Here is a 57,671-nt window from a genome sequence, read left to right on the forward strand (position 1 = left end):
GGACATTGCCAAATACGAAAAGACCTATCAAGTTGGCTGGTATGCTATCCGGAAACAACGCTACGAGCGCATGGTAGCTTTGGGTCTAATCGACCCCAAGCAAACACCCCTTTCTCAAGCGCTGAAGGCCGATGAAAATTGGGAAAGCAATCCAAGCAAAGCTTGGGATGCGCATGCAATGGCCGTACATGCCGCGATGGTAGACCGAATGGATCAGGGAATTGGTCGTGTCATCAAAGCACTTGAAGAAAGCGGCGCATTAGCCAACACCCTGATTCTCTTTCTGAGCGACAATGGGGCAAGTCCTGAAAATTGTGCAGCTTTTGGCCCCGGTTTTGACAGACCCGGTGAAACACGGGATGGCAAGCCCATCAGCTATCCGGTTAATAAGGATGTACTACCAGGGCCACAGACCACTTATGCCTCTATTGGTGCTAAATGGGCAAATGTTGCCAACACCCCCTATAGGGAAGCCAAAGCTCAATCGTATGAGGGAGGTGTCAGAACACCTTTAATTGCATATTGGCCCGAAGGGTTAAAAGCACCAAAAGGAAGCATTTCCAAACAAGTAGGACATGTGATGGACTTCATGGCTACGTTTATTGACCTAGCCGCGGCAAAGTATCCTACAACCTATAAGGGACATGAGATTGTAGCCGCCGAAGGATTAAGTTTAGTCCCTTCATTGCAAGGTCAATCCGCAGTCGGACATCAGGAGCTATTCAATGAACATTATAATGCTAAATATGTACGCCAAGGCGATTGGAAATTAGTAGCTAAGCCTAACGGCCAATGGCATTTATACCATTTAGTAGAAGACGGTTCGGAGAATCATGATCTAGCAGCTACTTATCCTGATAAGGTAAAAGAGCTAGAAACAAAATGGAATATTTGGGCAAAGGCTCATCACGTATATCCAAAACCTGGTAAATAAACCGATAACTGACGTATATACGCTGGCCGATTAAACAAAGAAGGGAGAACGTAACGGTTCTCCCTTCTTTGTTTTTTCAAGCTATTGTGCGGCATTATTCGAAATCACTTACACTAAGCGTAGGATTGATTTCCTGTTCTACAACTGTCATTTTTAACGGTACAGGCATATTCGGACTATTAATGGTACTTCCTATTGGCAGTTTGACTCCATTGTAATCCTTATAGGCTCCAAATTCCACTTCTCCGATACTAGTGCTGGTTGATTTCAACTTTAATCCACTCGACACACTATAGTAATTGACTACTTTTGTTCCATCAGGCTGAGTTACGATGATTTTATAAGCATCTTCTTCGTTCACTTTACCTATCCCATCCAAAGCCACTTTTGCTCCGTTAGCTGCATAATATAATTCAGGAAAAATTGTCAGCGTTTGCTTGAGTGCCTGAAACATTTCGGCGGGAGCTTCCTTTTGCTGTCCTTTCATCTCCATGGTAGCCTTATCCTTATGGATAATAATTTTTGAGAGCACTTGGTCACCCATTTTCATGGTTTGTACCGCAACCGGTTTAGTTTGATCGACCAATAATGCTGCGGTTATTTTCATTCCCTGTACTTCCGCCTCTTGTACGCTTTTCAACGATTTCACCGACTGCAGTTTCTCCCGACCACCTAGCGCTTTCAAATAATTGTTGATAACGCCTTCTGCAGTGACAGATGCATCTTGAACAGCCGTTTTAACTTCTGGTTCTCCGGTATTGGTATAATAAGCAATATCTCCATACGGTTTTAGCTTATCCTTAAAGGCATCAGTATTACCCACGACCACAATATAAGCATTATCCGGTTTACTATATTTGGGCGCCAAGCTATTCAGTTGCGCAACACTTACCTCATTCAAATGCTTTAAATAATTTTTATAGTAGTCTTGAGGTAGTTCTTGAAGTTCGGTATTAATCGCAAACCGGGCAATAGTAGCCGGCTGTTCTAACGAACGGCCAAATCTTCCGCTCATGACCGCTTTAGCTGAGGCCAATTCTTCTTCCGTAATGGTATTTTGATCCAATCGCTTCAGTTCTTGTAAAAATTGATAGATAGCACTATCAGTTACTTCAGTACGGACACTGGCATTTGCATCAAAATTACCTACGATTTTATCTGGAGAGATGGTAGAGTAGGCGCCGTAAGTATATCCTTTGCGTTCACGCAAATTCAGGAACAAGCGACCGGTAGAACCACCACCTAAGATATTGTTAAGTACTTGGGCCGCTAGCGCATCCGGATCATTATACTTCAAGGCTAGCGGGTAGGTTACTTTCACGATAGACTGTACACTTGTCGGCCGGTTAACCAAAACAACATTCGTCTTTTCAGGAGCTGCAGGAACAGGCCATTCTATTTTTTTAACATCCCCCTTCGTCCAACTACCAAAATATTGATTGGTCAGTTTCTCCGCTTCTTTCTTTGTGATATCGCCTACAATAGCGAGGTAACCAATATTGGGTTTAAAGTAGGTATCATAATATGTTTTGACATCTGTGAGTTGAACATTGGCTACTGTTTTTTCTGTGGCGAATTCACCATATGGGTGATCTTTGCCATATAAAACGACATTAGCCACTTTATCGGAAATGGCTTCAGGATCATCTTTTTCACTAGCAAGACCAGAAATAGCTTGTTTCTTCAGCTTATCCAATTCTGTTTGCGGGAAGGACGGATGAAGTAAAATATCCGAAAACAAGGTCAATAATTTATCTTGATACTTTGTTAAGCTAGAAGCACTGGCAGATGCAGAGCCAAAGGTAATGGATCCGCCGATCCGATCAATGGCTTCATCCAATTCGTCTTTGGTGCGACGCTGTGTTCCACCCATCAACATGTCGCCAACAAAGCTTGTTAATCCCGCTTTCTCTCCTTCATATACAGGAGAACGATCAAGCACCAATGAATAGGTAACCCGAGGCAATTTATGGTTTTCCACCACAAATACTTTTAATCCGTTAGCCAAGGTGAACGTTTCGGCGTTGCCGATATTAATTTCTGGGGCTGGTCCCGGTTCAGGATATTTACTTCGATCAACCTGTCCATAGCTAAGCCCCATGGAACTTAAAAATAATGCGATATATATACTCGTTTTTTTCATGATGAATCTCTTGCTGATGTGTTGGAAAAACTATTGATGCTGCGCTGTACTTTTAGGTAAATAATGCAAAACAACCCTTCCATTCTTCACTAAATATTGTTTAGCCACCCGCTGGATATCGGCCTTAGTAACCTGATTGTATTTTTTCATTTCCTGATTGACTTCATCCGCGTGACCATAATAGACCTTAGCTTCTGCTAAGCTTTCCGCTATTCCGGCTACCGATGAAAAACGATTGACCACCATATTTTCGATTTGCGCTTTTAGCTTGGCAAAGTCACTATCGGTGATCCCTTGGTTTTGCAATTTACTAATCTGTTCATCGATGGCATATTCTAACGAATCTGCTTGAATTCCCATATTAGCAATACCCAAAAACAGAAACAGTCCGCCGTCTTCCAGATCCAAGGGCATAGCTACTACCTGTACTGCTTTCTGTTGTTTATCTACCACCTCTTTATTGAGTAAAGAGCTTTTTCCGCCAGCTAAATAGGTAGAAAGCATATTCAAGGCATAACTGTCAGGACTATCTTTACGGGGCAGATTATACGCTTCTACAACAGCGGGCAGCTGAATATTATCGTAAACCGTATCCCTAATTTCCTGGTCACGCTTTGGCTCTGTTATATGAGGACGGTTAATTTCGCCTTGGCCTTTTGGAATTTCATCGAAATATTTTTTTACCCATGCTTCTGTCTGGTCATAATCAATATCACCTGCTATCGAAAGCACGGCATTGTTGGGCACATAATATGTTTTATAAAACGTCATGAATTCATCAAGCGAAGCAGCATTCAAATGTTCCATTGAACCGATAGTTGCCCAGTGATAAGGATGTTTCTGATAAGCACGCTTCAAGACCTCGATTAAAATGGAACCATAAGGTTGGTTATCCATACGTTGTCTTTTCTCTTCCTTTACCACTTCTCGCTGCGTTTCCACACCGACGGAATCAATTTTGGCATGCATCATCCGTTCGCTCTCCATGTATAAAGCCGTTTCCAAATAATTGGATGGCACGACCTCATGATAGTAAGTCTGATCATTAGTGGTATATGCATTAAGTGTTCCGCCTATACCCTCAATCTTTTTCATGAATTCGCCTCTCCCGATATTTTCGCTACCCTCAAATAGGAGGTGTTCAAAAAAATGGGCAAAACCTGTCCGCTCTGGATTTTCGTTTTTAGAGCCTACATGGTACAAAACGGAAACAGCAGCAATAGGGGTGGTTTTATCCTGATGCATAATTACGGTTAATCCGTTTGCCAACGTAAATTCTTTAAACTTGATTTTTTCCTGGGATTGTGCAATAGCGGTTAGGCACAACAAGCCTGTTAGTAAACCGCCGGAAAATAGTTTTCGTTTATTCATCTGTTTATATTATTCGTTTTATGGGTGATTAATGGCATTATCTTGAGCATACACACTTCGATCTGTTGGATTACTGAATAGTTGACGGTAAATTTATTGTTTATCAGCGGTAAATTACGAATATCTAATCATATCAGGACTGAAATTTGCAAAATTTATTATGCTCCTATTGCATTTGCTGACCTTCAGTACTTTCTCCTGCCTTTTGATCGTCATTTTGGATACCACGTTCTTTTCGAGGTTTGGCATTATAGTTCATTTTACCGAATTTCCAGCTAAACGTGATTCCGAAGGAACGGAAAGGTACGGCAAAGTTAGACGTTTGCTTATACGTAGCCGTTTCTATTTCCGATTTAAAATTCTTCACCTTATGGAATGGATCTAACATATTGAATCCAATCGTTGCCTGTTTATTCAGAATTTCTTTCTTCATACCTAAACTCCACATGTTGAAAGCAGGCGTATATCCTTGAAAGGTACGCCTAGGCGCATTTAAAATTAAAAATGTTTCGGCAATCAGGCCTCCTTTTAAGTTAACCGTGCCACTTAAAAAGGCTTGGTACATCCAATACACCCCGTTATTTGTGGTTAAGCTTTCGTCTACATTTTGCAGATTAATATCATAGGTATACCAGTTGAGGTTGCCGCGCAGGGTTAAAATTTTGATTGGATTTACGGAAGCAAAAAGATTGGTTCCAAAGGAATTATTGGATCCGATATTTTCAAAGCTTTGCAGCACCACCGGTTGCTCTTCACTACCGATATTGGTATAGATCGATTCGATAACATCATTGGTACGTCTGTAGTAAAGTGAAGCATTTAAGATGCTACTTTTAATCATGGTAGAATAGCCCAATTCAACATTGTGTGACAACTCCGGATCAAGTGCTGGATTCCCCTGACGTTGATTAACCGGATCTGCTTCATTTCTAAAAGGGTTGAGGTAGAACAAACTCGGCCTTTGGATACGTTGATTATAACTTAGCTTAAGCGTCGACATTTTACCGAGTTTTTTCGATACAATTAAACTAGGCAGTACGTTATGATAGTTATTTTTAAATGCCGGAAAATCCCCAACCGGATCACCATCCAGCAGGGTATATTCGTAGCGTGCTCCTGCCTTTAGCTCATACTTTTCTCCGAAAGGTACACTCAGAGTAAAATATCCTGCGCCAACGTTTTGGGTATAGCCAAAATCATAACTACGCTGTGCCGTGTTAACATACGCTCCATCCTGCATCATGGTATCTACATGGACATCAGAAGATATATCACGCAATATTGCCTTTGCGCCAATTTCTAGCACCGTTTTGTTAAACGGATGTGTATAATCTACCTGAAAAGTCCATTCGTTATTGACACCGTTATTATACCCCAACTCATTTGGACGGTAGCCCGATTGCTGATAAAATGTTGTATAATCGGTATTATTCTTATTCTTGGAGTACTGTCCGGCAAAGGTTATTTCCTGCCCCTTCTTTTCAAACTTATGGGTATAGTCGGCACTCCAATCGAAGCCATGGAAACGCATGTCATTATCCGTATTACTTAACAGCTCCTGCGTACCACCAAAAACGGATGTTACATCACCTGCAGTGGCCATCTTGAACGTATTATAATTAAAAGAGGAACTGAGGAGGTTTTTATCATCAATATCGTAATCTAAGCCAATACTACCTCTACCGCCTCCACGCTTGGTTTCACTCGCGCTGCGTTGTGAAATAAGCGGAGCATCCGTCAACGATCGCTGATCAAAAGAAACATCTGTTGTTACCGGCCAACCCCACATCGCTCCGAGATTTGTCGTTATGCCAAGTTTTCCCTTACGGATATTCAGATTTCCGTTAAAATTATTTTGTCGGGTACCAATTCCTCCTGATACAGAGCCATTAACTCCGACGACATCTCTCTTTTTGGTGATGATGTTAATGATCCCCGAAGTACCTTCCGCGTCATATTTAGCAGAAGGGCTAGTAATAACCTCCACATTTTTTATCTGATCGGCAGGGATCATCCGTAAAGCATCGGCCACGTTATTATTCATGGCACCAGAGGGTTTACCATTGATAAAAATACGTACATTCTGATCACCGCGAAGCGATACGTTCCCATCCATGTCAACAGCCAATAAAGGCACCTTTCTTAGCACATCCGCCGCATTTCCTCCGGCTACAGTAACATCTTGTTCTGCATTATAAACCAATCGGTCTACTTTATTTTCAACTAGCGGAACTTGTCCGGTTACTTCTACTTCCTGTAAAGCGGTTGCATTTGGACTTAGCAAAATTTCGGAAAGATTGACAACCGTATTTTCTTGATTAATGGTTACTGGTTCATAACTTGCCGGGGTATATCCCATAGCACTTATAACAAGCTTATACTGTCCGATATTAATTCTATTTAGCGTAAAGCTCCCTTCTTCATTTGCTAAGGCTCCGGTAACGGCTTGTGCGGAGCCGGGTTTCAATAAGGTGATGGTAGCGAAATCTACTGGCTTTTTGGTAACAGAGTCGATCACATGGCCCTTGATTATGCCTTCTATTGGTTGCTGTCCGTAGACATTTATACACATTAATTGCATCAACACCAACCAAACGAACGGTCTACTTTTTTTCATCTGCATAAATTTGTTTATTGCGATACTATTTGTTTTTAGCGACACCCATGAAAATGCTTCGCTACATTTTTAAAAGCAACGAAGCGTTGCCTAAATTGGATGTATTGTGCTATTTTTTGAACATTAGTCTGCTCCTACCACCAAATGTTACAATAATAAAAGAGAGACAAAAGTAACTAATTAGTTACTTTTTAGCTCTATCTACTTAACAGGCTACCAATTAATTTGGTCAACAGCATATCCGGAATATCGAGAAGGGTCTCATTTTTTTATCATCGTCATCAAAAAAATATATTGTTTGTTTTTTTTGGCACGGTATATGTTGAAAAGTCAGTAGGTTTAGGTTGATTTGAAACTTAGGTTTCGACCCCACTTCCCAAGGTGGGGTTTTTTTATTTTTTACCCATTCATTGAAAAGGTTGTTTTTATTTTATTGGAAGGATGAAGTCTATCCATTCCCTTTCCAAATTAACCGAAAAAGATCAAGATCAGTTTTCGTAAAAAATGGCATGACCTCTATCTTTTTATCCAAAAAAGCTACAAATAATATACTTTTTAGCTTGATTGGGCAAGCATATTCCTTATAATTTTCAAACATTACTTTTGGCTAAAAACGCATTTGTAAAAAGCAAATTTGCGACTATCTTTGTTCTTCACTTGAGGTGTTTTTTACTAAAAAAACGCCTGACAGGCTGTCAGCACAGGCTAAAAACACTTTTAGGAAAGTGTAGCCATACCTATTTACATGCTGCAAAATTGGCCAAATAGTACTATAAACTAAAAATAAATATAAAGTTTATTTTTATACTGATATTCAATAATATATTTTTATAAAAAGCAGTAAATTACGATTTTCACATTGTTCATTGCCCTAAAAAGGCACTTCCGTTTATAACCCTTATTTCAAAAGTAATTTTTATTCAATAAATACTAAATCATGATAGACCTAATAAGCTGATTTACAAAAATAAAAAAATATAGCCCAAGTGATATTAACAATTTCATAACCACAAAAAGGTCATCGATAAACAAAGCGCTGGTCAATCGGCACCATCTAAAGAACCACGATTCAATATACTAATAAAATTAGCATCCATAATGCTGAAAAAATAACGCGGTTAGAATCAACAAAACGGAAATCTATACTTCAAATTTGCTTACACAAAAGAAACAAGGTGTTCTAAAAGCTATACAAGTACAGTTTTTAGAACACTTGCATTACGTTATGCATTACGCTTTATGCTTTATGCTTTATGCTTTTTTATAACCTTAGGATGAAACTAAAAACCTATAATATCCTTACCTTAACCGCACCGTTCAAAGGCTAAAAATCTTTTACAATACGGGTATTTGCTAAAACAAATTTTTTATGGTTAACTGGACTATTGACCCCCAACATTCAGCGATTCACTTCAAAGTAAAACACATGCTTATTTCAACAGTAACGGGTATGTTCACTAAATTTGATGGTACGGTCGACTCGATAGATGGGCATCACTTTGAAGATGCTTCCATTAGGCTAAGCATAAGTACCGCTAGTGTCTACACGAATGAAGCATATCGCGATGACCACCTGAGATCAACAGCATTTTTCGATGTTGATCAATTCCCATTTATTACTTTTCAATCAAGTTCTTTTACAAGCCAAGGCAAAAGAAATTTTATTTTAAAAGGCCAATTAACTATTAAAGCGATAAGCCAGCCTATTGAATTACAGGTTAAGTTTGGCGGTATCGCTAAACATGAAGGACAGGAGAAAGCTGGTTTTAAAGTTTCAGGAAATCTTAATCGCAAAGATTTTGGTTTGCGTTATAACCCATTAATGGAAGCCGGAGGCATGGTGGTATCAGAGATAGTGGAAATTAAAGCAAATGTAGAATTGACTAAACAACAATAATTTTATGAACAATTACAAAACAGTATCCGAATCGCAAACAACGATGACGGAACTGATGATTCCTGCTTATTCCAATTTTGGTGGAAAAATACATGGGGGTATCATTTTATCCTTAATGGATAAGGCTGCATACGCTTGTGCGGCCAAACATGCAGAAACGTATTGCGTAACTGCTTCCATCGATACTGTGGACTTTAGGGCCTCTGTTGAGGTGGGCGAAATCATATCACTATTAGCATCGGTCAATTATGTAGGTAATTCATCTTTGGTGGTAGGGATCAAGGTACTAGCGGAGAATGTGAAAAATCACCAGGTTAAACACACCAATTCCAGCTATTTTACCATGGTAGCATTAGACGAACAAACCCATGCTCCGATACAAGTACCTGGTTTGGTTCTGGAAAATGCGGTACAGATTCAGCGTTTTATTACGGCTATGCACCGAAAAGAACTGAATCGTTATTATCGCGAGGAAGGCGAACGCCTTAAATCTGTATTTAAAAGTCAGGATGTGCTGGACACGCTAAAAAAGGAGCGTTGTATCATCAAAACATCCTGATTCAATGACGTCAGGGACACCGAAGAATATGGTCGACTTCGATAATGGGCTAAGCTGTTTCGATAGTTAAATACCCCACTTCGATAACGAAATGCACGAAACTGCTATCGAAGTCGACCATCATGCGATCGAAATGGAGTATCCCTAGCGCCCCATAACATTATAAAAATTGTAATCGGTATTGGGGGCGTCTTTGAACCCCAAGTGATGGCTAATCGTAACTAACTGCCCCCGATGGTACGTGTTATGTGTAACCATTTGCACAATATACTCCGAAGCCGCATAGGTACAGGTAAACCAGGGGCTTTCAACCGGTAATTCTTCATGCAGATCGGCTTCCGACATGGCTTTTACAAAATCTGCAATGCGGGCAGATTGTTCAATTAATCCCGCTAAGATGTTATTCAATCCCATCGGATAGTGTTCTTCTTGAAAATCTTGCTTTTTATTAATAATCGCAAACCAGTATCCTTGGGTTCTCCACATATGATGCAAGGTTAAACAGATACTTGAAAAGCTTGATGCCACTTCTTTTTCCAAAAGCTCTTTCGGTTTGGAACCCAACCACTTAATTAGAGAAAGATTGGTCCATAAGTCATAATCGACGAAGTTTTTCACAAAACTATTGAGGCTAGGTTGTTCTATTGTAGTCATACTTATTGCTTGTTCCATAATTGCTGTTTTTTGCTTTTAGAACAAAATAAAAACCACGAAATGACAACAGTATGTCAGTTAAATAATTGACCCTTGTTTTTTCTTAATATGCCTTCGATCGGGGTAACTGCATTTCATATATGGTTAATTGTTGAAAACAAAAGAACCTTTTAATTTTACTTTTTTTCCCCGCGAAAAAAAGTAACAAAAAAAGCTCCCGGCTTAAAACCTCCTTTGAAAGCTACAGCTACTACTTAGCTAGTACAAACCGGATGTTTTGAGGCCGATTTTTTCGAACATGAAAGGTATACCTTTCAGATCTTAACCCATTTCCCAACCCTTCTGTTGGCAACCAAAGGCACGGTCGGTTTAAAGCACCTACTGTTGGCTTTCGAATCCATTCGCCTCCAAAATTTACATCTTGTAGTGGGATGCACTACCGTTCCTGTAAATTTTGAAGCGAAGAGTTTCTTTGCTACTTTCTTTGCGGAAAAGAAAGTAGTTAAAATAAACCTTCTATTTCTATAAATGAATTGCTCTAGCCTTCTATTAAATGTATTGTATTATTGCAGGGTTTTATCTAGGTTTGTTATAGCTGTAAATAACAAGCGAAAAGAAAGCATTGATGCAATGAATTATCAGGCAATTATCACAGAAACTGCCGAATGGGTGAACGAATATGTAGCGCAACATAGCACTACATCATTATGTTTTCACAATCTAACCCATACCCTACAAGTAGTGGAGGCGGCAAAAAAAATCGGTTCTTATTATCAGTTAGCAGAGCATGATCTCTTTATCGTTACAGAAGCTGCTTATTTCCACGACTTGGGCTATTATAATGGCGCTGCCCTTGGCCATGAAGTGCGTAGTGCTGAAATAGCTGCTACATTTTTGCGTGAGCGATCCGTAGAAGAAGACACCATATTAGCGATACAAAATTGTATTAAAGCCACACACATCCCTCAACAGCCTAAAAATTTACTAGAGGAAATTGTTTGTGATGCGGATTTGTTCCATTTGGGTGGTGATGACTTTTTAGACAGGAATAAGCTCATGCACAAAGAAGCCGAGACATGCAAAGCGCATTCGATCAGTAAAAGCGATTGGCGAAAAGGAACGATCCAGTTGCTGCAAAACCACCATTACCATACCTCCTACGCAAAATTATTTTTGGAAGAAAAAAAGAAAAGAAACTTGAAAATGCTGTTAAAAAAAGAAGGCAAAGATGGAGAAGAGGCGAAAGAAAAAACAAAAGAGAAAAAAAAGAATCGTCCTGATCGCGGAATAGAAACCATGTTTAGGGTAACCTCAACCAATAATCAACGCTTGAGTGATATGGCGGATAATAAATCTCATATTCTGATCACGGTTAATTCCATTATCCTTTCTGCCATATTTGCCCTGCTGATGCGAAAGTTAGACAGTAATGAGCACCTCATTGTCCCTACGTTAATTTTGCTTGCCGTAAGCTTATCAACCATGACTATTGCGATTTTAGCCACAAGACCGAATATTCCTAAAGGCTATTTTACCGGTGAAGATTTATCAGAAAAAAAAGTTAATCTATTGTTTTTCGGAAATTTTTACAAAATGGATTTAAAGGCTTATAATCAGGGTATGCGGGCGGTTATGGAAGATCGTGATTTTCTGTATGGAACGCTCATTATGGACGTATACTCCCAAGGAGTTGTTTTAGGAAGAAAATACCGCTTATTGCGCTGGGCTTACAATATCTTCATGTTTGGCTTGATTGCAGCAGTTCTTGCTTTTTCTGCAGCAGCCGTAGGGTATTTATAGACTATTTCATATGACAACAGATAATAAACGGTTTGTTAATAGGGATCTTAGCTGGTTATCGTTTAACAGTCGGGTACTTGATGAAGCAGCAAAAGAGGAAGTGCCGCCCTTAGAACGCTTGAAATTTTTGGCTATTTATTCGTCCAATCTCGACGAGTTTTATCGAGTACGCATTCCTGTTTTAATGGCCTTAAAGGAGCTAAAGAAAAAAAAAGTTATCGGAAAATCGCTTGCCAAAAAAGGTATACTGAAACATGCGAAAAAGATAATTGACCAACAACAGATTTATTTTGGCCACATATTGGAATTTAGCATTATCACTGCGCTAAAAACCGAAAATATTTATCTCCAATATGGTGGCTCCATCCCCGTACAGCTTCAAAAGCAAACCCAAGCCTATTTTTTCTGCACCATTGCAGCTTATATTGAAATTATTTACCCAGAGAAACAAGCCTTTTTCCCGAAGAACAACCAACTTTATTTTGCTGTCACACTAACAGGAAATAGTACTTCTACCCTCGCTATTTTAAATATCCCATCTAATCAAATGGGTAGGTTCTTCAGCACTACTGTTGATGATAAACAATATGTCATTTTTATTGACGACATTATTAAAGATAACCTGCAAGCCATTTTTCCCAATCAATCCGCAACAGCGTACAGTTTCAAGGTAACGCGAGATGCTGAACTTGATCTGCAAGATGAGTTTACCGGCGATATTGCCAGTGAAATAGAAAAACAATTGAATCAGCGTGAATTTGGTATTGCCACTCGATTTCTATACCAACCCGAAATACCGGAAGAGACGCTTGCCCAACTAATCGATTTATTGCAGCTCGCTCATGCCAACCAAATGATCGGTGGTCTTTATCATAACCTAAGTGATTTTTTTGGTTTCCCTTCTGCCGATAAACAATTAAAATATCCGAAAGTACCAACGTATCGTTTACCTTTAACACAAACCTTATTTGCTACCATTATCGATCGAGATGTTTTAATTCACACCCCTTATGACTCGTATGATACCGTGTTGCGTTTTTTTAATGAAGCAGCCATCAATCCCGAAGTGTTAGAGATCTATACAACCATGTATCGGGTAGCACCAGATTCCAGAATCATGCATGCCTTAATCACGGCTGCACGGAATGGAAAGAAAGTAGTTGTTTTTATCGAATTAAAGGCTCGATTTGATGAAGCCAATAATATTAAATGGGCAAAAATGCTGGAAGCCGTGGGCATTCGGATTATTTATAGCACTCCCAAGCTTAAGGTACATGCAAAGATTGCCTTGGTTAAACTTTATACTTCACAAGCAAACAACTTATTGGGTTTACTGTCTACCGGTAATTTTAACGAACGGACGGCCTCAACCTATACCGATCATACCTTATTTACGGCAAATACAGGCCTGACAACAGAGCTCGATGCACTTTTCAACTATTTGAATAGTGAACAATTTGGAAAGCAATATCCAAAAATTCCGTTTAAGCAATTGCTTGTGGCACAATTTAATTTACTCCCTGCGTTTCTACAGCTCATTGATCGTGAGATAGATTACGCTAAACAAGGCAAACCTGCGTGTATTACTATAAAATTAAACAACCTGGAAGAGGAAACGCTGATCGACAAACTCTATGAAGCCAATCAGGCAGGCGTAAATATCCGACTGATCGTGCGAAGTATATGTCGATTAAGACCAGGTGTCATTGGTCTTAGCGAACGGATTCGGGTGACAAGGATTGTAGACCGCTTTTTAGAACACGGACGCGTCTTTATCTTTCACAACCTGGGCATAGAAGAAGTTTTTTTAGGATCAGCCGATTGGATGGATCGCAATATCTATCGCAGAATCGAAGTTTGTTTTCCAGTTCATGATGCACAACTGAAGCAACAAATCCGAGACATGATCGACTTGCAGCTTGCCGATGACCTGGCAGCTGTTGTGATAAATAAGCAGGCCCAAAATGTGCGCATTAAGCCCACCCGAAACATCCGCTCTCAGGAAATGATGTATTCATTAATCCATAAACAGTTACTGCAACTATGAAATCTATCTTTACCCTTTATATTGCCTTGATTGCTTGCATCGCCTGTGCGCAGAAGAAAGAAAAAACCTTTACTTCCCCAGAAGGTTATGATTTTAATCAACCGGAAAAGATTACACTTCCACACATGCTACAGGAAATCTCAGGAATTACTTTTAAGGATGGAGAGCCACATACGCTTTTTGCGCAGCAAGATGAAAAAGGCAGTCTATTTTATTTCAATCCAGATGCTACAAAAGACATGAAAGCGGTTACTTTTGGCCCAGAAGGAGACTATGAAGATCTAGCACTAACCGGAAAATGGGTTATCTTACTGAGAAGCGATGGTTCATTTTTTACCTTTCCTTTTTCATCTACATATCCTGAACAAATCACTGCTGTAAAAACAGAAAAGCTATTACCAAAAGGAGAATATGAAAGTTTGGCCACCGGAGACGATCAAAAGCTTTATGCCTTATGCAAACAATGCGCTGTAGATAAAGACGGTAAGCAAACAACGGGATATACACTACAGGTAAGCCCCAACGGAACGATAAGTCAATTAACATCGTTTTCGATTCCTACTAAAAATATTAAAAATGTTGTTTCCTTTAAAGGGAAAGCATTTAGGCCATCTGCATTGACGAAACATCCTACAAATAACGAATGGTATATCTTATCATCTATCAACAAGTTATTGGTGATTACGGATTTTTCATGGAAGGTGAAAGCCGCATATGCCTTAAACCCAAAGCTATTTAACCAACCTGAGGGTATCGCTTTTGATAAACAGCATAACTTATATATCAGCAATGAGGCCGGCAATAAAGGAAACGCAACCTTATTAAAGTTTAGCTATCGGAAAAATAAATAATGAGACAGAGGCGTCTTATGATTAAGCGTATGAAAGGTAGGTATTTACTTATTTCGATTATTTTAGGACACATGAGCTTGGCGGGCAGCTACGCACAAACAACGGATAGCACGCTTATTCAGGCGAATCCAGTCTATAATCGGCATGGAAAATTTCATCGTAAACTTTTTGGCGAAAATTATCGGGAAGAATGGGCAAAAGAAACACGGGTACCGATTATTCACGTTTCGACTTTTCAGGGTGGCCTGACTGTTGAAAAAAAAGGAGGCGGTATGCAAACGGTTTCGCTACGGATGGTCGACAAAACGGGGAAAGAATGGGTTATCCGCAGTGTCAACAAAAATACCGATGCGTTATTACCGGAAGAATTGCAGCAGACTTTTGCACGTGATTTTCTGGACGACGCGAATAGTGCTCAACATCCCTATTCGGCATTAATGATCCCGCCATTGGCCGATGCTATAGACGTACCTCATACGAATCCTATCATTGGAGTTATTGCGCCCGACACCGCCTTGGGAGCTTATAATAAGCTTTTTGCCAACACTCTTTGTTTGGTAGAGGAACGAGAGCCGGAAGGCGATTCTGACAATACCCTAAAGATGCTGGAGAAAGTAAACAATGATAACGACGACACCTACAAAGCAAAAACATTTTTACGCGCTCGGATGCTGGATGTATTGGTAAGCGATTGGGATCGCCATGAAGACCAATGGCGATGGAAAGACACTAAAGAGGGCAAAGACAAGGATTATCTCCCTATACCACGCGATCGCGATCAGGCGTTCAGAGTAAACCAAGGTTTCTTTCCAAACATTGCTTCGCGAAGCTGGGTATTGCCCACACTGCAAGGTTTCGGCCCTGTGATCAAACGTCCGAACTACTCCTTGATTAAATCGAGGTTTCTCAATGCACATCCAAAATCGCAATTTAGTCATCAAGAATGGACAGAGATGGCGCAAGAATTTGTTGAAAAAATGACCGACAGTGTTTTGGAAGAAAGCATCAAACGGTTACCCGCAGCGATTTATGCCATTCGTCATGATAGCCTGTTGGCTCAATTCAAAGCGCGACGCGATGATATTCCGAGGGCGATGGAAACCTATTACCGCTTCATCAACGAAATTGTAGATATTAAGTTAAGTAATAAAAATGAGCGGGTAGCGATAAAAGATGTCCAAAACGGCTTGCAGGTAACCATTAGAAAAATCAATAAAGATGGCGAACGCAAAGGCAAGCTGATGGATAAGGTTTACGCCAATGACCTCACCAAAGAAATTAGAATATATTTAGCCGACGGTAATGACAGTGTAACGATCAGTCAGACGCAATCGCCCATCAAACTCCGCATCATTGGGGGGGAAGGCAGCAAACATTACCACATTGATCAGGTCAATCATCGTATTCCAGTTTATGACAACGGGAGCAATGCCGTATTTTCCGGTGAGGTCTCAAAATTTAGCAAACACTTCTCTACGGATAGTAACCATACGGCATTTGTGCCGGTTAATTTATATTCGGTCTGGATGCCGCTGATCACAGGAGGTTACAATGCCGATGATGGTGTCATGCTGGGTGGTGGTTTTCGATATACACACCAACGGGGATTCCGAAAAACACCCTTCGCCGACCAGCATCAATTATTGGTTTCCGGTGCTTTTGCCACAGGTGCTATCAAAGTGAAGTATAAAGGCGAATGGACTGATTTGGTGGGAAAGGCAGACCTCTTATTAAACGTGGACATCTATGCACCAAATAACACACAGAATTTCTTTGGCTTGGGCAATGCTTCTGTGTATGATAAGCAACAGCATAACATGCGGTACTATCGCAGTCGATTTAATTTATATGAAATCCACTCGGCCTTACAATGGAAGACCAGCAAAACCTCATCGATCCGTGTCGGCCCTTCTTTTCAGGCCTATTACTTCGATCCCGACGATAATGAAGGACGTTTTATCAACCAAACTGCCGCATTGCACAGTTATGATAGCCTTACGGTAGCCAAGGATAAGTTTTTTGCTGGCCTTAACGCGTCCTATCGCTCGGATAAACGCGACAACACCTTATTAACAACCAAGGGTAGTTATCTAGAACTAGGTGTCAACGGGCTAACCGGATTAAATCACTATGCGAAATCTTTTGTACAAGCAAAAGCAGCCTTTGCTTTTTACAAAGGAATTGGTCAGGATGCGGTAATATTTGCAGATCGAATTGGTGGTGGGGTAACCCTAGGTAAAACCACATTTTACCAAGCTTTATTCTTGGGTGGACAAGATAATTTGTGGGGTTATCGCCAATATCGGTTTGCCGGTGAACATTTATTTTTTAATAACTTTGAAACCAGGATTAAACTGGCAGAAATTGGAAGCTATATTATCCCAGGGCAACTGGGTATGATTGGCTTTTACGACATAGGCAAAGTATGGGCCGAAGGTTTAAATGACAGCAAGATCCATCAGGGTGTTGGGGGTGGCTTCTATTATGCTCCTGCAAGGATAGCCCTGGTACAATTTATTTTAGGACATTCAACCGAAGGTTGGTACCCCTACTTCACCATGGGATTCCGCTTTTAGGAAAACATTAGGAACCATGCTTACGCAAATAATCGACTTATCGAAAGATAAACATCCCCTATTAGCCGAATTGGATATTCAGCTTTCCATTGATGGCTTTATTGAGTATTTCAAAAAGAGAACGCAGGAAAAAGATAATAGTAAACATGAAATTTTTGAATTTATATTAGCCAAGTTCTTGCATGTCAGAAACACCTTTGGTCCATTAAATGAAGAAAATTTAACCAATTATGCTGACGATGCGTTATTCTATATCTATAATCTGTTAGTACCACCCTTAGTAGATGAACAGGATAACTTATGGGCGATAGCCTATCCCTTAGGGAAAAAGGTCATTTACGGAACAGAGGCCTTTTATCAGCAACTCAATCAGCAATTTACCGGTAGTGGCAAGATGGCTGATATGCCCAATCGGAAAGCGAAAGAAGAATTACAGGAACAAACAATTTATGGTTTGATTCTAGAGCGTTTTTATGAAATGCCTGCTTTCGGCAACGAAACCATTGAGTTTTCCTGTAAAGACTCTTCCAGCGGCTTGCCTAAATATTTTTCCATTAATATCGACAATAAATTTATTGATATTGTACCCAAAGGGGATCTTCCGCCTTTAGATTATAAAAAGATTCGACGAAATAATGTACAGCAGTTTGATTGGAATATCATTCGTGAAATGCTACCCCTTTCGCAATTCACTTTTAAGGGGTTTTCGCTCATCACGGTGACTGACATCACGCCTGAAAAAGTTATTGAAAACATCCGCAACATTGTGATAAAAAATGTGGACGATGATGCTGAACACTCGTTTGAGGTTTTGCAGGAATCTTTAAAAATTCTTTCCGGTAATCCATACATTAAATTTGGGCTTTCACCCATTTTACGTTTAAATAACAAGCCAATACTGGATCAAGTATATTTACACGGTAGCATCTTACCGGATTTATTGAAAGGAAAAACAAAAAATTGCACGGAAGCCAATATTTCTGAGTCCTATCTTTCGCAACCACAGCTAATCGTTTATAACTTGGGCATTGAGTTTGGCGACAGCAACCTTAAATTCATCAATGATCTTTCCGATTTAGGTATTACGTCTTATGTATGCGTTCCGCTTTATTATAACAATAATGTAACAGGGCTCTTTGAAATGTATACCACCAACGGCCATAGCTTTAATAAGACCGCATTAGCTAAGCTTCGCAAAGTAACGCCATTATTGGCCCAATTGTTATATGATCAAGCGGCAGGTGTACATTCAAAAATTGAATCGGTGATTAAAGATAAATTTACTTCATTGCAACCAGCTGTACAATGGAAATTCAACCAGGTTGCTTATGAGTATCTGAAAAAGATAGTTCCCGATAAACCGAAGCCTATCATTGATAATATTCAGTTTAAAAATGTTTATCCGTTATATGGAGCTATTGATATTCGCAATTCGACTATCGAACGGAATAAAGCACTGATTGCAGATTACAAAACGCAACTTCATTTACTGAAACAGGTATTGCAAGAAATTAGAAATACGCACAGCATTGCCATTTTAGATGAGATGGAGTTCAATTGTGACAAATGGCTTATTGAATTAGACACCGGCCCTATTGATAGTGTTCAATTAAAGGTAAGGGATTTTATGGAAAAAGAAGTCTGGATGCTGCTCCAACATTTTAAAAAAAGCAATCAACCGCTGGGCGCTATTATTGAAAATTATGAACAGGAAATCCTCCAGGAAACAGGCTTAGCTTACAAAAACAGGCGAGCATTGGAACATTCTATAGGTACCATCAACACTGCAATTAATGGTTATCTGGAATTGTTAAACGATGAAATCCAACGCTCTTACCCTTGTTATTTCGAGAAGTTCAGAACAGACGGCGTAGAATACGACATTTATATTGGACAATCCATCACACCCAATAAGCCCTTTGATCTTGTTTATTTAAAAAATGTACGTCTTTGGCAGCTCAGCTCTATGGCTGCTATTGCTAAAATTACCCACAACCTGGTTGACCAAATAGAAACTCCGCTGGAAACTACTCAATTGATTTTTATCAACGGTACCGATATCGACATTAGTTTCAGGGTAGACGAAAGGCGTTTCGATGTTGAAGGAGCCTATAATATCCGATATCACATTATAAAAAAACGTATCGATAAGGTACATCTTAAAGATTCTTACGAACGCTTAACGCAACCTGGAAAAATAGCATTAGTCTATAGCGATCCAAGGGAAATAAAGGAATATATGGGTTATATTAGTTATTTGCAGAATAAAGATATTTTATTAGATGATCTGGAAGAACTTGAGCTCGAAGAACTACAAGGAGTTAGCGGTTTGAAAGCCATTCGAATCGGCATTAACCTTTGAAACGGAGACCCGATTCATCACATAAGCCTGTTGGCAATGCACGCATTAGGCATACCCAATATGATATCGTGATATTCTCCTAACAAATAAGTGCAAAAAGAAGACCTATCTTTGTACCCTTTAATTTGCGTTTTTATGAAACTCCTCCTTAAATATTTAAGCAGACATAAATGGTTGATTTTTCTGGCACTTATCTTGGCCGCCATTAATCAGGTTTTTTCGTTATTAAACCCTTATATTTTTGGTAATTTAATCATTGACCCTTATGCAAACAAAGCAGCCGACTTTCGTGCGCATGCTGCTGATAGTGCCTTTTTTCGCGGCATCACTATTGGGTTATTGATGATTATTGGCGTAGCTATGGTATCCCGTATAGCAAAGGCCTTTCAAGACTATGCCGTAAACGTCATTATACAAAAATTCGGAGCGAAACTCTATACAGATGGCCTACGTCATGCCTTACGGCTACCTTTTCAAGACTTTGAAGACCAACGAAGTGGAGAAACTTTATCGGTTTTACAAAAAGTACGTGCAGACTGCGAAAAATTTATCACCAATTTTGTTAATGTACTCTTTGCAACCGTAGTAGGTATTGTTTTCGTGGTCATTGTTGCCTTTAAATTGAGTCCGCTACTACCTGCGATCTATCTGGTTGGGGCAATTGTATTGGCCGTACTGACGAGTTTTCTTAGTCGTAAAATCAAGGGAATCCAAAAAAATATTGTCAATGAAACAACCGCATTGGCAGGGTCTACAACGGAGTCTTTACGGAATATCGAATTGGTGAAAAGCCTAGGCTTAACACAGCAGGAAATTGTCAGGCTAAATGATACCACCATGAAGATACTGAAGCTGGAGTTAAAAAAAGTGAAAAGTATCCGTTCGGTAAGCTTTGTACAAGGCACCTTTGTTAATTTCCTCCAGCAATGCATCATGTTTGCCCTTTTATTTTTTGTTTTTAGAGATAAAATTACAGTCGGACAAATGATGATGATGCAATTCTATTCCTTCTTTATTTTTGGTCCATTACAAGAACTTGGCAATATTATTATGTCGTATCGGGAAGCGGAAGCATCGTTAAACAATCTGCAACAATTGCTCGATAAAAAAATCGAATATCGCCCCTCAGCACCTCAAAAAATTCACGCCATTCAGCATTTACGTTTTGAAAATGTATGCTTTCAACATCAATCGGCTACTAGACCGGCGCTAGACGGAATTTCATTCGACGTGAAGCAGGGAGAGACCGTAGCGTTTGTTGGACCTTCTGGTTCGGGTAAAACCACATTGGTCAAGTTATTAGTAGGCCTTTATCACCCTAGTTCAGGTCATGTTTTTTATAATAATCATAATGACCAAACGGTTGATTTTGAAGAGTTGAGACATCAAATTGGATTTGTTACGCAAGATACGCAGCTGTTTTCAGGCACTATTCGGGAAAACTTGTTATTCGTCAATCCTACAGCTCATGATGACATGATTCTAGATGTCATCCAAAAAGCATCAGGACAGCAAATTTTGGCGAGAGCAGAAAAAGGATTAGATACCGTTATAGGTGAGGGAGGATTAAAATTATCCGGTGGCGAGCGCCAACGATTGTCTATCGCACGTGCACTACTTAGACAGCCTAAGTTATTGATATTTGATGAGGCAACATCAGCTTTAGATTCTATTACAGAAGAGGCTATCGCAAATACGATACGTCATATTACTGCTCAACGCGAACATTTAACGTTGATGATTGCCCATAGACTATCAACGATTATGTATGCCGATAAGATTTATGTTTTAGAAAAAGGGAAAATCGTTGAAACTGGTTCCCACGTTGAACTGCTGGAATTGAAAGGGCTATATTATGCCATGTGGCGTCAGCAAATAGGTGAACGGAAGGAAGAGGAGAAATATCCAGTCAATTTTTAAAATTAAGGGTTATTTGAAACCCATAACAGTCTCGTCAATTTTAGGAGCTCTTACAAGAGCATGTTTGCTACCTAGTAACGTTCACCCCATTTTAGCTATATATTTTTTACTTTTATTTGCTATTATGTAGTTAACTACGTAGTTTTGATTAAAAAAGAATGACTATTGAAATTAAGCCTCTAAGCAATAGAGATACCCGTGAGATCATCGCGCTCATTTTGCCTATACAGCAAATCGAGCATCAAGTTCCAGTGACTATTAATGATCAACCGGATTTGTTGGATATTGAAAAACATTATCATCAAGGTGGTGGTGGTTTCTGGGGAGTTTGGCATGATGGTATATTATTAGGCACCATTGCTTTGATTAAAATGGAGGCTGGACAAGGAGGCGTGATACGGAAAATGTTTGTTCGAAAGGAATTCCGTGGAAAAGCATTGGGCTTAGCCCAAAAGCTTCTAGAACACTTAATGGCTTATGCAAAAAAAGTGACTATTGATCATTTATATTTAGGAACCTTTCACTCCCTAAAAGCGGCTATCCGCTTTTACGAACGTAATAGTTTTACGCAAATTGAAAAATCAGCCTTGCCTAGTTATTTTCCCCTCATGGAAGTAGATGACGTATTCTTTCATTTAAATTTAACGAAAAATGAATAATGTAATTGACGAATCTGGACTATTAGCCATCTCAACACGCTTGCAACGATTAAGTGACCAGCTGCGAAAAGACGGACTAAAAATCTACGAATCCCATCATATCCATTTCGAACCCAAATGGTTCCCCGTTATGTATACCTTGCATAAGAAACCAGTATTAAGTGTGGTAGAAATTGCCAATGAAATTGGTTATACACATCCATCCACCATCAGTCTTTTAAAAGAACTAGAGAAAAAGAAACTAATCAGATCTAAAAAAGATAAACAAGATGACCGGAAAAGGCTTTTACAGCTAAGCCATGAGGGGAAAACGCTCGTGCAACAGATGCAGCCCGTGTGGGAAATAATGGTAGAAGCTTTAGCACAACTTACCGACACATCCAATAACTTAATGAAGGCTATTGATGAGGTAGAATACCAGATGAAATTACAAGGCTTTTTTCAACGAGCGGAACGGATTAAAGAAGATAAGGACAAATCATGATGAACATCGAGTTAAGAACCATACGTGAAACTGACAATTTAATTTTGGCCCAAATATTAAGGCAGGCTTTAGATGAGCACCATATCCCAAAAGAAGGAACTGTATACACAGACCCAACTACGGTTCAGCTCTATACGCTTTTCCAGCACCCTAAGAGCATCTATTATGTCGCTGTAGAAAACGGCGAAGTTTTAGGCGGATGTGGTATTTATCCAACAGCCAATTTACCGAATGGATATGCTGAGTTGGTCAAGCTATACCTTTCCGGCAAGAGTCGAGGCAAAGGCATTGGCAAAGCGCTCATTACACAATGTTTTGAGACGGCCATTACCTTTGGCTACACCCATCTTTACCTGGAATCCTTTCCCGAATTCGCAGCAGCTATAAACCTGTACAAAAAATTAGGTTTTCACACATTACCCCATGCTTTGGGTAATTCTGGACATTACGCTTGCAATACCTGGATGGTGAAGGAATTAATCGCCGCTACACCCTAGTATATTTGTCGGTTTGTTTGTATCTTTACGTAATAGCTTGTTTAAAATTGGTACTATTACGTTTTTTACTGGCTCTAGAGTAAAACAAACATTATGAACCGCATAGAAACATTAAATCTGGTTTTGAATGGTTTAATGACGCGATATAAGCAACGCGTTCCGGATGTTGGTGCTATTATTCAAGCGATGCTACAAGAAGGTATTATCCAACATGCCGACGAAATCGAAAATGACCACATTGCTTTTAGGACAATGGGAGTAGCTCCATTGGGCATAACATCTTTTGAAAAAATCTTCTTACATTATGGTTATGAAAAACGTGATTATTACCATTTTTCCGGAAAGAAATTAGATGCCTATTGGTACGCTCCCCCAGCCGATCATTATCCCCGTATTTTTATAAGTGAACTCCGGGTACAGGATCTTTCACAAAAAACGCAGCAACTTATTAAGAGCTATACCGATGAGGTAAAAACCGATCCTGTCGACGAACTGGATCTGGATCAGGCAGAAGCAGTTGATCGCTTCTTACATAGCCCTTTGTGGAGAATTCCTTCCTTAGCTGATTATAATACTTTGGCGGCAGAAAGTGAATACGCTTCTTGGGTAATTTATAACCGCTATTACTTGAATCATTTTACGATAAGCATCCATAATCTTAAAGCGGGGTACAATGATATTGCGGCGTTTAACGATTTCCTTGAACGGCATGGTTTCAAACTGAACAGTGCTGGTGGAAAGATCAAAACCAGTCCAGACGGAGGCTTACTGCAAAGCGCCACCGTTGCCGAAATGATAGAAGCTACCTTTGCTGATGGCGAAAAGCAGAAAATATCGGGATCCTATGTCGAATTTGCCGAGCGGAAAGTGCTTCCCCAATTTGCACACCTTGCTCCCGAAAAAATTAAACGGAAACATAGAAGGGATGGTTTTGAAGCAAATAATGCAGATAAGATCTTTGAGAGCACGTATAACGCACAAACCAAATCATGAAAAATAAATTAGGGATAGGCATCACTGTTGGTTTCCTACTATTTAGTGGCCATAGTTACGCACAGGCCGATATTGATAAACAGGCTGGTGTTCATAACACAAACGCCAATATCAGGATATGTGTCCCAACCTCTTCTCGCACCCATACACCACTCTATATCGTTAAGTCGGGGAAAAAGTCTATCGCACTGACCGATACACATTTTCGACAACTAGACCCGAAACAGATTACTTCTATCAATGTTTATAAGCCTAGTGAGGTTCCTGCAAGCTACGGGGAAAAAGCAAAATGGGGCGTTATAGAAGTTGAAGTGCCTGCCAAAACCTTTAGAGAGATAAAAAAAGCATCAAAAAACGGATCAATTCAAAAGTAAGCATAGTCCTTCCTAATAAACGTAAACCATTTGGGATAAACTATGCCTACCAAAACCAACTTATACCACCACATTAACAATCTTCCCCGCAACCACAATTACTTTTTTAGGTGTTTTGCCATCTAAGTAGCGCTGCACATCTTCATTGGCTAACACTTTCTCCTCCACTTCCTTCGGTGTTAAGCTTAAAGATAATTGCAGTTTCATGCGCATTTTTCCGTTGAACGAAATCGGGTATTCAAATTCATTTTCTATCAGATAATCAGGATTGAATTTCGGATAAGTGGCATACGAAAGAGATCCTGGCTCATTACCCAATAAAGCCCATAATTCTTCGCAAATATGTGGCGCATAAGGTGACAGCACGATAACTAGATTCTGAAGAATAGTCCGTTTATTACATTTTAGATCCGTCAGTTCATTCACACAGATCATAAAGCTCGATACCGAAGTATTGAAGGAAAAACGTTCAATATCTTCCTCCACCTTCTTAATAATCTTATGCAGAGATTTCAATTCGGCTTTGGTTGGCTGCTCATCACTTACGGTAAAACGAAAGGTTTGATCATGGAATAATTTCCAGCATTTACGCAAGAATTTATAAACGCCTTCTATCCCATTGGTATTCCAAGGTTTACTTTGTTCCAAGGGGCCTAAAAACATTTCGTACATGCGCAAAGTGTCTGCTCCATATTGCTCAACAATGTCGTCCGGATTGATCACATTGAATTTCGATTTAGACATCTTCTCAATTTCATAACCGCATATATACTTTCCATGCTCCAGGATGAACACTGCCTGTGCGTAATCCGGACGGGAAGCTTTAAAGGCGTCTACATCCAGCACATCGTTATGCACCATATGGACATCGACGTGTAAGGGCGTCGTTTTATATTGATCTTTTAAGCCATAAGAAACAAAGGTATCTGTTCCTTTTCCTTCTTCATCCAACAGGCGATATACAAAATTCGATCTTCCCTGAATCATCCCTTGGTTGATCAACTTCTTGAAGGGTTCTTCTTCCCGAACTTTCCCGATATCTTTCAGAAATTTATTCCAAAAACGACTATAAAGCAAGTGACCGGTGGCATGTTCTGAACCGCCTATGTACAAGTCAACTGCCTGCCAATAATCAATTGCTTCCTGCGAAGCAAAGGCGTTTTCGTTATGGGCATCCATATACCGGTACCAGTACCAGCTAGATCCTGCCCATCCAGGCATCGTACTTAACTCATAGGCGTATTGTTGGTGATATTTCCAATCTTTGGCCCTACCAAGAGGAGGTTCTCCTGTTTCGGTAGGTAAGTATTTATCGACTTCTGGTAAAAGCAAAGGCAGTTCAGTTTCCTGAATTACATAGGGCAATCCTTCTTTGAAATATACGGGAACTGGTTCTCCCCAATATCGTTGTCGACCAAAAATCGCATCTCGCATACGGTAATTAACTTTGGCCTTACCCTGACCTCTTTCCTCCAGCAATTGAATCAATTTGGGTACAGCCTCCGCATAGATTAATCCGTTAATCACATCGGAATTAATATAGTGCCCCTCTTTTCGACTATCGGCCTCATCATCGATCTGCTGTCCATCCAAAATTTTAATAATGGGTAGATCAAAATGTTTAGCAAATAGATAATCCCGCTGATCGCCGGAAGGCACGGCCATAACAGCCCCTGTTCCATAACCAGCAAGTACATAATCCGCTATCCATATAGGCACCTGTTTTCCGGTTAACGGATGAACAGCGTAACTTCCGGTAAAAGCTCCCGATACCGTTTTGGTATCCGCCATTCGATCTCGCTCGGATCGTTTTTTGGTTTGTTCGATATAAGCCTCTACCGTCTGCCTTTGGGTATCGGTAATCAATGTTGGTACCAATTCGTGTTCCGGTGCTAACACCAAGAAACTCACCCCATAAATAGTATCTATCCGCGTAGTAAATACTTCAATGGTAGCTACGGTACTGGCCACCTTAAAGAGCACGCTTGCACCGATACTCTTCCCGATCCAGTTACGCTGCATTTCGACGAGAGGCTCTGGCCAATCGATAGTATCCAAGCCTTTTAGCAAGCGTTCGGCATAAGCCGTAATACGCATGCTCCATTGCATCATTTTCTTTTGAATAACGGGGTAACCACCACGTTCGGAAACGCCGTCTTTAACTTCGTCGTTTGCGAGTACGGTACCGAGAGCCGGGCACCAGTTTACCGAGCTTTCTTTGAGATAAGCCAGGCGATATTTCAATAGTTCGCTTTGCTGCTGTTGTTCAGTAAACGCATTCCACTCATCAGCGCTAAACGATAATGCATCTTCATCACAAACGGCCTGCACACCTGCGCTCCCCTCCTGCTCAAAAGTTCTCACGAGGTTTTCGATAGGTTCTGCGCGATCACGGAGGATATTATAATACGCATTAAACAATTGAATAAAAATCCACTGCGTCCATTTATAGTATGTCGGATCACTAGTTCTGACTTCACGGCTCCAATCGAAGGAAAAGCCGAGGTTGTCTAATTGTTCGCGGTAACGTTTGATATTTACTGTAGTAGTAATGGATGGGTGTTGCCCCGTTTGGATGGCATATTGCTCAGCTGGTAAGCCAAAAGAATCGTATCCCATGGGATGTAAGACCTGGTATCCACGCAGTCTTTTATAGCGGGCAAACACATCGGAAGCGATGTATCCCAGCGGGTGCCCAACATGCAAACCTGCTCCCGAAGGATAAGGAAACATGTCTAACACATAATATTTTGGCTTATCTGACGTATTATTTACTTTGAATGTTTGGTTATTGGCCCAAAATTGTTGCCACTTTTTTTCGATAGTCTTAAATTGATAGTCCATTATAATACATTACAGTATGACTTGCGAAAGTACGAAAAATCTAACATCCTATGTCCAATATCTCATATCTAATTGTTAATTTCGCATTTCAAATCGTATGCTATGGAAGAATTTGAAGTAAGTACATCGTCACGTAAAACCAAATCGGTCTATATTTCCACTGTAATCAGTATCGCCTTAGTATTGCTGATGACGGGTTTATTAGGGCTCATTTTGGTTCACGCAAAGAATCTTTCCAATTATGTTAAGGAAAACATCGTGCTGAACATTATTGTGAATGACGGCGTGACAGAAGCAGATATTTTAAGTCTCCAAAAAGAATTAGATAGTAACCCAGCTGTTTTACGCACCCAATACGTCAGTAAAGAATTAGCTGCCCGTAATTTGCAGAATGATTTGGGAGAAGATTTTGTCAAGTTTTTAGGGTATAATCCATTACTTTCTTCGATTGATGTATACTTAAAGGCAGCTAATGCCAATAAAGCGGGAGTCGAAACGTTCACCAAACAAGTATCGAGCAACAGTATGGTTAAAGAAGTGGTCTATCAAGATTCATTAATCGATATGGTAAATCAAAATATTCGGGTTATTGGATTAATTATCTTAGCCTTTGCAGCCATTCTCTTAATTATAGCCGTAGCGTTAATTAATAACACCATCCGTTTAGCCATTTATTCACAGCGCTTTCTTATCAAGAGCATGCAAATGGTTGGCGCCACAAAAGGTTTTATCCGTCGACCATTTTTAGGCTATGGCATTTTACATGGATTATTAGGTGGTTTAATTGCTATTATACTACTATTGGTGACCTTATATTTTGCACAAGAGCAAATACCGGAAATCGTTATCTTGCGCAATTATTTTGAATTTGCGTTAATTTTCCTTGGCGTTATTTGCCTAGGTATTATTATCTCCGGGGCCAGTACCTATTTTGCGGTAAGCAAGTATTTACGTCTACGGATAAACGATCTTTATCGATAAACGAGTTTAACCCATAACAAATGATATCTCCAGAAAAAAAGAAAACAGCTCAAACGGACCAAAAATCCACTTTTGTTTTTGGTAAGCTGAATTATCAATTAATGCTGCTAAGTATTGCTATTGTCATTATAGGATTTATTTTAATGGCTGGTAAGACCGATATTTATAGTTTTACTAAAATTACCTTAGCCCCTATTGTCGTAGTCGCTGGCTTTGCCCTTGGCGTGGTGGCTATTTTAAAAAACCCGAAAAAATAGCCCTGCACATACATGACATTATTTGAAACGATTGTTCTGGCTATCGTGGAAGGGTTGACTGAATTTTTGCCCGTATCCTCAACTGGCCACCTCATCATCGCAACTGCCCTTATGGGAATTACGCCTACGGCATTTGTGAAATTATTTACAGTAGCCATCCAGTTAGGCACGATATTATCCGTAGTTGTGCTCTATTTTAAGCGCTTCTTCCGGTCATGGGCCTTTTATTTTAAATTACTTGTCGCCTTCATTCCGGCCGTTATCTTTGGTTTATTGTTTAGCGATCTAATCGATGAAATGTTAGAAAGCCCAATGACGGTAGCCATCACCCTTGTATTGGGCGGCATCATTTTATTGTTTGTAGACAAGTGGTTTAATAAGCCTCAGACAGACGACTCAGATACGATTTCCTACGTTACTGCACTTAAAATAGGCTTATTTCAATGTTTAGCCATGATTCCAGGTACTTCGAGATCGGGAGCGACCATCGTTGGTGGTATGGCGCAAAAATTATCGCGCAAAGCAGCTGCAGAATTTTCCTTCTTTTTAGCTGTACCAACTATGTTCGGTGCGACGGCAAAAAAACTGCTCGATTTTTATAAAGCTGGAAATACATTTACTCCTCAAGAATATCAAGTTTTACTGATAGGAAATATCGTCGGTTTTATCGTAGCGATTATTGCTATTAAAAGCTTTATTGGTTTCGTGACGAAATACGGTTTCAAAGCGTTTGGATGGTATCGCATTCTAGTAGGTGGCGTAATCATTGTGCTCTTGCTTAGTGGCCATAGTTTAGCTGTAATTTAATGAAACAGGAAACAAACGAGAAAGGATACCCTGATTTCAATTTTTTAGCTGGTGAACGATTACTGATTGACAAACCCTATCAATGGACAAGTTTTGATGTTGTCAATAAAATAAGAAATGCGCTCAAGCCCCTTAAGTTGAAAGTAGGTCATGCCGGCACTTTAGACCCTTTAGCTACAGGTTTATTAATTGTTTGCACAGGCAAATTGACCAAAACCATTGACGCACTTCAGGCGCAAGAGAAAGAATACATTGGGACATTTACGTTAGGAGCTACCACTCCGTCATATGATTTAGAGACTTCGCCTAATCAATATTTTGATGTGAGCCACCTCGACGAAGAACAATTACGCAACGTTTGCCAACGCTTTGTTGGCGAATTAGAACAGTATCCACCCGCTCATTCTGCCGTGAAAGTTGATGGCGAACGCTTGTACGAAAAGGCCAGAAGAGGCGAAAATGTTGAGTTGAAACCCCGTAAAGTTAGTATCTTTGCCTTTGAATTAACCCGTATTCATTTACCAGAGGTTGATTTTAGGGTAGTTTGCAGTAAAGGAACGTATATCCGCTCTTTAGCCCATGATTTTGGAAAAGCCCTAAGTAATGGGGCTTACTTAAGTAAGCTCAGAAGAACACGAAGTGGCCAATTTCATGTTGCAGACGCCTATGACGTGCTCGAACTTACTAACCACATCCGCTCATTAAAAGAGACCGGCTGTTGAATGATATTTTCTTGGTTAGTCGGGTATACATGATGAATAAATTCCATGAAGATTTATAGAAATATTGAAGATTTTATACCCCTTGATAATGCTGTTGTAACCATTGGCACTTTTGATGGGGTGCATATTGGTCACCAAAAAATCATCAGTAGTTTAAGGGATTATGCAAAAAAAATAAATGGTGAAACGGTTTTATTAACTTTTTTTCCCCATCCACGAATGATCTTGCATCCTGATGATGACAGTTTAAAGCTTATCAATACCATTGAAGAGAAAGCAGATCGTCTAGCAAATAGCGGTATTGATCACCTCATCATTACGCCTTTTAGCCGTGATTTTTCCAATCAATCTGCGGAAGAATACATCCGTGAAATTTTGGTTAGCAAAATAGGCACCAAACGGATTATCATAGGATATGACCACCATTTTGGAAAAGACCGGAAAGGCTCTTTAGTGGACTTACTGAAATATGCTGAGCTATATCACTATACGGTACAGGAAATTCCAGAACAAGACATCAACGATGTTGCTGTATCATCCACCAAAATTCGCGAAGCCTTAATTATTGGCGAAATCGAAACCGCTAATAAGTACTTAGGTTATCCCTTTCCTATCACGGGTAAAGTGGTAAAAGGACAACAACTTGGCCGAACGATTGGCTTTCCAACGGCAAATATTGACGTACCTGAAAGCTATAAACTAATCCCTGCCTATGGCATTTATGCCGTAGAAGCGAACTTAATAGAAGAAGGAGAAATGACGACTGGAGAATATATTCCAGCAAAAAAGGGTCCGGTATTAAAAGGTATGGGATACATTGGAACTCGCCCAACGGTAAAGGGATTAAACAGGAGTATCGAAATTAACTTTTTTGATCTTCAAGAAGATCTGTATGGCAAGACATTACGTATCCATTTTTTACATTTTGTACGTCATGATTATAAGTTTGACAGTGTAGAAGAATTAACAGCACAATTGGCCTTAGATGAAGAACATATTCGTCTATTGCTGAACAACTAATACAGTGAGACTTACTGCTTGATAAATTGTAAATTCAAAATAATCTTCACTTCGTCTGCAACGACTACCGAACCCGCTTCGGTTACATCATTCCATTTTAATCCAAATGCTTTTCTACTGATTTTTCCAGTAGCCTCAAAGCCTACCTTAAGATTTCCATAAGCGTCTTTAGCTGAACCACCAAAAGTTACCTGAAAAACAGTCGACTCCGTATGTCCTTTTATCGTTAAATTTCCTTTCAACACATACGCTTCATCACTTTCCTTAACAAAGGAGCTAGAAGTGAACGTTAGTTTCGGATATGTTGCGGCATCAAAAAAGTCGGCCGACCGCAAATGTTCATCCCTATCTTTTACATGCGTATCGATACTTACAGCATCGACTGAAAAAGATATCTTTGCGGCTGAAAAATCATGTTCATTGGACGTTTCTATTGTTCCATCAAATGTATTGAAGTTTCCGATAACCGTGGATATTACTAAATGTTTTACCTTAAATTGTACATCAGAGTGGCTTGGGTCAACTTTCCAGATAACTGACATCTTATCCTCCTTTTTATTTTACCAACAACAAAAAAACGGGCACTAATGTTTATAGCCCCGTTAATTTTTTGTTTTTATCAACTGCTGTTTATTGTTTCTCAATGGTAACTGTATACGTAATATCTACACCGCCAGCAGCTAGCATATCATGCACCGAACAATATTTTTTTACCGCAAGCTCAGCCGCTTTATTCGCTTTTTGTTCATCTATTGCCCCTTTTAGTCTAAAAAGTAGATGAATAGCCGTAAATACCGCTGGTATAGCCTCTCTTCTCGTTCCTTCCACCTCAATAACAACGTCGTTTACTTCCTGTTTTTGTTTCTTTAAAATACTGATCAAATCCAACACACTACAAGAACCCAAGGCCATCAAGACCAATTCCATCGGACGGGCACCTAAACCTTCTCCACCAATATCTGGAGAACCATCAATATGAATTTTCACATCGGTTGAATGACTGGTACCTTCGAAATGTACCGCCTGATTTATCCTATTTAATGTTATTTTCATTAGAATAATTTGTTTTTTAAGGGCAATGAAGCTTGCATAAATTATTTATAGCCTTTTGTTTATGGTAATTTAAGCAGGTTTCATCAATTTACCTTGCTTTTAGCTCCCAATAGTCTTTTAGGTAGATGCAATTGTTATTTACTACTTTCTAACGCTTGTTTTAAATCATCCAGAATATCCTGAACATCCTCCAAACCAACCGAGATCCGTATAGTTCCAGGGTATATGCCGATCTGTTCTCTTTCTTCATCGGTTAATTTAGAATGTGTGGTTGACGCCGGGTGGGTAGCAATTGACCGTGAATCGCCTAAATTAGAAGTAAACAAAATCATCTGTAGGGCATCTAAGAAGCGCTTGGCCCGATCAAATCCACCTTTGATTATAAAGGTCACAATTCCTCCACCTGCTTTCATCTGCCGTTTAGCTAACTCATATTGTGGATGCGAAGGCAGGAAAGGATACCGAACGACTTCTATTTCTGGATGGCCTTCTAACATTTGGGCTACGGCCAAAGCATTACTACAATGTCTATCCATTCGAAGTCCTAAGGTTTCCAGACTTTTAGAAATGATCCAAGCATTGAAAGGAGACATTGCTGGTCCTGTATGACGAATAAAAAACATGAGTTCATCAATCAGCTCTTGTTTCCCAACGACTATACCTCCTAACACTCTGCCTTGCCCATCCATGTATTTTGTTGCCGAATGACTAACTAAATCAAACCCGTAGGCAATGGGCTTTTGCAGGTATGGGGTTGCAAAGCAATTATCTACATTCAGGATAATATTGGGATATTTTTTCTTGAAGCCACCTAACCAAGCCAAATCAATCAATTCTAGCCCAGGATTAGACGGTGTTTCTAAGAAAATCATCTTCGTATTTGATTGGATAGCCGCCTCCCAATGTTCTGGAGATGCCGCGTCAACATAAGTCGTTGTAATCCCCCATCTCGGAAACAAAATAGTAAACAGTTGATGGGTAGAGCCGAACACCGAGCGGCAAGCTACAATATGATCTCCACTTTTTAAAAGTGCTGCAAAAGAAGCAAATACGGCCGCCATACCCGAAGAAAAAGCTAATCCTGCTTCAGCGCCTTCCATTTCACAAACTTTCTCGATCAGTTCATTGGTATTTGGATTAGAATATCGAGAATAAACAATCCCATCTTCTTCCCCAGCAAATACAGCTCTTCCTTGTTCAGCATCGTCAAATATGAAACTTGAAGTTAAATAGAGCGGTACTGCATGCTCCCTATTTTGCGAGCGCGCAGCCTGCGTACGTATCAATTTACTTTGTTCTTTCATCCTTCGTTATTGTGGTACCAAACCTACCACAAAATTCATTTACAATAAAACTTTTATTTCAATTGTTTTGTAAAAATCAGGGTATGGTGAATAAATCACTAGAAACAAAAAAGCACCAACCTATACCGTTAGTGCTTCTACCAAAACAATCAAAAACTTAATCTTCATGCTGCTCCAAAAAGCTCAGAATATGACAAAACTTATGATGGAGAGCCACTGTTTGTCCAAATACCAGAAGTACCGGACCAGCATTATCAATACCTGCTTCGACAACTACTTCTTCAATAGTATTCACGATGCCGATAGCTATTTTTTCATTTTTCATCGATCCATTTTGAATAACTGCTGCGGGTAAGCGTCCCTTACCAGCTTCCTGGTACCGTTTTACGATAGGAGATAGTTGTTCAAAACCAAGAAGAACAACAACGGTAGCGCTGCTCTGTACCGCATCATTCAATTCTTTATTGAGATGGCCGTGGCTGTCTGTAGCACTCAAAATCCATAAACTATCACTATCACCTTTATGAGTTACTGGGATGCCCTGCAATCCAGGTACCGATATGGCGCTGCTTATGCCAGGAACTATGGCGGTTTCGATACTATAGGATGCCGCGTAGTCTAACTCTTCGTAGCCTCTTCCGAAAACAAAAAGATCCCCACCCTTTAAACGTACCACATGTCCAAAGTTCAAGGCGTAATCCACCATTAACTGATTAACAGTAGCTTGCGAAAAATTTTCATCCCCCGAAGGATTACCCACGTATACGCGCGTAGCCTCTTTCGGCGCATAGCTTAGTAAAGCTTCATCCACCAATGCATCGTAAATAACGACATCAGCTGCCTTTAAAGCTTTAATACCTTTAACACTGATCAAGTCTGGATCGCCTGGACCAGCGCCCACTAATGTAATTTTAGGTTCTACATATATTTTTTGAACATCAGTGACTTGCCTTTCCATATATTTTACCTCCTATACTATTCTATCTTACAAAAAAACCTCACCAGCAAAACTGAAGAGGTTTTTAGACAGTAGCACCTACCCTCTTCTAATAATCAATACAACTGCACATGCAGTTTTTGTATTGCTTATTAAATCCGTTGGTAATACCTTGTCTTTCTTTCATATGGCAAATATATATAAAATATACCAATTTAGTAGTTTTTAATTCAAAGAAAACCAAAAAGCAGATTAAACAACTGATAATCAGGATAATTATTTTTAAAAGGATTATAAGCCTAGGGCAAGATTGTTTTCTCGTTTAATAATATCAGCAATGCTCGTATCATTTAATATCTGTAACATAGCGTTCCGTACATCTACAAAAGTATCCCTGATGCCACAAGTTTCTTCGGTTTTACATTCATCACATCTTCTGTAAAAGTTCAGGCTGACACAGGGTAGTAAAGCAATCGGCCCATCGGTAAGCCGAATTACTTGAGAGAGTCGAATATCTTCTGGATCTTTATTTAAGCTATAACCGCCCCCTGCTCCTTTTTTACTATATAGAATTCCGGCGTTACGCATTTCCAATAGTATTTGTTCTAAAAATTTTTTTGGAATATTCTCTTCTTCCGCGATCTTTAAAATTTGCATAGGCTCTTTTCCATAGTTTTTACCCAATACGATCAGTGCCTTAATTGCATATTTAGATTTTTTAGATAGCATATCTTCTAACTTAGTGTGAACGTGTAAATTTACGAATTTTTCATTAGAATAAATTGTTTATATGATTCTATTGTCTGTCCCTTAGCGATATCAATGAGACCGCTACGCGACGTTTTTGATGACAATGAAGCTGCATGAATAATGCATACCTTATCTAAATGTGGCAATTCATGCAGGTGGTGTCAATCATTGAAAATAGGCAATACGATACGTCCGGGTTAAAAGCTTCTCCTTTTGTTTACTGAAAATGTTGCGTCCAAAATTTACAAAGTGCAGTAGGATGCGCTAGCGTTCCTGTAAATTTTAAAGCGAGTTATTCGTATAATGATGTATGCCCAAAGGCGCTCATAAGAACGCTCCACCAAGCTCTTTGGTTACCTTTGTAAAATACTTTACTTTTTCGGACAAGAGAACGTGGCGCCTTTAAATATGCTTTTTTAAGAACTGTCCGGTATAGGAAGCTTCTTGCTTTATCAGCTCTTCCGGTGTTCCTTCAAACACCAAATCCCCCCCTCTTTCTCCTCCTTCAGGACCAATATCAATCACCCAATCTGCACATTTAATAATATCCATATTGTGCTCAATGACCAGAATGGTATTGCCTTGGGCTATAAGGGCATCAAACGATTTTAATAATTTCTTAATGTCATGGAAATGAAGACCCGTGGTTGGTTCATCAAAGATAAATAAGGTATTTTTACTATTGTTTCCCTTTACTAAGAAAGAGGCTAATTTAATTCGTTGCGCTTCTCCTCCTGATAACGTATTGGAAGATTGTCCTAATTTTACATAACCAAGACCGACATCTGCCAGCGGTTGTAATTTGGCTAAAATCTTAGCTTGCCCTTGAAAAAAAAACAATGCTTCATCAACAGTTAATTCTAAAATGTCGTAGACATTTTTATCATGCCATGTAACATCCAACACCTGTTGTTTAAAACGTCTGCCACCACAAGCTTCACAGCTTAGGTAAATATCTGCCATGAACTGCATCTCTATCTTCACTTCTCCTTCTCCTTGACAGACATCACATCTCCCCCCTTCAACATTAAATGAAAAAGCAGCTGGTTTTAATCCGGCAGCTTTAGCAGCAGGTTGGTTACTAAAAAGTGTTCGAATGTCATCCCACGCTTTCACATAGGTTACCGGATTTGAACGTGACGATCGACCAATGGGGTTCTGATCCACCAATTCAACGCGTTCTACCATTCCTAAATCTCCCTCTAAACTGTCAAACGCTCCTGTTTGTTCGCCTGAATAATTTCCTGTTGCCTTCTGCAAAGCGGGGTATAAAATCCGCTTTACCAAAGACGTTTTTCCTGACCCTGACACACCGGAAACAACGGTAAAGGTATATAAGGGGAACTTTACATCAATGTCCTTCAAATTATTTTCTCTGGCTCCTTTTATTTCGATAAAATGTTGCCATTTTCTGCGGTTAGCTGGAACACTGATTTTTTCTGATCCATTTAGGTACCTTCCAGTTAAACTATGTTGATCTTTTAAAATGGCATCGTAGGTTCCGGAAAAAACCAATTGACCACCATTTACCCCAGCTTCTGGACCAATATCAATCAAATAATCAGCCGCTTGCATCATTTCTTCTTCATGCTCTACGACTAATACCGTATTTCCTACATTACGTAACGATTGGAGCACACCGATTAGCCTTTGAGTGTCTTTTGGGTGTAAGCCTATGCTGGGTTCATCCAAAACATAAATAGAACCTACCAATGAGCTCCCTAAAGAAGTGGCTAAATTAATTCGCTGTGATTCCCCTCCTGAGAGCGTATTGGATAATCGGTTTAAGGTTAAGTAGCTTAATCCAACTTCCGTTAAAAAGCGAATCCTATTGATAATTTCGGTCAACAACCGTTTAGCAATGATTTCCTCATTCTTGGTCAGGCTTAAATCTTCGAAAAATTGCAACAGCTCATCCAGTGGCATTAACACGAGTTCCAAAATAGACTTGCCTCCCACCTTCACATAAGAAGCATCTTTGCGTAGGCGGGTACCTTTACAGTCGGGGCAATCGGTTTTACCCCGATATCGGGATAACATGACCCGGTATTGGATTTTATAGGTCTGTTCTTCTAATTCTTTAAAAAACTCATTTAATCCTTTAAAAAAGCGATTGCCCGTCCATAAAACTTCCTTTTGATCTAAGGTTAAATCCCGATAAGCGCGATGAATAGGAAAATCAAATTTAATAGCAGCTTTTACCAATCTATTCAACCATTCTCCCATCTTTTCCCCACGCCATGGTGCAATGGCCCCGTCGTAAACGGATTTACTTTTGTCTGGGATAACCAAATCAGCATCGATACCAATGATTTTTCCATAACCTTCGCACCGGCTACACGCACCATAAGGGTTATTAAAGCTGAAGAAGTTCGGAGTGGGTTCTTCAAAGGTTATCCCGTCTAATTCAAATCGATCGCAAAAGAAATGTTCCTCATCCGCTACGCGAAGGTAACAATCTCCCTTCCCCTCGAAAAAAGCCGTCTGTACAGAGTCTGCAATTCTACTAATCGTTTCATCTTCATCGCTAATACGGATTCGATCAACAACAATCCTTAAATCTCCTAAAGTTACCTGAACGTTTCCAAGTTGTTTATCCTCCAGTAAATCCTCAATTTTAGCTATTTTACCCTTATACTCTACACGTATGAAACCTTTTTGCAAAAGAACAGCTAGTTCTTCTTTGAGTTTTCGTTGATTGTGAGGATGTAACGGACTAAAAATAGTGATTACCGTATCTTCAGCGAGTGCTGTCGCAAAATTCACAACATCGGTCACCGAATCTTTCTTAACTACCTTACCTGATATTGGTGAGATCGTCTTCCCTATGCGGGCAAACAATAGCTTAAGATAATCATAAATTTCAGTTGAGGTTCCTACGGTTGATCGTGGATTACTGGTGATCACCTTCTGCTCAATAGCAATGGCAGGAGCTATTCCTTTAATATAATCTACTTCAGGTTTATTCATTCTGCCCATAAACTGCCGAGCATAGGCAGACAAACTCTCTACATACCGCCTTTGTCCCTCTGCGTAGAGCGTATCAAAGGCGAGAGAAGATTTTCCCGAACCAGACATCCCCGTTATCACGACCAATTTATTTTTCGGTACCGATACGTCAATATTTTTTAGATTGTGAACTCGCGCTCCTTTAATTAATATATGAGATTTTGCGTTTGAATCAATTTTCTTTGTCATGTAACTTTCCTAAAAACCAGCCCAACTCAATGGGCTCCGTAAAAACACGTGGTGCTTAATGTGCAGAAATTTACTTGATGCCTATATCCCCACGTTTGGGAACTACCATCTACAGTAACGGCATACAAAAACAGCCATTCATTTATGTGTATACTTCCATCGTATTCATAAAAGCTCATTGCCATTAAAGGCAGGCATTCTAATGAAAAAATAAGCGTTACAAAAATACGCATTAAAGAAATAACAAACGATTTTCTAATTTTTTCTTTGTTTTTCTAAAAAAATTGTTTTGCTTTGAAAAAATTTAATTGTCCATTTTTACTTAGGAGATAACCTAAGTTAATGCATTAGGAGGAACTGCTATAGAGAAAAAAACTACTTAAAACACTTTTTACTAGACGAAAAGACGAAAAGTAGCATAGCATGACACTGCAAAAGAAAACTGACCGACAACTAATTCACTTGTATTTAGCTGGCGAAGGTGCCGCAATAGAGGAATTAATCCATCGATATCAATCTAAAATTTATACATCCATCTATTTATTGGTAAAAGACCCTTATTTAGCAGAGGATCTTTTTCAGGATACGTTTATAAAAGTAATCCGTACCTTACAAGCTGGAAGATATAATGACGAAGGTAAATTTCTACCTTGGGCTATGCGTATTGCCCATAACCTTGTTATTGATTATTATCGCAAAGAGAAACGTGCACCCTTAATTGCAAATAGCGAGGGTTTTGATATTTTCGACATCTTACCTTTCTACGATGAAAGCACAGAAGAGAAAATGATCAGACAGCAAACGCATAAAGACTTGCGAAAAATGATTCAACTCCTCCCAGACGACCAAAAAGAGGTGCTTATTATGCGTCATTACGGAGAAATGAGTTTTAAAGAGATTGCTGAAATAACGGATGTCAGCATTAATACGGCTTTAGGAAGGATGCGTTATGCGCTTAACAACCTTAGAAAAATGATTTCTACCTCAGAGGTTGTTTTAAAAACAGGCTAGGTTATTCCTAGCTTATTAAGCCGATGGCTTTGGAATGATTAATTGCGTCATTATTCGTGTTAAACAAACAGATGCTGATCTCGGTATCAGACATACTTTCTAAGAGCTGCAACGTTTTTGTAGCTCTTTTCTTTTTAATATTACGTATATATATGGCCTTGATTCGATTTGGATAATTCGTTGCCAAAGCAGCATATATCATCGGATCACGCTGCGAATTATCACCAATCAAGACAAATTTTTGTTTTGGAAAAACCCGCAATAGACGGCTAATACGCCTGTATTTGTCGTTGTGGTCGGTTCTTCCTGTCTTAAAAAAATCAAACCAGCGTTTAAAATGACTTAATAAAAAAGAACCAGAAGGAAGCTGGTTATACTTAAATATGTCGTGTAAATAATCGTATAGATTCCACTCGCTGCTGGAGACATAAAAAAATGGGTTTGAACACTCTTGCTTGGTGTCCGACAAGGAAAGCAATTGATACCAGTAAACATTATCCGTAAATAATTGTCTTTGGTAAATATTTTTAACCAGTAATTCACGTAGCCTTTTCCAAACCGTTGCTGAATGGGAAATTAATACCGTATCATCTATATCTGAAACAAAAACATATTGGGTGGTATGCGGCACGTATACATGACCTTTGGTCATGCAAACAACATTATTGTGTTGATTTACCAATCCGATACGGATTGGATGGAGACCAGCATCTAAATGCGATACCGAAGTCCATTTAAATTTAAAAAAGCCATCAGCTTCAGCTATTGTGTCCACGATTTGGTCACGAAAAAACAGACGCAAATGCGCCTTTCCAAGTGGACGCAACAAAAACAACCGTAAGATACGGAAGGTATACCGCCATCCATTGGTATTCCATTCCATCGATTCATTTCGTTGCTTTCCTTTCAAAACATGTCCATAAATAACCAGATTTTTACGATGACCATATCCATTATAAATTTTAATCGTAACCGCTGTTTCCATCAACTTTCAAACATATGAAACCTTCAACGGTTTTATAATGAGTAAGAGAAACATTATGCATCATGATTCACCTTTAGTCTTATATTTTATTGTAAATCCTCGTGCTGGCCAACAACAAATAGATTATGCCCTAGCGATCACTAACTTCTTTGAACAAACACCGCATCGTATTCATATCCATATATTGACCAGTCACTGCTCGATCGACACAATAAAGGCAGATATCGCTAAACATCGTCCAAATCGGGTAATAGCCGTTGGCGGTGATGGAACGGTAAAATTAGCTGCAGAATGTATTATCGGTTCAGATATAGCATTGGCGATCATTCCAGCAGGATCTGCTAATGGTATGGCTAGGGAAATTAACCTTAAAAATAATGTCAAATCAGCGCTATCCCTAGTTATCAATGGAAAACCAAAGGCTATTCATGCGTTGCGTATTAACCATGAAATCAGTTTACATTTAGCTGATATTGGTATGAATGCCAAGATTGTAAAAAAATTTCAATCCTTACAGGAACGCGGAATGATAGGTTATGCCAAAGCAACTTGGCGCGCACTTAAACGGCATAAAAAGATGCATGTTGCTTTACACATTAACGGAAAAACGATCTTGAAAAAAGCAGAGATGGTGATTTTAGCGAATGGTACTACTTATGGAACAGGCGTTAAAATCAATAATATCGGTTCCTTATTCGATAATCAATTCGAGGTAATCATCGTTAAATGGTTTTCCTTTATCGAGCTCATTAAAATGTGTTTCAATTTTCATATCCGCTTTAATCCTTTTAAAACAGAAATTATACAAACCAACCAAGTAACAATTGACACAAAAGAAAACACCTTCTTCCAAATTGACGGAGAATATTTGGGCAAAGTCCGCCATATCGAAGCCAAATTGATACCGCACGCCTTATACCTCATTACGTAATGTTTTATTGTTGCATATTATATATGTATATGCTCAAATTAAAATCCATAATACTAATTGTTAAAAACATAATAGGTCAAAAATTATAGAAAGCATTTGGAAGTAGCCAAATAAAGATTAATTTTGTTGCAACTAAGTTTCACTTAAAACACATACACGTAATCAAATCGATTCTGTTGTTTATCGCTTTTAATATCTGCGAAAGTAGAGTCTAAATAAAGGTTACAAAAAGTTAAAGCAACATATGATACCACAGGACTTCGAAAGTTGGCGCAACTGCATTGTCGACAAATGCAGAATCCCCCTCACTAAAGCGTTTGCTAAAAAGAGACTAGCTGTATACACACAAACAGACCACCCAGAAACGATAGCATTTATACGTTTGTACGGTAATGAACATTACCGCCGAGTGATTTCTTGGTTCAACAGAGTCATCGACATTGAAAATTAATTTTGCATTACCCTTCATCATTTTAGTTTACAACCCGACAGAAAATGAAACGCAGAGATTTTTTTAAGAATACCGCCCTCACGGCAATAGGCGCAGCCCTGCTTTCTCCTTTTGAAACGTTAGCACGGAAATCATACCGGTTTTCGGACAACACCAGCAGTGCAAAAAACATTATTTTCATGGTCAGCGACGGAATGAGTACTGGCACATTGAACATGGCCAATCTGCTTTTACAGCGCAAAGAAGGGCGTCAGAGCAACTGGCTGGCACTTTATGAAGAAAGTCGGGTTAGCAGAGCATTAATGGATACAGCCTCCGCAAGCTCACTTATCACAGATTCCGCTGCTGCAAGTTCTTCTTGGGGTGGGGGAAAACGAGTTAACAACGGTTCGCTTAATGTAAACGCTGACGGTTCTTTTAACAAACCTATTCTACAGAAGTTCAAGGCCGCTGGAAAGGCGGTTGGCTGCGTAACTACTGTACCCATCACCCATGCAACACCTGCAGGCTTTTGTATCAACAGTGATAAACGTTCCGATCAACCAGGGATTGCGCTGATGTATCATGACCTCCGTTTCGACGTGATGATGGGAGGCGGTACAGAATTTTTCAGTGCCGAAAAACGTAGCGACAAGCAAGATCTTTTTAAAAAATACCGATCTTCCGGTTTTTCGGTGTTGAATAACCGCGATGACCTCTTTAATTTAGCTGGAAATGATAACCAACCGGTAATAGGTGTTTTCCATGAAGACGGATTACCCTATGCATTGGACAGGTCCAATAGTAAAACATTGGTATCCGCAACGCCTAGCCTGGCAGAAATGACAAAAGCGGCCATCGAACGTATGAAAAATAATCCAAAAGGTTTTGTCCTACAAGTTGAAGGGGGAAAAGTGGATTGGGCTGCTCATGCCAATGACGCAGGAGCTTTGATCTATGACCAAATTGCTTTTGACGATGCTATCGCCGAAGCGATCCGTTTTGCGGAAAAGGACAAGGAAACCTTAGTCGTAATCACCACCGATCATGGGAACGCCAATCCAGGACTGTTTTACGGAAGCAAAGCCAATGAGAACTTTGACCGCATCCAGCATTTCAAATACACAAATGATTGGATATTAAATAGGGTGAATAAAACCGATAGTCCAGCTTCACTCGTAGAGCGCATTCATTTTGCTCAGGGTTACGCTATCACTACAGAAGAAGCCAAACAGTTGCTAGATCATTACCAAACACGCGATGGAGAGGGCTTATACAATCCCCGAAAGCTTCCTTTCAAATTATTGGCGCAGATACAGGAAAATCACTTGTCTGTGGGTTGGGGTGCTATGGATCATTCAGCAGACTATGTAGAACTAGCCATGTTTGGACCAGGCAGTGAGCGGCTCAAGCCCTTTGTCAGAAACGTTGAGCTGCATAACTTTTTATTGGAAACAGCAGGTGTTCCACTTTCATAGCAAATACCTGCATTGCTTTATCACGCATTATGACTATGGAGAGGTAGAAATAAAAACTTTTCCAAATTAACAGATATGAAACCATCAGAACAACAGAAAACGTCAGGCGATCCACAAAAGTCGACGAAATATCGTTTGATCAAGATATTGCTGATTATAGTGGCGTCAGTGCTTTTTTTATTTGTTCTGTTAACGGCCTACTTTATAGCGCCCGCGCATATTTAAAAGGACAAAAGCGGAAAATTGCGCTTTTTGTCTAGATAATATATGAGCAGATTATTTAATACAACTAACATCCTTAAGCATATTGCTTATGGTAATAGCTTAGTTAAAACGGTGAAGCATATCCTTATGCGGCATATATTGACACAACAGCGGAAAGATTATCTCAGGCAGCTCATTGCTTGGTTTCAGCTATGTCTTTTTCTTGCGATCCTTGCCAACAACGTCTTGTTTCAGCATGTCCACCGCTTCGCTGACGGAACAATTATCGTCCATGCGCATCCATTTCCCAAAAACACTTCACACCAGCATACTAAAAGTGAATATGTCTTATTAGACGCTGTCTTCCATGCTATGTTTCTATTGGTAACGGCACCGTATCAAGCAAAGGTTATAGAAAGCACATGGTGTATTATCGGTTACCGGCAAGCCTTCAACATTCCTTTGATCGCTATCTTCTGCTCCTTTCTCCGAGGCCCTCCAGTCATTAACTAAAAGGAAAAACCCTGATCCGGACAAATACCATCCGAGGCACGTACACATCACTGAACATCATTGGGCGGATGATTTTCTTATCATCAGCAAGGGGTAAGGAATGTCTGTTTCCTTTTCATTTGCACTATACCCGGTTATTAATGACTATTAAATCTTCATTAAATGTTTACTCCTATAAAATTTTATTTCCTTATTTTCTTCTTTGCATTATTGGTACTTCCCGTATATGCACAACAAGGAACTATTAAAGGTCTGGTTATGGCAGACAGCGTCCCAGTACCGGCTATCTCGGTATCCATTTCCGGTTCTACGATCGGTACCATAACCGACGACCAAGGTTATTACCTACTAGAAAAAACACCCATTGGAAATTACACAATCATTTTCTCTGGTATTGGGTATGATCAATATCGCATACCCATAAAAGTAGAACCAAATGGTACAACCGTTGTCAATGCCTTTTTACAAAAAAAACAGTCTAATCTGGATGAAGTGGTCGTTACAGGAATAAGCCGAGGCGAAGCCCTACGCAAGAGTCCTGTACCCATTACCGTTGTCAATAAATCGGTTATAGAACAAAATATCAATAATAACGCGATCGATGTACTGTCGAAAACCGTACCCGGAGTAAGTTCCGTATCCACAGGACCCAACGTTTCCAAGCCCTTTATCCGTGGACTTGGGTATAACCGGGTTTTAACGTTGTATGATGGTATGCGTCAGGAGGGCCAGCAATGGGGCGATGAACACGGTATAGAAATCGATCCGTATGGTATCTCCCGTGTGGAAGTGATCAAGGGCCCTGCTAGCCTTACTTATGGTTCAGACGCACTTGCCGGTGTTATCAATTTTCTCCCTGCTACGCCTGATTTTAGTAAAAAACCGTTTGCTGGTGATTTCACTTTGGACTATCATAGTAATAATAGGCTCATTGGATCATCCTTAGGTTTAGGATACCAACATGGAGATTGGACCTATCTTTTCCGGGGGAGCGCTAAAACAGCACAAAGCTACACCAACAAAGTGGATGGTCCCGTTTATGGTACAGCTTTTCGGGAGTATGACCTGTCGGGTTCTGTACAGGTAGATAGGTCCTGGGGGAATACCAAACTCGGCGCAACCCTGTACGACAATCTCCAAGAGATTCCTGATGGTAGCCGCGATTCTCTTACCCGAAAGTTTACCAAACAGCTATTGGATGATGGTGACGATATTAAAAACCGACCAATTGTACCAGATGACAAACTCAGAAGCTATCGTATCAACCCCTTGCACCAGCATGTCCAGTATTATCGCATATATAGCGTCAATACCTTCAGGCTCGGTGATGATCAGGTAAATCTTACTTTTGGTGGTCAGCGTAGTGTCCGACGGGAATACAATCATCCTACGCAACCAGAGCAGGCAGGGCTTGACGTTAGCCTGAATACCTTAACCTATGAGGTGAAATACGCCGTTCACCCGATTTATGGAATCGAGAGCACCTTTGGTGTAAATGGTATGTACCAAACCAACCGTAGCGGGAATGCCACCGACTTTCCTATCCCTGACTATAACCTGTTTGATATTGGCGCCTATTTCTTTGCCAAACGTTCCATTGGGAAAATAGATCTGTCTGGAGGCTTACGTTACGATAGCAGACATCTAACATGGGAAGACTTTTATGTAGGCCTTAATCCTTCGACCGATTTCGACAGACATATCAAAAAACCAACAGACCCTGATACCGAACTACAATTCCCTGCTTTTAGTCATCGGTATCAAGGCATTTCCGGCAGTTTCGGAGCGGCCTATAACCTAACGGACAGACTCGTCTTGAAGGGAAATATCGCCAGAGGATATCGTTCGCCAAACATCACCGAAATTGGGTCCAATGGTCTTGATCCGGGAGCCCACATCGTATACCTAGGCAATCGCTCTTTCGTTCCAGAATTCAATTTACAGGAGGACTTCGGCATCTTATATTACACTAAAGCCCTAGATCTCGGACTGGAACTCTTCAATAATGACATCCAACATTACATCTATCAGTCTAGGTTAACAGATACCAACGGTAACCCAATCGTTATCGTTCCTGGAAATACCACTTACCAGTACCAACAATCTAAAGCCCGATTATACGGAATGGAGTGGAGTGTTAACTTGCACCCCTCACAACTGCCCTGGCTTACTTGGAACAATAGCATGGCCTACGTAGTAGGACTTAATAAAGATCAATCACTGCTTAACCAATACGGGAAGGATGCCAAATATCTGCCCTTAATCCCTCCACTGCATATCCGCTCAACCGTCAAGATTAGTGCCCAAAAGGCTCTCGGTATCTTTGATTCGCCCTACTTCAAGGTTGAAGTGGATCACAACAGCGCACAAAACCACTTTTATGCCGTAGATGGAGCTGAAACGGCTACTTCGGACTATACCCTTATTAACTGTGGTCTTGGTGCTACTATTAAAAAGAAGGATAGCAAAAGCACCTGGTTACGGGTGTTTCTTGAAGCAGAGAACTTGTTTAACATTGCCTATCAATCCCATTTAAATCGGCTTAAATATTTTGAATACTATGAACAATCTCCAAGCGGCCGCTATGGAATATATAATATGGGTCGCAATTTCAGTTTCAAGGTTATATTGCCTCTATAAGTTAGGAAATCTGTAAACAGGGCGTTAAACAAATGCAAAAGTTTTTCAAGACAATGGAATGACCACTACAGGAATTGAAATATCCAAAACCGCAATAGCGTTTCTGTATCTAATATATCTTTTGACAACAACCAATACGGTATATTTTGCTGCACTTTGATTCACTCGTTGGACGGCGATCAAATAGTAAAACTTATTTCTAATTGTTGTCACCATTTCCCAAAGCGATTATATGATTTTTACCGTTATCACAAGAGAAGCACAAACATACAGACAAGGTAAATTCATCAGCAAAAACCGTTTTGAATGTTTGGCAGTGCAAAAATGTTCTTTACGATAGCGATACCATACAAGAAGAAATTGGCAAAGCAGGATTGTTTGAAGTATTTTTTCAGAAAATAATGGTAACAAATTTTTTTGCTTGTAGTGACAATGCAAGTCCAATGGATTCTGTACCTAATGCTGTAGTAACAGGAAATGTTGTAGGTAAAATGACAAATAACGGAATGAATGAAAGAAGAGGCGTTTTAATGAAATACAATTGATGATGAAGTACGATAATTGCCGGTAATTTTAATATTTTTGATAATTTGAAAAGAGAGGCTGCGCAAAGAGGAAAAGGATCAACTATACAGATACAATGAGAATAATCGCTACTATATTAATTTTAATAATATCAACATTCACGATGCAGGCGCAAAATCTTGACCGCATTCTTAAACAGACAAACAATGGAGAGCGGATAAATACGCTTATCTCTTTTGATAAGGAAAATGAACTGGAGTATATGCCGCTCACCATCATTAAAGGAAAAAATCCGGGAACTGTATTTGCTATTGTAGCCGGAGTGCATGGCTATGAATATCCACCGATAATAGCTGTACAGGAGTTAATGAAAGAAATAGACACCAACCGGCTTCAAGGTACGCTCATTATTTTGCCTATTGCTAACACGGCATCGTTTTATCAGCGTTCTCCCTTTGTCAACCCCGTAGACGGGAAAAATCTGAATACTACTTTCCCCGGATCTTCTTCCGGAAGTATCACGGAGCAGATTGCACACTGGATCACAAAAGAAATCATTCCCAATACGGAAGTTTTTTTAGACATTCACGGTGGCGACGCCAGTGAAGACCTGCTTCCTTTTGTTTGTTATTATAATGATCAGGAAGAAGCGAAACAAACAGAACAAGCCCGCCTGTTAAGTGAGGCTTCAGGCATGGAATACATTGTCTCCTATCCATACAACATTGCAAAGACAGAACCAGCTAAATATGCTTTTAAACAGGCTGTGCAGGACGGAATTGTTGCATTAAGTATAGAGGCAGGAAAACTCGGAACCGTACAATCAAAAAATGTAGGCTTGATAAAAAATGCCGTTTATAATATGCTAAGCTATTTAGGAATGTACAAGACGGAAAAAACATTTGCTAAAGCATCCAGAAAATACCTTCATAACCAATCGTATGTAAGGGTTCACGAAAAGGGTATATTTTACAGTTCGGTTAAAAGTGGAGATGCTGTTTCAAAAGACCAAAACATTGGATATATTACGGATGATTTTGGCAATACCATGTGCCAGGTAACATCACCTGTAAGCGGGATTGTACTATATAAAGTAGGCACACCTCCGGTTAATGTAGGTGAAACGCTTTTTTGTATTGGTCATTAACTTGAAAGTTGAACTTCGTATCTTCTTTTCGATCTTCTACTTGGGGTATGACATTTTATATAAATTAGCCGATATACATATGAATATAATAGCATTTTTTATTTAGTTTTTTTATGAGCATCAATTCGCAAAACGTAGTTGACTATCCCAATAACAACACCATCTTTATGGTGTGGAATTTTAAAGAGGGCGTTGCCGTCAATGATGCGTTCAATCGGCTTTGTGCGCTAATCAGCAACCTCAATAATTCAGCCAATACACGTTTCCCGCATGCGAAAGCAAGTGTAGTGTTGGGTATTGGTTTTGATACCTGGCATTTATTGAAACTTCCTCAGCCGCTTCCGAAAGAATTCGAAAGATTTAAACCCATTATAGGTACCAAGCATACCGCGGTAGCCACGAAAGGTGATCTGCACATGCATATCCGTTCTGATGCTTATAGTTTTTGTATAGATGCTGCTTCAGCCATTACGGAAACATTAGCGGAGGCTGCTGTAAGTGTTGAGGAAATCCACGGGTTCCGATATTGGGACAGCCGGAGTATTTTGGGCTTTGTGGATGGCACGGAGAACCCGCATGGTGCAGACAGGGAATATTTTGGTATCATAGGCGATGAAGATCCCTATTATAAAGGTGGCAGCTATCTATTCGTACAGAAATATATACACAATATACAAGCATGGAGATCTTTGCCAGTTAGTGAACAGGAAAAGGTAATTGGCAGATCCAAAACGGATGATATAGAAATGCCAGATGATGTGAAGCCATCCAACGCGCACTCGGCACTGGCCAATGTGGGCGATGATCTTAAAATAGTACGGGATAATATGCCTTTTGGAAATATTTCAACCAATGATATGGGAACGTATTTCATCGCTTATGCTAGTTCATTTAATACGGTGAAAAAGATGCTGACCAATATGTTCATAGGCTCACCAGAAGGGAACTACGACCGGATATTGGATTTCAGTACGGCAAAAACAGGAACATTGTTCTTTGTACCGACCTTTGAAATGCTGGATAGCTTTGGAAAATAAAATTCGTAAACATACTGTGGGACATTGTCCTCTTCGAAACACAATTCATCCGCAGCTCCTATTGGTATCAATTCATAGTATTTCATAAATTCATCAATAAACATCCCAATCATATTTCTGCCCTTATAGATACCTTCTTCTCGACAGCTTATGGAAACGATTAGATTCTGCTCAACATAAATCGAAATATCAGGATTTTCAATAAAATAAACATGGGAAGTTAACTTGGCATTTTGACGCTTCCCATTAAAGTAGTATTCAATATGTGCTCTTCCATTGGGAGTTTTAATTTCTGGTTCTGTGTACATTTGGCGCATTGGTTGGCGCACGGAGGGAGAATATAACATAAAAAAAGCCGGTACTTACATACCAGCTTTGTAGCGGGGAGCAGGATCGAACTGCCGACCTCAGGGTTATGAATCCTGCGCTCTAACCAGCTGAGCTACCCCGCCAAAACACCCCTTCTCTTTTGGGTTTGCAAATATAGTTTATTTTCCTTTTCTTTAGAAAAAAAGTTAAAAAAGTATTAAAGGACATATTTAGATCCTAAACCATTATGGCGGAAAAAAGGAAAATGCAATTAGAATACGAGATCAGGTCATCTCCTAAAATATTATATTCATTTATTAGCGAGCCGAATGGATTAGCACAATGGTTTGCCGATGATGTGGTCTATAAAGACAGCAAATATCACTTTATTTGGGATAATGAGGATCATCCGGCAAAACTCATAACTGCTAAAGAAAACAAGAGCGTAAAATTCGCATGGTTAGACGACTCCCCATATTACTTAGAACTTGAAATTATCCAAGACGAATTAACAAATGATGTAGCGCTTGCTATTACGGATTTCGTTATTGAAGAAAATGAAGCCGATCGAAAGCTGATCTGGAACAATCAGATACAATATCTTTTAAGTGTACTCGGCGCTTAAATTTCGTATCTTTGTAATGCAGTTTATACTTGAATTTTGCAAGGAGGGGTATAGATTTCAATGAAACCTGCATGAGTTGTGGTTCGCAATTACATGAATAACTTATGTAAGCTTCATTCCTATTAAGAGGCAAATTATTCTGATGAAAAAAATTCATGTACTCGTATTAAAGGCTTTTTTTAAACCCTTTATCGTCACATTTTTCATTGTTATGTTCGTGTTGCTGATGTTATTTTTATTTAAATACATCGACGACTTAATTGGTAAAGGCTTTGAATGGTATGTGATTTTAGAACTCTTATGGTATGCTTCTGCTGCCCAAATTTCTATGGCCATGCCTTTGGCTATGCTGCTCTCCTCCATCATGACATTTGGGAATTTAGGAGAAAGCTACGAATTGGTAGCTATTAAGGCCGCAGGAATTTCCTTGAAAAAAGCAATGATGCCGCTGATCATTCTGGTTGGCTTGATTAGCGTGGGTTCCTTCTTTTTCAGTGATTACATTTTACCTATCACTAACCTAAAGATGGGCTCACTTTTATATGACGTGCGAAATAAGAAAGCCGATTTTCTGATTAAAGATGGTATTTTTAACAATAGTATTCCTGGTTATTCCATACGAGCTCAAAATAAGAGTAAAGATGGAACCGTCTTATATAACCTTATCATTTATCAACACAGTAATATCTCTAGGGGTACAAACGTGCTTTTAGCGAAAGAGGGGGTCATGTACAACTCACGTGATAATAATTACATGATTCTAAAATTAAAAGATGGCGTTCGCTATGAGGAAACAACTGCCGGCAATCGGTCTTATAATCCAAGGCAACAATTTACCCGCTATTATTTTAAGCAAACAGAGCAAAAATTTGACATGTCTACTTTTCAAATGAAAAGGACAGACGAAGACCTCTTTAAAAGTCATTCCATGATGCTTAATTTGAAACAACTGGAATACTATACGGATTCAACGACAAAAATGTTGGATAGTATACGTGGAACCATTTTTAATGAAATTAAAGGAAACTACAAGCTATTTAACACTTATCAGGCGAGACAAAACAAGCCGTTAAAAAAAGATGATTCGCTAAGTACCTTTAATCATTCATTTGCAGAGGTTATTCCCGCTGATAAACGAATTGTGGCCTTGAATAATTCACTAACCGACATCCGGTATATTAAAGAGGTATTAGACATGAAAGCTAAATCGGATAAAGATTTCGACTTATCCATTGTCCGTTATATTTTAGAATACCATAAAAAGTTCACCTTGGCCGTATCCTGTCTGTTATTGTTTTCTATAGGAGCACCCCTTGGAGCCATCATTCGCAAAGGAGGCTTGGGATTACCGGTTGTCATGGCCATTATTTTTTTCTTGATTTACCATATTATCTCTACTATTGCTGAAAAATCAGCCAAAGAGGGCGATATCGGGCCGATCATGGGCACATGGACAGCGATCATTGTTTTAACTCCTTTAGCTATATTTCTAATATATAAAGCAGCAACAGATTCTGCTCTATTTGATATTGAGAATTACAAGCTGGCCGCAAATAAATTCATCAACCGCTTAAAAACACATTATAATAAATACTTTAAGAAAAAAAATCGTTAACTATAGGTATGACTTTACCATTATAGAGGTCTTGGCGAACTCTTCTATCTTTGTAAAGTTTTAACTGATAAATTCCAATGAACTTCCACTTAAATACGATCGAAGAAGCGATCGAAGATATTAAAGCAGGCAACGTGATCATCGTAGTTGACGATGAAGATCGTGAAAATGAAGGCGATTTTATTGCCGCAGCGAGCAAAGCATCTCCTGAAATTATTAATTTTATGATCACGCATGGTAGAGGGCTAGTGTGCGCACCACTCACAGAAGAAAGATGTAAAGAACTCGACCTGAGCCCAATGGTAGGACAAAATACCGCAGTCTACGAAACCAACTTTACTGTGTCGGTAGATCTACAGGGTCATGGTTGTACTACCGGAATCTCTGCCTCTGACAGAGCGAAAACCATACAAGCCCTTATTAATCCCAATACTAAACCAGAAGAATTAGGTCGGCCAGGGCATATTTTCCCATTAATAGCAAAGGATGGCGGCGTTTTAAGAAGAACAGGTCATACCGAAGCGGCAGTAGACATCGCTCGTTTAGCCGGACTGGAGCCTGCAGGGGTTTTGGTAGAAATACTCAAAGAAGATGGTGAGATGGCACGCCTATCAGACCTGATAGAGGTAGCTAAGAAATTTAAACTAAAAATTATTTCCATCGAGGATTTAATAGAGTATCGACTAACTAAGGATTCTTTAATTACTAAAGAGGTTTCTGTAAAATTACCTACAGAATGGGGAGAATTCAATTTAGTGGCATACAAACAAAAGAACACCGGTGAACAGCATTTGGCTCTAATTAAAGGATCTTGGGAGCCTGACGAACCTATATTAGTACGTGTACATAGCTCTTGCTTAACAGGCGACATCTTCGGTTCGTGTCGTTGCGACTGCGGCCCTCAATTACATAAGGCGATGGAAATGATCGAAAAAGAAGGAAAAGGGGTAATCGTCTATATGAATCAGGAAGGTCGTGGTATTGGTTTAATTAATAAATTGCATGCCTATAATCTTCAAGAAAATGGGCTGGATACGGTTGAGGCAAATGTCAAGCTCGGGTTTAGCCCAGATTTGCGTGACTATGGGATCGGTGCACAAATCTTACGAAACCTTGGTGTAAGTAAAATGAAGTTAATGTCTAACAATCCTACAAAACGTGCAGGATTAATTGGTTATGGCTTAGAGGTGGTGGAAAATGTTCCTTTAGAGATCCAATCAAATAAACACAACGAACTCTATTTACGTACAAAAAGAGATAAAATGGGTCATACCATTATGAAAAACACCTAGCTGATCATAAACATATTACGAATAACATCATGGCTACTTTTTTGTAGCCATTTTAATTCACTTTTTTCCCTTTTATAGGTGCGGTGTTCTCTTTTGGCGATACTTCTTTTTGCCCACTTTTTCTTTCACCTTCCTGCTCTTCCTTCTTTTTGTCCTTATTTAAAGAGAACATGCGTTTAAAGAATTCCCCTAACGTATCGAATTCTTGCCGATAAACTAAGCCGAAGGCGCTTACATATTCGTCATTTGGATTTAAGAAATTTCGATTATTTAACCGATTAGAAGCTCTAAACAATAAATTTCCGTTTTTCCGGATGAGATATAGTGCTTCTACATCGCTTGCCACCTGATTACCAAATAAATTCAGATCATTCAATTCGCCTCTACGATCCGTTACACCACCCGTTAACATTAGGCGATTATTCAGCAGTCTGATAGACGCGCTGGCTTCATTAAATGAACGGATATTAAAGTCAACAAAATTTAAATTTAAGGATTGTGAAATCACATTATTTAACTGATTAAAAGCTAACTCAGTGCCGGCGCTGAGAAACGTGCTATTCAACTCCGTTGTTAGGTCCGTTCCGGTGCCAGGAGAAAAACTACGACGAACAATCAAGCTCAACGCTTGTTGATTGACATTATTCGCATCACTAAAATAATTTTGTAACTCATCCTTAACATAGGCATCTGAAGGGAAATCCAGTGCAAAACTAATTTCAGGGTGTAAGAGATTGCCTCCCAGAATCATTTCTGCTTGAGCAAGTACCCGTTGATCGGTGGCCGCCCGTCCAGCAGCGGTATAAAGCGGTCTAACACTTGTTCTAACTTCATAAACAGCCGTTAAATTAATCAGGGCTTCTGACGGATTACCCGTCCATCGAATGGTTCCTCCCCTACTGATTTCAAAGATTTTATTAATAAAATCCTGCGCGGTAAAGGTAAATTTACCTTGAAGGATAACATAGTCACCGAACATTTCAAAATCCCCCAAGCTGGTAATATTCATAATGATATTACCATTACCAACACCCGAAAGTTTACCCAGGTCTGTAAAGATATTTGCCTCAGCATTTCTACTGATATCCAAGTCTATATGTAAGGTCAAACCGTCAAAATAGGAATTCTTTGTTTCACTAAACGTTGAATCTTTTGAAACAAAAGTGATAAAATCGTTATCACTAACTGTCCCTGAGGCATTAAGTGGTATATTGAATATTGTTCCCTCATCGGTTGCAGCTTTTATATCAATATCCATATTACTCGTTGGCCCTTTAAAAATAAAGTCGCCTGTTCCAACAGCTGTACCATAGTAAAGAGGGTTATCTTTAGCCGTTGTATTGAGCACCATAAAATGATTGGCTTTAACTTGCACATCAATAACCGGATCCAAGGGGTTACTCATGTCTACAGAACCGTCGGCAACTGCACGATTATTATCCTTATCTCGAATTTCTAAATCGTGTAATGCTATAGTACTATTATTCACACGAACCTGATCATTGATGGTATAGCGTGTTTTTAAGTAGTTAACCGTAAAACTGGCCTCTTTAAAATCACAATCCCCACTAATTTCTGGACTCCAAGGCGTTCCTCTTACACGGATATCCGCAGAAACCGTACCGGTCAAATCAGCAACTAGCTTTTTCAAGAAAGGTTCAAAAAGTACGAGTTCGCTATCTTCTAAAGTAACCTTTAAATTTAAGCTATTCGCTGTCGCTTTGGCATCGTATGATCCGGTAATCTTCAAGGTTCTACTGCTCTGATGTTTAATCTCCATGTCCATTTCCACTAAATCTGTCTCGGGGTTCATCTCTGCGAGCAACGTCATATCTCCTATCTCCCGATCGTTATAGTATATATTAGACGAATTGATATCTGCTGAAGCATAGGGATTTTTTAGCGCCGAAAACAAATGGAAACTGCCATTAAGCTGGCCAGCCAGTTTAATTCCTAAAGGATTGGTCACCCCATCAAGGGTTGCTAAGTTAAATCGATTAAACGTCACGTTCAAAACATCTTCTTCTCTATTTGAAACTACACCATCAATTTTAACCAGTTGTTCTTTATTCTTTAATTCAAATCCCTTCACTTCAGCACGCCCATCATGGAAATCAAAATTCACTTTATCTTCCAGTTGCCAATCTTCTTGATTAATCTTAACATTTGAAGGTAATAAACTTAACCTAGCCGCCTCATCTGGCTTAAACTCTACCAGGCCGTTCAGATCCAACTGGTTTTTGGCATCAATATCAGAAAGCTTTACATTGAATTGTAAGCTATCATCTGCCAAGATGTTGGATATATTTATGTTTTCTACATACAGACTATCTGTTATATTTACCTTGTCTGCAGTTAGGGTTAAATTTAGTGATTCATTACCTGCCACTTCATCCAAAATAATATCTTTTATTTTAAGCTTCCCTACTTCTAATAGAGGGATATACGCATTCAAATTAGCAATACTATCTGCGGTAGAGAATTTTCCATTAACTTGCATGGTATCGGGCATATGCAGTGATGGAGCAAACAATTTAAATAACGGTTCAGAGCGTTTAAGTCGAAGAGCAAAATTGAAAGCCTGTTTCCCTGTATTCAAATCTATATCCCATGATGGCAAATAACGTTTGGCAATAGACTTAAAATAGGCTGGGAACGTATTTAAATCAATTTCGCCGTTCAGTGTAGCGTCTAAAATATCTGACTCAATAGCGATCGTCCGGTCATTGTCAGTTCCTTTAGCTACCAATACCATTGAATCTACTGCGGCAGAATAATTAGGCTTTCTGAGTACAACCTTAGTGATACTTGCATTTCCTACCAAATTATTCAGATTATTGCCACGAAAATTGCTATTAATTTGCCCCTCAACAACTACTGAATCTTTTGCTAATCCCATTTTATATAAATCAGCTTTATTGACAACACCAAACAGCTCATAGGTAGGATTTTGCTGATTTTTCAAATCAACTTCACCGGTAAGTGATGACATCAGCTTAGGATCGTTAACGGATAAATTGCCCGTAATTACCTTTTCCAACACTTTTCCATCAAACTGAAGATGATCGTACCGATGGTTATCATAATACAAGTAGGGAATATCAGCTTTTACCTGTGCAATAATTTCTGCCAAGTTAAAACCCTGTCCGTTTATTGTTGCTTGGAAAGCAGCAGATCCTAATTGCTTTTGATGCAGTAAAGAACCGAGATCGAAATGACTTGTTTGAATACTACCATCGTATGTATGATCGTCTTTTAACGTCATCGCAAGCTTTTCGCTCACTTCTCCTAAGCTCGTTTTCAATACGCCATCAGTTTTGAAGTCATTATAGTATCCAGATAATTTACCTGTGTAACTAATATGGCCGAGGGATTCTAAGAAATCCGGTAATTGAAAACGAGTGTTCCCACTAAAACCAGCCAATAAGGGTTCCGCGTCTCCTTTGTTCGTCGCGAATTGCGTAAGATTAACGGTAAATATAGTCTGCTCAATTTTGGGTAATCCTGAAACAGCAACATCACCTGAAAAATAAGTCGCCTTGCCCATTTTTATAAGCATTTGCTTACCGGAAAAATGATTGACCTTTCCACTAACATGGCCATTGATACCTATATTAAATTTAATTTGGTTGACTGAAGGAGCAAAAAAAGCAATATCTTTCGCCTCCACTCGACTGTCTTTAATAATAGCATGAACGGTCACCTTATTAATAAAATCAGAGAAATCAGCGATATCGCGATAATTAAATCTCAAATAATTCCCCAGTTTACTAGCATTTGTTTCAGCGTATAGCTGCTTAAACTCCATACTGGTACTGTCAATTTTTACGGAAGCATCTAATTGTTTCAACCAAAAACCACTTTTTTCTTTAAAATGTAATTGCTTGACATCTCCCTTTAGTAAGTGGTCCTGTACATCAATATTCGCAAGCTCACCACTTAAATTAACAATCTTAATATCGTTAAAATCTATTCCTTGTTGTGCAGCTTCAGCTAAATAATTTTTATAGCTAAAACTCAATTCCCGAAAAGATACTTGTCGCAAATGAATCATCAATCCCCCCCCACTTTTTTTCTTACTTTTTGAGCTACTGAAATAAGAACTTATAAAAGATAGGTTAGTCGTGGTATCTGTTTTCTTTTTTAGGTGAAAAGTTCCTTGACGTAAATGAAGATCATTGACATGAATTTCTTTATTTCCAATATGTTGAAAATTCAATTTAGCCTGTAAGGCATCAACGTAAAGTAAGGTATCATGATCCAAATCCTCTACATAAACCTGCTTGAGCGTTAAAGAAGAAAAGGGTTTAAAATAAAT

General features: G+C 39.4%; 44 protein-coding genes and 1 tRNA gene (2 of these 45 only partly in view). 31 read left to right on the forward strand and 14 right to left on the reverse strand.

All coding sequences use genetic code 11. The annotated features are described in order from the left end of the window. A protein-coding gene (locus ABD930_RS15540; RefSeq protein ID WP_345232733.1) for an arylsulfatase crosses the window boundary here: on the forward strand, nt 1–934 show its 3' portion. It extends 764 nt beyond the left edge of the window; only the last 934 of its 1,698 coding nucleotides appear in the window; the start codon falls outside the window, past its left edge; the stop codon is at nt 932–934. A 94-nt stretch (nt 935–1,028) separates the two neighbouring features. On the opposite strand, the gene ABD930_RS15545 is transcribed toward ABD930_RS15540, so the two are convergent. From ABD930_RS15545 to ABD930_RS15555, 3 genes are all read right to left on the reverse strand, one after another. After that, nucleotides 1,029–3,077 carry a M16 family metallopeptidase gene (locus ABD930_RS15545; protein WP_345232735.1) on the reverse strand — a complete coding sequence of 683 codons (2,049 nt, stop codon included), beginning with the start codon at nt 3,075–3,077 and terminating at the stop codon, nt 1,029–1,031. A 30-nt stretch (nt 3,078–3,107) separates the two neighbouring features. Beyond that, nucleotides 3,108–4,448 carry a M16 family metallopeptidase gene (locus ABD930_RS15550; RefSeq protein WP_345232737.1) on the reverse strand — a complete coding sequence of 447 codons (1,341 nt, stop codon included), beginning with the start codon at nt 4,446–4,448 and terminating at the stop codon, nt 3,108–3,110. A 166-nt stretch (nt 4,449–4,614) separates the two neighbouring features. Next, nucleotides 4,615–7,065, reverse strand: coding sequence for a TonB-dependent receptor domain-containing protein (locus ABD930_RS15555; protein WP_345232739.1), 2,451 nt, complete (start codon nt 7,063–7,065; stop codon nt 4,615–4,617). 1,369 nt (nt 7,066–8,434) lie between these two features. Between ABD930_RS15555 and ABD930_RS15560 the strand changes: the two genes are divergently transcribed. After that, complete coding sequence (locus ABD930_RS15560; RefSeq protein WP_345232740.1) at nt 8,435–8,962, forward strand: YceI family protein; 528 nt, start codon at nt 8,435–8,437, stop codon at nt 8,960–8,962. Between the two features lie 4 nt (nt 8,963–8,966). After that, nucleotides 8,967–9,521, forward strand: coding sequence for an acyl-CoA thioesterase (locus tag ABD930_RS15565; protein ID WP_345232742.1), 555 nt, complete (start codon nt 8,967–8,969; stop codon nt 9,519–9,521). 144 nt (nt 9,522–9,665) lie between these two features. Here the strand turns inward: ABD930_RS15565 and ABD930_RS15570 are convergent, their stop codons facing one another. Then, on the reverse strand, nt 9,666–10,193 hold the full coding sequence (locus tag ABD930_RS15570) for a DinB family protein (RefSeq protein WP_345232744.1): 528 nt from the start codon (nt 10,191–10,193) through the stop codon (nt 9,666–9,668). Nucleotides 10,194–10,805: 612 nt separating this feature from the next. On the opposite strand from ABD930_RS15570, the gene ABD930_RS15575 reads away from it, so the two are divergent. The 11 genes from ABD930_RS15575 (at nt 10,806) to ABD930_RS15625 (ending at nt 24,738) form a co-directional block, all read left to right on the forward strand. After that, the gene (locus tag ABD930_RS15575; RefSeq protein ID WP_345232746.1) at nt 10,806–11,975 is read left to right on the forward strand and encodes a Pycsar system effector family protein; all 1,170 of its coding nucleotides are present in this window, start codon (nt 10,806–10,808) and stop codon (nt 11,973–11,975) included. Nucleotides 11,976–11,985: 10 nt separating this feature from the next. Further along, complete coding sequence (gene ppk1 / locus ABD930_RS15580) at nt 11,986–14,022, forward strand: polyphosphate kinase 1 (protein WP_345232749.1); 2,037 nt, start codon at nt 11,986–11,988, stop codon at nt 14,020–14,022. After that, nucleotides 14,019–14,873: an SdiA-regulated family protein gene (locus tag ABD930_RS15585; RefSeq protein ID WP_345232751.1), complete on the forward strand. Its 855-nt coding sequence runs from the start codon at nt 14,019–14,021 to the stop codon at nt 14,871–14,873. The genes ppk1 and ABD930_RS15585 overlap by 4 nt, the downstream gene beginning before the upstream one ends. Nucleotides 14,874–14,902: 29 nt before the next feature. Continuing rightward, nucleotides 14,903–17,449, forward strand: a complete 2,547-nt coding sequence (locus ABD930_RS15590; RefSeq protein ID WP_345232753.1) for a BamA/TamA family outer membrane protein — start codon at nt 14,903–14,905, stop codon at nt 17,447–17,449. A 16-nt stretch (nt 17,450–17,465) separates the two neighbouring features. Further along, nucleotides 17,466–19,811 carry a hypothetical protein gene (locus tag ABD930_RS15595; protein WP_345232755.1) on the forward strand — a complete coding sequence of 782 codons (2,346 nt, stop codon included), beginning with the start codon at nt 17,466–17,468 and terminating at the stop codon, nt 19,809–19,811. Nucleotides 19,812–19,946: 135 nt separating this feature from the next. Next, nucleotides 19,947–21,731 (forward strand): ABC transporter ATP-binding protein, encoded by a 1,785-nt coding sequence (locus ABD930_RS15600; protein ID WP_345232757.1) that lies wholly within the window; start codon nt 19,947–19,949, stop codon nt 21,729–21,731. Nucleotides 21,732–21,889: 158 nt separating this feature from the next. Further along, complete coding sequence (locus ABD930_RS15605) at nt 21,890–22,390, forward strand: GNAT family N-acetyltransferase (RefSeq protein WP_345232759.1); 501 nt, start codon at nt 21,890–21,892, stop codon at nt 22,388–22,390. Then, a complete protein-coding gene (locus tag ABD930_RS15610; RefSeq protein WP_345232761.1) occupies nt 22,383–22,874 on the forward strand; it encodes a MarR family transcriptional regulator in 492 nt (163 codons plus the stop codon). Before ABD930_RS15605 ends, ABD930_RS15610 begins: the two co-directional genes overlap by 8 nt. Continuing rightward, a complete protein-coding gene (locus ABD930_RS15615) occupies nt 22,871–23,371 on the forward strand; it encodes a GNAT family N-acetyltransferase (protein ID WP_345232763.1) in 501 nt (166 codons plus the stop codon). Before ABD930_RS15610 ends, ABD930_RS15615 begins: the two co-directional genes overlap by 4 nt. Before the next feature lie 93 nt (nt 23,372–23,464). After that, nucleotides 23,465–24,364: a DUF1338 domain-containing protein gene (locus tag ABD930_RS15620; protein ID WP_345232765.1), complete on the forward strand. Its 900-nt coding sequence runs from the start codon at nt 23,465–23,467 to the stop codon at nt 24,362–24,364. Next, the gene (locus tag ABD930_RS15625; RefSeq protein ID WP_345232767.1) at nt 24,361–24,738 is read left to right on the forward strand and encodes a hypothetical protein; all 378 of its coding nucleotides are present in this window, start codon (nt 24,361–24,363) and stop codon (nt 24,736–24,738) included. Before ABD930_RS15620 ends, ABD930_RS15625 begins: the two co-directional genes overlap by 4 nt. Before the next feature lie 60 nt (nt 24,739–24,798). On the opposite strand, the gene leuS is transcribed toward ABD930_RS15625, so the two are convergent. Next, nucleotides 24,799–27,582 carry a leucine--tRNA ligase gene (gene leuS / locus ABD930_RS15630; RefSeq protein WP_345232770.1) on the reverse strand — a complete coding sequence of 928 codons (2,784 nt, stop codon included), beginning with the start codon at nt 27,580–27,582 and terminating at the stop codon, nt 24,799–24,801. A 102-nt stretch (nt 27,583–27,684) separates the two neighbouring features. On the opposite strand from leuS, the gene ABD930_RS15635 reads away from it, so the two are divergent. From ABD930_RS15635 to ABD930_RS15655, 5 genes are read left to right on the forward strand one after another with little or no spacing between them, the layout of a single operon-like run. Further along, complete coding sequence (locus ABD930_RS15635) at nt 27,685–28,563, forward strand: cell division protein FtsX (RefSeq protein ID WP_345232772.1); 879 nt, start codon at nt 27,685–27,687, stop codon at nt 28,561–28,563. 20 nt (nt 28,564–28,583) lie between these two features. Next, entirely contained in the window at nt 28,584–28,820 is a 237-nt protein-coding gene (locus ABD930_RS15640; RefSeq protein WP_345232774.1) for a DUF3098 domain-containing protein, read from the forward strand. A gap of 12 nt (nt 28,821–28,832) precedes the next feature. Beyond that, nucleotides 28,833–29,627, forward strand: a complete 795-nt coding sequence (locus tag ABD930_RS15645; RefSeq protein WP_345232776.1) for an undecaprenyl-diphosphate phosphatase — start codon at nt 28,833–28,835, stop codon at nt 29,625–29,627. After that, complete coding sequence (truB, locus tag ABD930_RS15650; RefSeq protein WP_345232778.1) at nt 29,627–30,349, forward strand: tRNA pseudouridine(55) synthase TruB; 723 nt, start codon at nt 29,627–29,629, stop codon at nt 30,347–30,349. Before ABD930_RS15645 ends, truB begins: the two co-directional genes overlap by 1 nt. A 45-nt stretch (nt 30,350–30,394) precedes the next feature. After that, nucleotides 30,395–31,369, forward strand: a complete 975-nt coding sequence (locus tag ABD930_RS15655; protein WP_345232780.1) for a bifunctional riboflavin kinase/FAD synthetase — start codon at nt 30,395–30,397, stop codon at nt 31,367–31,369. An 11-nt stretch (nt 31,370–31,380) separates the two neighbouring features. Here ABD930_RS15655 and ABD930_RS15660 read toward each other — a convergent pair whose 3' ends face one another. From ABD930_RS15660 to uvrA, 6 genes are all read right to left on the reverse strand, one after another. Then, the gene (locus ABD930_RS15660) at nt 31,381–31,911 is read right to left on the reverse strand and encodes a YceI family protein (protein ID WP_345232782.1); all 531 of its coding nucleotides are present in this window, start codon (nt 31,909–31,911) and stop codon (nt 31,381–31,383) included. Nucleotides 31,912–31,999: 88 nt separating this feature from the next. Next, nucleotides 32,000–32,422 carry an OsmC family protein gene (locus ABD930_RS15665; protein WP_345232784.1) on the reverse strand — a complete coding sequence of 141 codons (423 nt, stop codon included), beginning with the start codon at nt 32,420–32,422 and terminating at the stop codon, nt 32,000–32,002. A 134-nt stretch (nt 32,423–32,556) separates the two neighbouring features. Next, complete coding sequence (locus ABD930_RS15670; RefSeq protein ID WP_345232786.1) at nt 32,557–33,726, reverse strand: trans-sulfuration enzyme family protein; 1,170 nt, start codon at nt 33,724–33,726, stop codon at nt 32,557–32,559. A gap of 157 nt (nt 33,727–33,883) precedes the next feature. After that, complete coding sequence (gene cobA / locus ABD930_RS15675) at nt 33,884–34,684, reverse strand: uroporphyrinogen-III C-methyltransferase (RefSeq protein ID WP_345232788.1); 801 nt, start codon at nt 34,682–34,684, stop codon at nt 33,884–33,886. Nucleotides 34,685–34,954: 270 nt separating this feature from the next. After that, the gene (locus ABD930_RS15680; protein WP_345232790.1) at nt 34,955–35,392 is read right to left on the reverse strand and encodes an RrF2 family transcriptional regulator; all 438 of its coding nucleotides are present in this window, start codon (nt 35,390–35,392) and stop codon (nt 34,955–34,957) included. 423 nt (nt 35,393–35,815) lie between these two features. Next, complete coding sequence (gene uvrA / locus ABD930_RS15685; protein WP_345232792.1) at nt 35,816–38,611, reverse strand: excinuclease ABC subunit UvrA; 2,796 nt, start codon at nt 38,609–38,611, stop codon at nt 35,816–35,818. A gap of 423 nt (nt 38,612–39,034) precedes the next feature. On the opposite strand from uvrA, the gene ABD930_RS15690 reads away from it, so the two are divergent. Then, the gene (locus ABD930_RS15690; protein WP_345232794.1) at nt 39,035–39,622 is read left to right on the forward strand and encodes an RNA polymerase sigma factor; all 588 of its coding nucleotides are present in this window, start codon (nt 39,035–39,037) and stop codon (nt 39,620–39,622) included. A 7-nt stretch (nt 39,623–39,629) separates the two neighbouring features. Here ABD930_RS15690 and ABD930_RS15695 read toward each other — a convergent pair whose 3' ends face one another. Beyond that, entirely contained in the window at nt 39,630–40,607 is a 978-nt protein-coding gene (locus tag ABD930_RS15695) for an App1 family protein phosphatidate phosphatase (protein WP_345232796.1), read from the reverse strand. Between the two features lie 37 nt (nt 40,608–40,644). Here ABD930_RS15695 and ABD930_RS15700 point away from each other — a divergent pair, with 37 nt between their 5' ends. The 8 genes from ABD930_RS15700 (at nt 40,645) to ABD930_RS15735 (ending at nt 49,512) form a co-directional block, all read left to right on the forward strand. Beyond that, nucleotides 40,645–41,538, forward strand: a complete 894-nt coding sequence (locus ABD930_RS15700) for a diacylglycerol/lipid kinase family protein (RefSeq protein WP_345232799.1) — start codon at nt 40,645–40,647, stop codon at nt 41,536–41,538. Nucleotides 41,539–42,033: 495 nt separating this feature from the next. After that, nucleotides 42,034–43,446 carry an alkaline phosphatase gene (locus ABD930_RS15705; protein ID WP_345232801.1) on the forward strand — a complete coding sequence of 471 codons (1,413 nt, stop codon included), beginning with the start codon at nt 42,034–42,036 and terminating at the stop codon, nt 43,444–43,446. Nucleotides 43,447–43,521: 75 nt separating this feature from the next. Further along, on the forward strand, nt 43,522–43,671 hold the full coding sequence (locus ABD930_RS15710) for a hypothetical protein (RefSeq protein WP_345232803.1): 150 nt from the start codon (nt 43,522–43,524) through the stop codon (nt 43,669–43,671). A gap of 42 nt (nt 43,672–43,713) precedes the next feature. Beyond that, nucleotides 43,714–44,163, forward strand: coding sequence for a hypothetical protein (locus ABD930_RS15715; protein ID WP_345232805.1), 450 nt, complete (start codon nt 43,714–43,716; stop codon nt 44,161–44,163). Nucleotides 44,164–44,325: 162 nt separating this feature from the next. Continuing rightward, the gene (locus ABD930_RS15720; protein WP_345232807.1) at nt 44,326–46,803 is read left to right on the forward strand and encodes a TonB-dependent receptor; all 2,478 of its coding nucleotides are present in this window, start codon (nt 44,326–44,328) and stop codon (nt 46,801–46,803) included. A gap of 302 nt (nt 46,804–47,105) precedes the next feature. After that, a complete protein-coding gene (locus ABD930_RS15725) occupies nt 47,106–47,348 on the forward strand; it encodes a hypothetical protein (protein ID WP_345232809.1) in 243 nt (80 codons plus the stop codon). Between the two features lie 143 nt (nt 47,349–47,491). Beyond that, nucleotides 47,492–48,475: a succinylglutamate desuccinylase/aspartoacylase family protein gene (locus ABD930_RS15730; protein ID WP_345232811.1), complete on the forward strand. Its 984-nt coding sequence runs from the start codon at nt 47,492–47,494 to the stop codon at nt 48,473–48,475. 113 nt (nt 48,476–48,588) lie between these two features. Then, nucleotides 48,589–49,512: a Dyp-type peroxidase gene (locus ABD930_RS15735; protein WP_345232813.1), complete on the forward strand. Its 924-nt coding sequence runs from the start codon at nt 48,589–48,591 to the stop codon at nt 49,510–49,512. Nucleotides 49,513–49,890: 378 nt separating this feature from the next. Here the strand turns inward: ABD930_RS15735 and ABD930_RS15740 are convergent. After that, nucleotides 49,891–49,964, reverse strand: a tRNA-Met gene (locus ABD930_RS15740). Nucleotides 49,965–50,068: 104 nt separating this feature from the next. Between ABD930_RS15740 and ABD930_RS15745 the strand changes: the two genes are divergently transcribed. From ABD930_RS15745 to ABD930_RS15755, 3 genes are all read left to right on the forward strand, one after another. Next, complete coding sequence (locus ABD930_RS15745; RefSeq protein ID WP_345232815.1) at nt 50,069–50,446, forward strand: START-like domain-containing protein; 378 nt, start codon at nt 50,069–50,071, stop codon at nt 50,444–50,446. Between the two features lie 142 nt (nt 50,447–50,588). Further along, nucleotides 50,589–52,061, forward strand: a complete 1,473-nt coding sequence (locus tag ABD930_RS15750) for an LptF/LptG family permease (RefSeq protein WP_345232818.1) — start codon at nt 50,589–50,591, stop codon at nt 52,059–52,061. Nucleotides 52,062–52,138: 77 nt separating this feature from the next. Beyond that, the gene (locus ABD930_RS15755) at nt 52,139–53,353 is read left to right on the forward strand and encodes a bifunctional 3,4-dihydroxy-2-butanone-4-phosphate synthase/GTP cyclohydrolase II (protein WP_345232820.1); all 1,215 of its coding nucleotides are present in this window, start codon (nt 52,139–52,141) and stop codon (nt 53,351–53,353) included. A gap of 52 nt (nt 53,354–53,405) precedes the next feature. On the opposite strand, the gene ABD930_RS15760 is transcribed toward ABD930_RS15755, so the two are convergent. Then, nucleotides 53,406–57,671, reverse strand: the 3' portion of a protein-coding gene (locus ABD930_RS15760; RefSeq protein ID WP_345232823.1) for a translocation/assembly module TamB domain-containing protein. 132 nt of this gene lie beyond the right edge of the window; 4,266 of the gene's 4,398 nt are visible here — the last part of the coding sequence; its start codon lies off the right edge, out of view — the gene reads right to left on this strand; it ends in the stop codon at nt 53,406–53,408.

The organism is Olivibacter ginsenosidimutans (assembly GCF_039542865.1).
In the GTDB taxonomy this organism is placed as follows: Bacteria; Bacteroidota; Bacteroidia; order Sphingobacteriales; family Sphingobacteriaceae; genus Olivibacter; species Olivibacter ginsenosidimutans.

Bases quoted from the DNA above. Each gene is read 5' to 3' on its own strand.
- ABD930_RS15670 (WP_345232786.1), bottom strand. From the start codon at position 33,726: ATGAAAGAACAAAGTAAATTGATACGTACGCAGGCTGCGCGCTCGCAA.
- ABD930_RS15625 (WP_345232767.1), top strand. From the start codon at position 24,361: ATGAAAAATAAATTAGGGATAGGCATCACTGTTGGTTTCCTACTATTT.
- ABD930_RS15585 (WP_345232751.1), top strand. From the start codon at position 14,019: ATGAAATCTATCTTTACCCTTTATATTGCCTTGATTGCTTGCATCGCC.
- ABD930_RS15605 (WP_345232759.1), top strand. From the start codon at position 21,890: ATGACTATTGAAATTAAGCCTCTAAGCAATAGAGATACCCGTGAGATC.
- ABD930_RS15750 (WP_345232818.1), top strand. From the start codon at position 50,589: ATGAAAAAAATTCATGTACTCGTATTAAAGGCTTTTTTTAAACCCTTT.
- ABD930_RS15575 (WP_345232746.1), top strand. From the start codon at position 10,806: ATGAATTATCAGGCAATTATCACAGAAACTGCCGAATGGGTGAACGAA.
- ABD930_RS15635 (WP_345232772.1), top strand. From the start codon at position 27,685: ATGGAAGAATTTGAAGTAAGTACATCGTCACGTAAAACCAAATCGGTC.
- ABD930_RS15560 (WP_345232740.1), top strand. From the start codon at position 8,435: ATGGTTAACTGGACTATTGACCCCCAACATTCAGCGATTCACTTCAAA.
- ppk1 (WP_345232749.1), top strand. From the start codon at position 11,986: ATGACAACAGATAATAAACGGTTTGTTAATAGGGATCTTAGCTGGTTA.
- ABD930_RS15545 (WP_345232735.1), bottom strand. From the start codon at position 3,077: ATGAAAAAAACGAGTATATATATCGCATTATTTTTAAGTTCCATGGGG.
- ABD930_RS15690 (WP_345232794.1), top strand. From the start codon at position 39,035: ATGACACTGCAAAAGAAAACTGACCGACAACTAATTCACTTGTATTTA.
- ABD930_RS15705 (WP_345232801.1), top strand. From the start codon at position 42,034: ATGAAACGCAGAGATTTTTTTAAGAATACCGCCCTCACGGCAATAGGC.
- ABD930_RS15735 (WP_345232813.1), top strand. From the start codon at position 48,589: ATGAGCATCAATTCGCAAAACGTAGTTGACTATCCCAATAACAACACC.
- ABD930_RS15720 (WP_345232807.1), top strand. From the start codon at position 44,326: ATGTTTACTCCTATAAAATTTTATTTCCTTATTTTCTTCTTTGCATTA.
- ABD930_RS15570 (WP_345232744.1), bottom strand. From the start codon at position 10,193: ATGGAACAAGCAATAAGTATGACTACAATAGAACAACCTAGCCTCAAT.
- ABD930_RS15565 (WP_345232742.1), top strand. From the start codon at position 8,967: ATGAACAATTACAAAACAGTATCCGAATCGCAAACAACGATGACGGAA.
- ABD930_RS15590 (WP_345232753.1), top strand. From the start codon at position 14,903: ATGAAAGGTAGGTATTTACTTATTTCGATTATTTTAGGACACATGAGC.
- ABD930_RS15600 (WP_345232757.1), top strand. From the start codon at position 19,947: ATGAAACTCCTCCTTAAATATTTAAGCAGACATAAATGGTTGATTTTT.
- ABD930_RS15730 (WP_345232811.1), top strand. From the start codon at position 47,492: ATGCAGGCGCAAAATCTTGACCGCATTCTTAAACAGACAAACAATGGA.
- ABD930_RS15550 (WP_345232737.1), bottom strand. From the start codon at position 4,448: ATGAATAAACGAAAACTATTTTCCGGCGGTTTACTAACAGGCTTGTTG.
- leuS (WP_345232770.1), bottom strand. From the start codon at position 27,582: ATGGACTATCAATTTAAGACTATCGAAAAAAAGTGGCAACAATTTTGG.
- uvrA (WP_345232792.1), bottom strand. From the start codon at position 38,611: ATGACAAAGAAAATTGATTCAAACGCAAAATCTCATATATTAATTAAA.
- ABD930_RS15555 (WP_345232739.1), bottom strand. From the start codon at position 7,065: ATGAAAAAAAGTAGACCGTTCGTTTGGTTGGTGTTGATGCAATTAATG.
- ABD930_RS15595 (WP_345232755.1), top strand. From the start codon at position 17,466: ATGCTTACGCAAATAATCGACTTATCGAAAGATAAACATCCCCTATTA.
- ABD930_RS15645 (WP_345232776.1), top strand. From the start codon at position 28,833: ATGACATTATTTGAAACGATTGTTCTGGCTATCGTGGAAGGGTTGACT.
- ABD930_RS15715 (WP_345232805.1), top strand. From the start codon at position 43,714: ATGAGCAGATTATTTAATACAACTAACATCCTTAAGCATATTGCTTAT.
- ABD930_RS15680 (WP_345232790.1), bottom strand. From the start codon at position 35,392: ATGCTATCTAAAAAATCTAAATATGCAATTAAGGCACTGATCGTATTG.
- ABD930_RS15695 (WP_345232796.1), bottom strand. From the start codon at position 40,607: ATGGAAACAGCGGTTACGATTAAAATTTATAATGGATATGGTCATCGT.
- ABD930_RS15655 (WP_345232780.1), top strand. From the start codon at position 30,395: ATGAAGATTTATAGAAATATTGAAGATTTTATACCCCTTGATAATGCT.
- ABD930_RS15710 (WP_345232803.1), top strand. From the start codon at position 43,522: ATGAAACCATCAGAACAACAGAAAACGTCAGGCGATCCACAAAAGTCG.
- cobA (WP_345232788.1), bottom strand. From the start codon at position 34,684: ATGGAAAGGCAAGTCACTGATGTTCAAAAAATATATGTAGAACCTAAA.
- ABD930_RS15755 (WP_345232820.1), top strand. From the start codon at position 52,139: ATGAACTTCCACTTAAATACGATCGAAGAAGCGATCGAAGATATTAAA.
- ABD930_RS15745 (WP_345232815.1), top strand. From the start codon at position 50,069: ATGGCGGAAAAAAGGAAAATGCAATTAGAATACGAGATCAGGTCATCT.
- ABD930_RS15665 (WP_345232784.1), bottom strand. From the start codon at position 32,422: ATGAAAATAACATTAAATAGGATAAATCAGGCGGTACATTTCGAAGGT.
- ABD930_RS15660 (WP_345232782.1), bottom strand. From the start codon at position 31,911: ATGTCAGTTATCTGGAAAGTTGACCCAAGCCACTCTGATGTACAATTT.
- ABD930_RS15610 (WP_345232761.1), top strand. From the start codon at position 22,383: ATGAATAATGTAATTGACGAATCTGGACTATTAGCCATCTCAACACGC.
- ABD930_RS15620 (WP_345232765.1), top strand. From the start codon at position 23,465: ATGAACCGCATAGAAACATTAAATCTGGTTTTGAATGGTTTAATGACG.
- truB (WP_345232778.1), top strand. From the start codon at position 29,627: ATGAAACAGGAAACAAACGAGAAAGGATACCCTGATTTCAATTTTTTA.
- ABD930_RS15615 (WP_345232763.1), top strand. From the start codon at position 22,871: ATGATGAACATCGAGTTAAGAACCATACGTGAAACTGACAATTTAATT.
- ABD930_RS15640 (WP_345232774.1), top strand. From the start codon at position 28,584: ATGATATCTCCAGAAAAAAAGAAAACAGCTCAAACGGACCAAAAATCC.
- ABD930_RS15700 (WP_345232799.1), top strand. From the start codon at position 40,645: ATGAGTAAGAGAAACATTATGCATCATGATTCACCTTTAGTCTTATAT.